Genomic DNA, 56,598 nt, shown 5'->3' with positions numbered 1-56,598 from the left:
GCGTCTCGACCCGTTTCTGTCCCTTCTCGCCCGCACACTCATGGCCACGCTCTTCGTGATGGCGGGGATGGATGTGGCGATGGATTTCGCGAAATTCTCTGCAAGGCTCGAGGCCGACGGTCTTTCAGGCTATCTCACCGGCCCGGTGTTCTGGTTCCTGATTGGCACGGGGCTCCTGCTGATCATCGGCGCCTGGACTCGGCTCGTGGCGCTCGCGATGGCCGCCTTCACGCTCGCCTCCGGGATCATCGACTATGGCGAGTTCGCTCGCGCGACAGACATGGTGATGCTGCTCAAGAACATCGCGCTTACGGGCGGCTATCTCTATGTCGCGCTGCACGGGCCCGGACGTTGGTCGGTGGATGCGCTTTTCGGGCGTGCAGGCTGACGCTTCCCTTTTCGCGCGCGGGCCACTAAATGAGCGGCCATGACACAGGAACTCCATATCGTCGGCGGCGGCATGGCAGGCTCGGAAGCGGCCTGGCAAGCGGCCAATGCCGGCATCCGCGTGGTGCTGCATGAGATGCGGCCCAAGGTCGAGACCTTCGCCCACCAGACCGGCAACTTCGCCGAGATGGTCTGCTCGAACTCGTTCCGCTCCGACGATGACGAGCGCAACGCGGTCGGTCAGCTCCATTGGGAGATGGGGGCCGCGAACGGGCTGATCATGGAAATGGCCCGCAAACACCGCCTGCCGGCCGGTGGCGCGTTGGCCGTGGACCGCGAGGCGTTTTCGCACTCTGTGACCGAGGCGCTGCGCGGTCATGAAAACATTTCCTTTGTTGAGGAGGAGGTTACGGAACTTCCTTCATCTGGACATTGGATCTTCGCGACCGGCCCGCTGACCTCGGAAACGCTGGGCCAAGCGATCCGCGAAGCCAGCGGCGAAGAGCGTCTCGCTTTCTTCGACGCGATCGCTCCCATCGTCTACGCAGAGACAATCGACATGTCTGTTGCCTGGCGTCAGTCGCGCTACGACAAGGGCGAGACCGAGGAAGAGCGCACCGCCTATATCAACTGCCCGATGACGAAGGACGAGTACGAGGCGTTCATCGACGCGCTGCTGGCCGCGGACAAGACCGAGTTCCACGAGGGCGAAACCGCGGGCTATTTCGACGGCTGTCTTCCGATCGAGGTTATGGCCGAACGCGGGCGCGAGACGCTGCGCCACGGCCCGATGAAGCCGGTCGGGCTGACGAATGCACATGACCCGCAGACAAAGGCCTATGCCGTGGTGCAGCTGCGCCGCGACAACGCACTCGGCACGCTCTACAATATTGTCGGCTTCCAGACCAAGATGAGGTATGGCGCGCAAGCCGCTGTTTTCCGAATGATTCCAGGATTGAAACAGGCAAAATTCGCGCGACTCGGCGGCATCCATCGCAACACGTTCATCAACTCGCCGACGCTGCTCGATGCGCAGATGCGCCTGAAATCACATCCGAACCTTCGCTTTGCGGGACAGATCACCGGGGTCGAGGGCTATGTCGAAAGTGCCGCGATGGGGCTTCTGGCAGGCCGTATGGCCGCCGCAGAGCTGCAAGGCCGCGAGTTGCCGCCGCCCGGTCCCGATACCGCTATGGGAGCGCTCGTGACCCACATCACCGGCGGCGCCGAGGCGAAGACGTTCCAGCCGATGAACGTCAATTTCGGGCTCTTCCCGCCGATCGACGCAAAAGGGGGCCGTCGCGGCCGCAAGGATCGCTACAAGGCTTACACTGATCGCGCGAAGGACTCGTTCAACCAATGGCTTGAAGGGCAAAGCTGAGGTGATCACCCGGTTCGCGCCATCGCCCACCGGGCCCCTTCATCTCGGCCACGCCTATAGCGCGATCCTCGCCCATGACATGGCGCGCAACACAGGTGGGAAATTCCTGCTGCGCATCGAGGATATTGACCAGAGCCGCGCTCGGCCGCATTGGGAAGAGCAAATCTTTGACGACCTGCGCTGGCTCGGGCTCAGCTGGGATGGCCCGGTCATGCGCCAGTCCGAACGACTCAACATCTATCGCGAAGCCCTTGATAATCTGTGGCAAAGAGATTTCCTCTTCGCCTGCAATTGCACCCGCCGCGACATTGAGGCCGCCGTATCCGCTCCCCAGGAAGGCGTCAGCTACGGCCCCGACGGGCTGATCTATCCCGGCACCTGCCGCGAGAGCGGCGCGCGCAAACCTGGCCAGACGCTCCCCGACGCAGCCCTACGACTGAATATGGCCCGCGCGGCCCAAGACATCCAATTCGAGGAAATCTGCGAAATTCATCGGGGAACGCATCACATCAGCCGCACCGAATTGATCGAAAAGGTCGGAGACGTCGTGCTTGCTCGGCGCGATATGGGCACATCCTACCACCTCGCCGTGGTGCTCGATGACGCAGCCCAGCGGATCACTCATGTCACGCGCGGCGCCGATCTCTTTGACGCGACACAGATCCATGTTTTGCTCCAGAACCTACTTGAACTCCCGACGCCAACCTATTGCCATCACGACTTAATCCGAGATAAGAATGGCAAGAGGCTTGCCAAGCGCGACGACGCCCGCGCCATCGCGACATACCGCGCCGACGGGGCGAGCCCGGCCGATATCCGGCGCATGGTGGGGCTGCCACCAGCTACCTGAAGTCGACCGTCTCGTCAGCCTTCCATCGGTTTGAGGATCTCGACTTCCTCACCCTCGCGGATCGCGGTGTAGAAGCACGAGCGTCGGTTCGTATGACAAGCCGGGCCCTCCTGCTCGACGAGCACCAGCAGACAATCGCGGTCACAATCGACCCGCATCTCGCGCAGCACCTGAACATGGCCTGACGTTTCACCCTTCACCCAAAACGATTTCCGCGAGCGCGACCAATAGGTTACGCGGCCCGTTTCCAGTGTACGCGCTACGCTTTCCGCATTCATCCAGGCCATCATCAGGACATCTCCCGAGAGCGCATCCTGCGCGATCGCGGGGATCAGACCATTGGCATCATAGGTGAGGCTGGCGGGGTCGAATGGCATCGGCTCTTTCCTTCCTTAGGCGCAAGTCCTATCTACGCCGGACGGGCCGAAGGGGGAAGCCATGAGCGATGCCGATCTGATCAAGCTCTATTCGCAGCGCATTCTCGCGCTGGCGGCCGATATGCCCGCGACCGATCCACTACCCGCCCCTGATGCCACGGTGCGCAAGCGCGCGCCGCTTTGCGGCTCGACCGTCGAGGTCTCGATCACGTGCACCGACGGGCGCGTGACGGGCTATAGCCAGAACGTGCACGCCTGTGCACTGGGTCAGGCTTCAGCTTCGATCTTCGGGGCGAATGTGATCGGCCGAACGAAAGATGAGGTTCGGGAGCTGCGCGATCAACTGGCCGCGATGCTCAAGGGCGGACCGGTCCCCGACGCGCCCTTCGGTGAGTATGAGGTTCTGACCGCCGCGCGAGATTATCCGAACCGCCACGGCTCGATCCTGCTTGCCCCCGAGGCGACGCTCGAAGCGCTCGAGAGCTGTTAACCCGCTCGCAATCCCCCGCATGATAAAAAAAGCCGCCACTCGTAAGAGCGGCGGCTAAGGAAGCGCTTCCGGACAGGCGGGCCTTGGGACAGGCAGTGCCGCAAGTTTGGGACAGGGCGGCAGCCAAAAAGCGCGAGGCAGTAGGCAAAAATCAGGTCGGGATCAGAACATCCCCGGCAGCCAGAGCGCGATAACGAAGCTCGCGCAGAGCGTGATGCCACCAATCGCATCGGCCAGAAGCGTGCCGTGATTGCGGTCGAGAATCTCTTTGATTTCCTTGGCCATGTGGCACCTCCTTCACCGTTGTTTCTTATTTGTTCTCATGTTTCGTTCCCGCTGTAAAGAACTTTTTAAGAACATTTGAGAACATCTGTGCGGAACACGCAGGATCCAGCGGTCAGCCAACCCCGATCAATTTGATCGCACGGTCCTGCTCCATCAGCCACAACAGCACGCGTGCCGCCTGCCCACGGGGGCTGGTCAGCTCCGGATCGTCGCTTAGTAGTTTGCGCGCATCGGACTGAGCGACGGCCATCAACCCGGCCTGGCGTTCGAGATCGGCCACCCTGAACTGCGGCAGGCCGGATTGCGCCGTGCCGATCACATCGCCCGCGCCGCGCATCGCAAGGTCTTCCTCGGCGATGCGGAACCCGTCTTCGCTTTCGCGCAGGATCGCGAGGCGCCGCTCGGCGGTCTCGCTCAGCGGCGACTGATAGATCATCAGGCAGGTCGAGGAAGCCGCACCGCGACCGACCCGACCGCGTAGCTGATGAAGCTGGGCAAGGCCGAAGCTCTCGGCGCGCTCGATCACCATGATCGAGGCATTGGGCACGTTCACGCCCACCTCGATCACCGTCGTCGCGACCAGCACGCGGGTCTCGCCCTTCACGAAGGCGGCCATCGCGGCATCCTTCTCGGCGGGCGGCATCTGACCGTGGACCAGCCCGACGATGCCCTCGCCCAGGGCCGCGCGCAGCGCCACGAACCGGTCCGTCGCCGAGCTCAGATCGACGCGCTCGCTTTCCTCGACCAGCGGGCAGACCCAATAGGCCTGCCGCCCCTCGGCCACGGCCTTGCGCAGATGCTCGACCACCTCGCCCATCCGCTCCATCGCGACAAGCGCGGTCTTGACCGGCGTCCGACCGGGCGGCTTCTCGTCCAGGAGACTCACATCCATGTCGCCATATTGCGCCAGCGCGAGTGAGCGCGGGATCGGCGTCGCGGTCATCACCAGGATATCGACCGCCTCGCCCTTCGCGCCCAGTTCCATCCGCTGCGCCACGCCGAAGCGGTGCTGCTCATCGATCACGGAAAGCCGGAGATCCTGAAATTCCACATCTTTCTGAAAAACCGCATGGGTGCCGACGAGGATCCCGATTGCGCCAGACGCCAGATCGGCAAGCTTCTTCGCGCGCTCCGCCCCCTTGTCGCGGCCCGTCAGGATCTCCAGCCGAACGCCCGCAGCAGCGGCCAACGGCGCAAGCCCGTCGAGATGCTGACGCGCGAGGATCTCGGTCGGGGCCATCATCACGCCCTGCCCGCCCGCCTCGACCGCGGTCAGCAGCGCCATGAAGGCCACGAGCGTCTTGCCCGCGCCGACATCGCCCTGCAGCAGCCGGTTCATCCGTCGGTCCGAGCCCATATCGCCCGTGATCTCGGCAATCGCGCGGGTCTGCGCACCGGTCGGCCTATAGGGCAGACTTTCCAGCACCTGCGAGGACAGCGCGCCCGTGCCGCGCGTCACCCGCCCCTTCTTGCGCCGCGCCTGACGGCGCGCCAGCGCGAGCGTCATCTGATGCGCGAACAGCTCGTCATAGGCGAGTCGCGCACGCGCCGGGGCGGTGGCGGTCAGATCCGACAGCCCCTCGGGGTGATGCGCCTTGGTGATCGCGGCATGCCAATCAGGCCAACCCTCGCGGCGTTTCAGCTCCGGATCGATCCATTCGGGCAGCTCCGGCGCACGGGAGAGCGCTCCCTCCGCCGCCTTCGCCATCAGCTTTTGCGTCACACCCGCGGTCAGCGGATAGACCGGCTCGAAACGCGGCATCTCGCCGGCCTCTTCGGGCGGCAGGATGTAATCGGGATGCACGATCTGCGCCATGCCATCATAGACTTCGAGCTTGCCCGAGATGATCCGCCGCGACCCGTTCGGCATTTGCTTGGCCAGCCAGTCACCGCGCGCGTGAAAGAAGACCAGAGTGATATCGGTCTGCGCGTCATGGCACAAAACCCGGTCCGGCGCACCGCGTTTGCGCGCGGGGCTATGGGCGCCAATGGTGACCTCGACTGTCACCGTAGTGCCTGCGGGCACCCCCTGCACGGTCGTGACCGGGCGGCGGTCGATCACCGAATAGGGCAGCGTGAACAGCGCATCGCGCGGCCTCTCGATCGCGAGACCTTCGAAGGATTTGGCCGTTTTCGGGCCAATGCCGGGCAGGCTGTCGAGGGCCGCGAAGAGCCCGAACAGTTCCTGCGGCCGCGTGCTCATGCGCCCCCCGCGAGGTCGAGCCACTCGTCTTCGTCGATGACGCGGATATTCAGTTCTGCCGCCTTCTTCGCTTTCGAACCCGCGCCCGGACCCGCAACGACCAGATCAGTTTTCGCACTGACCGAGCCCGAAACCTTCGCGCCAAGCGCCTCGGCCCGGGCCTTCGCCTCGGCCCGTGTCATCTTCTCGAGCGTGCCGGTGAAGACGACCGTCAGGCCGGAAACGGGGCTGTCGGATTTCGGTTTCTCGGCCGCCTCGACCGTCAGATAGACGGTCAGCCGGTCGATCGACGCGCGCTCGGCCTCCTGGTGGAAAGTGGTAACGACCGAGGTCGCGAGCGTCGCGCCCACGCCGTCGATCGAGAGCAGTTCTTCCCAGTCCGGCCCCTGCCCGATCTCCGCCCGCGTCATTGCGGTCTCAAAATTTTCCCAAGTTCCGTAATGGGTTGCAAGAAGACCCGCGCTGGTCTCGCCAACATGGCGGATGCCAAGCGCGAATATCAGCCGCTGCAAGGGGATCTTGCGTTTCTCGGCGATCGCATCGAACAAGTTGCGCGCCGATTTCTCGCCCCAGCCCTCGCGGTTCTTGAGTTGTTGCAAGCCCTGGCCGTAACGGTCCTCGAGGGAGAAGATATCGGCGGGCTCCTTGATCCAGCCATCCTCGTAGAATTGCTCGACCTGTTTCGCGCCCAAGCCTTCGATGTCGAAGGCCGCACGCGAGACGAAATGCTTCAACTTTTCTACGGCTTGGGCGGGGCAGATCAGGCCGCCGGTGCAGCGGCGCACGGCATCGCCCTCTTCGCGGATCGCCTCGGAGCCGCAGCGGGGGCAATGGGTCGGAAATTCGTAAGGAGTCGCATCGGCGGGGCGGCGCGCGAGATCCACATCCGCGACTTTCGGGATCACGTCGCCCGCGCGATAGACCTGCACCCAATCGCCAACACGGATATCCTTGCCGCCGCGGATTTCCTCGCCTTTGGAGTCGCGCCCGGCAATGTAATCCTCGTTATGCAGCGTTGCGTTCGAGACGACGACGCCGCCGACGGTCACCGGGGTCAGGCGCGCAACGGGCGAGAGCGCACCCGTGCGCCCGACCTGAATGTCGATCCCCTCAAGCTGGGTCCAAGCCAGTTCGGCAGGAAATTTATGCGCAATCGCCCAACGGGGCGTCGTCGACCGAAAACCCAATCGACGTTGCAGCGCGAGGTCGTTCACCTTGTAGACGACGCCGTCGATGTCATAGCCAAGTGCGGCCCGCTGCGCCTCGATCTCTCGGTAATGGGCGAGCATTTCAGCAGGGCCATCGCAAAGCCGGGTCAGAGGATTCGTTTTAAAATCGAGAGCTTCCAGCCGCGCGATGGCCTCGATCTGTGTCTCGGCGAGCGGCTCGGAATGCTCCCCCCAGGCATAGGCGAAGAATTTCAGCGGCCGCGCGGCAGTGACCTTCGGATCGAGCTGGCGCAGAGAGCCAGCGGCCGCATTGCGCGGATTGGCGAACCGTTTCTCGCCCGCGGCTTCGTTACGGGCGTTAAGCGCTTCGAAATCGGCATGGCTCATATAGACCTCGCCGCGCACTTCAAGAATTGCGGGCGCACCGACGAGCGTTTCGGGGATATCCGAAATGGTCCGCGCATTTTCGGTGACGTTCTCGCCGACCGCCCCGTCACCACGGGTGGCCGCATGGATCAGAATGCCATTCTCGTAGCGGATCGACAGCGAGAGGCCATCGATCTTCGGCTCGGCGGTGTAGGCGAGCGGGGCATCGGCCGCCAGACCGAGAAAACTGCGCACCGACTCGTCGAACTCGGTAATGTCCTCGTCAGAAAACGCATTCGCGAGGCTCATCATCCGCACGGCATGGGTAATCTTGCCGAACCCCTCGGCGAGCTGACCGCCGACCTGTTCGGTGGGAGACGTTTCGGATTTCAGGGACGGGAACTTCGCCTCGATCGCGGCCAGGCGGCGTTTGAGCAAGTCGTATTCGGCGTCGGAGATCTCGGGCGCATCATGAGTGTGATAAGCGGTATTCGCCGCCTCGATCTTCGCGACCAGATCGGGCAGTTCGGCGCGGGCCGCAGCCTCGCTCAGCGCGTCAATATCGGTGCCGGACAGCTCTGACATGAAAAGACCCCCTCGTGCTGACCTTGGTTTAGGCAAGCGCCGAGGGGGCGTAAAGAGCCGTGACGACGGAGATCATCGGCTGGAGGGAAGGTTTACGCGCCCATCGCGACGCGGCGTTCCATTTCGGACGGATCCGGATCACGCAGCACATATCCGCGCCCCCAAACCGTCTCGATATAGTTTTCGCCCTCGGTCGCATCGGCGAGTTTCTTGCGCAGCTTGCAGATGAAGACATCAATGATCTTCAATTCAGGTTCATCCATGCCGCCATAGAGGTGATTGAGGAACATCTCCTTGGTCAGTGTCGTGCCCTTGCGCAGGCTGAGAAGCTCGAGCATCTGATATTCCTTGCCCGTCAGATGCACGGGCTTGCCATCGACGTCGACCGTCTTCGCATCGAGGTTGACCGCAATCTTGCCGGTACGGATGATCGACTGGGCGTGTCCCTTGGAGCGGCGAATGATCGCGTGGATCCGCGCGACGAGTTCCTCGCGATGGAACGGTTTCGTCATGTAGTCATCGGCGCCGAAGCCGAAGCCCTTGATCTTGTTCTCGGTATCATCCGCGCCGGTGAGGATCAAAATCGGCGTATCCACCTTGGCCAGGCGCAGCTGACGCAGAACCTCGTGCCCGTTCATATCGGGCAGATTCAGGTCCAGAAGGATCAAGTCGTAATCGTAGAGCTTGGCGAGATCGATGCCCTCTTCGCCCAGATCCGTGCAATAAACGTTCAGATTGGCATGGGTGAGCATCAATTCGATGCTGCGCGACGTGGTCGGGTCGTCTTCCACCAACAAAATCCGCATCCTGGGTACTCCGCGTTAATCCCTCGATCAGGACCGAGACTTACATCAATTGGTTAATACCCTCTTACCTTGGCAGGTTTTCGCCGATTTACAACTTAAAGTTGTTTATTTTTCTGAATCGCCGTCACCTTGAGACCTTGCATGCCGTGTCGGGCGATTCCCTCTATCCATAGATCCAGCTCTTCATCGGACAGTTCGTAGCGCTCGATCACCTCACCGCGCGAGATCAACCCATGGGCGACTGCCTGCACGATTGTCGCCTTGCGGCTGGCGACCCAACGGCGCGTTTCCACCGGCGGCAGATCGGCACGGGTCAGGATGGTGCCATCGGCGAGCGTGACCGCCCGCGGACCATCGACTTTCTTGAGATACATGGGCTCACCCCCTCGTCATCTTCACGCCGGCAAGATTGCGCGCGGCGGGCTTAACAGCGGGTGAAACGCGGGGTTGTGAGTAGCTCGCATTTTCCTATATTCCTGCGGATCTCGTTAAAGGACGCTTCAGCATGCCCAAGGATCAGCCGCTCAACTCGCTGGGCTTTCCCAAGCCACCGGCGGAAACCCGCGTCGTCGTCGCCATGTCCGGTGGTGTCGACAGCTCGGTCGTGGCCGCGCAACTGGCCGAGGAAGGCTATGACGTGGTGGGCGTGACGCTGCAGCTTTACGATCACGGCGCGGCGCTGGCGAAAAAAGGTGCGTGCTGCGCGGGTCAGGACATCCATGATGCGCGCCGCGTGGCCGAGGAAATGGGCTTCCCGCATTACGTGCTCGATTACGAGAACACCTTCCGCGAGGCGGTGATCGAAGAATTCGCCGACGCCTATCTTGGCGGCGCGACCCCGGTGCCCTGCATTCGCTGCAACGAGCGGGTGAAGTTCAAGGACCTGCTGGAGACGGCGAAGGATCTCGATGCCGACTGCATGGCGACGGGGCATTACATTCAGCGCAAGATGGGCACGCGTGGCCCCGAGCTGCATTGCGCGGCCGATGCGAACCGCGATCAGAGCTACTTCCTGTTCTCGACCACACCCGAGCAGCTCGACTACCTGCGCTTCCCACTAGGCCACCTGCCGTCCAAGGATGCAACCCGCGAGCTGGCGGCGAAATACGGGCTGGCGGTGGCCGACAAGCCCGACAGCCAGGACATCTGCTTCGTGCCGAACGGCAATTACGCAAGCGTCATCGAGAAGCTGCGCCCCGGCGCCGCCGATCCCGGCAATATCGTCGATATGGAGGGCAATGTGCTCGGCCAGCATCGCGGCGTGATCCATTACACGATCGGCCAGCGCCGCGGTCTTGGCATCGGCGGGCTCGAAGATCCGCTCTATGTGGTCAAGCTCGATCCCGACACGCGCCATGTGGTCGTGGGCCCGAAAGAGGCGCTCTCGACTCGGACGATCCCGGTGCGCGAGATCAACTGGCTGGGCGACGAACCCTTCACCTCGCGGCCCGAATGGAACCTGCGGGTCAAGGTCCGCTCGACCCGCCCGCCGCGCGAAGCGATCATCCGCCCGATATCGGACACCGAAGCCGAAGTGGAGCTGATCGAGCCGGAAGAAGGCGTCAGCCCCGGTCAGGCCTGCGTCTTCTACGCGCCCGAAGGCGGTCGCATCTTCGGCGGCGGCTGGATCTACAAGCCGTAATCCCCGGCAGATCACGACATCGACCACGATCCGTTGATTTGGGGCGTTCTCGGGCGCACCCTAGTCTCACGTCATGAATTTCATGAAAGAAAGTTGTGACGATGAGACATATCACCCTTCCCGCCGCGGCCCTGGCACTGTCCCTCGCCCTGCCCGCCTTCGCGCAGACGCAGACCTCGCCCGAGGCGCCGCTCATGCTTGGTGGCGTGCCGCTTAATACGATCCAGCCTGACACCAGCACTTTTGCCGAACGCGTCGCCGCCGCCCAGCCTTACAAGGAAGCGGCGATGGCCAATATCGATTTCACGGCAATGATCGCGCAGATGTCGCAACCTCTCATCACCATGGCGGCCGAGAAGGGCCGCCCGCTCTCCGAAGGTCAGAAACGCCAGATCGACGCGCTCTTCCAGGCGACCTTCCTTGCTCCGCTCAAGCAGATCATGGAAACGCAGGACGAGACGATCGCAAAGCTCTTCACCTTGCAGGAGATCAAGGCGATGAGCGCCTTCTACACATCTCCGGTCGGCGAAAAGATCATCTCCCGAATGCCCAAAATCATGCAGAGCGTTCAGCCGCAGGTCGTCGCACTGATGCAGGAAACCATGCCCAAGCTGACACCGCAGATCGAAAAGATCATCAAGGAGGGCAACCCGAAATGAAATCGCGCGGCGCGCCCGGGCCGGGGCGCGCCGCGCTGTCGTAGCTGGATCCGTTTCCTCAGACCGGCACGTCGCCGAGGCTCACCCCGTGCTTGCCGGTCCGAGTCGCTACTTTCCCGAGGTCGCCTTTGCGATCGCCTCCCCTTCCTCGGTGGCAGAACGCACGGCGCGCTCGGCGATGCTGGTCATGGAGGTTGCGAGCTTCGACATCTCGGTCGCGTAATCGCTCGCGGTACGTTGCCAGAACTCGCCCCAAAGGCTCATCGCCTTGAGAGGGTCGGCCTCGTCGGCAAGCTTGCCCACCATCTCCTGATCACGTTCGAAGCGCGATTTGAGAAAATCCAGCACCTCGATATTCTGCGAGATCACCGCCTCCATCATCTTCAGTTGCGGCGCCATCATCGAACTCATTCCCTCAACATTGGGGACCGGCATACAGCCAGCCATGTTCATCCCCGGAGGGCTCTTCTTCGTCGCCATAATAGCCTCCCTTACAAGATTGAATGACTTTACCACGCAATTTTCGCATCTCCCTTGATTTGGAACAACCACGACTACGAAAAACTTACCTTGCGTAAGCTGCCGCCAAAATGAGCCGAAATGCACCGCCAGCGTTTACTTCCCAACCAATGTGCTAAGTGAATGCGATGCCCGATCCGCTTCTGAGTCCACGTCCCGAAGGCCTGTATTGCCCCGCGGGCGATTTCTTCATCGACCCGAGCCGCCCCGTGCGTCGGGCGCTGATCACCCATGGCCACGCCGATCATGCGCGCGCGGGCCACGGCTCCGTGCTGGCGACGCGTGAGACGCTCGACATCATGGCAATCCGTTACGGTGAGGGTTTCGCGGGTCAGCGCCAGCCCTATGACGGGCCGCTCACGCTGGGCGGCGTCGATGTCAGCTTTCACCCCGCGGGGCATGTGCTGGGCTCGGCGCAGATCGCGGTGACGCGGGGCGAGCAGCGCATCGTGGCCTCCGGCGATTATGCGCGGGTTTCAAACCCATCCTGTGCGCCTTTCGAGCCGGTTCCTTGCGACACCTTCATCACCGAAGCCACCTTCGCGCTCCCAGTGTTCAAACATCCCGACCCGGCGGACGAAATATCGAAGCTGCTGGCCTCGATGCGCGCCGCGCCTGAGCGCGCCCATCTGATCGGCGCCTATGCGCTTGGCAAGGCGCAACGGGTCATCATGCTTGTGCGCGAAGCGGGCTATGATGCGCCGATCTATATCCACGGCGCGTTGCAGAAAATGTGCGATTACCACATCGCGCAAGGAATTCCGCTCGGCGATCTGCGCCCCGCGACGATGGACAAGACCGAGGCGCGGGCGCTGCGCGAGGCGCTGGTGATCGCGCCCCCTTCGGCCTTCGCAAGCCCCTGGGTGCAACGCTTCGCCGATCCGGTGATCGGGTTTGCCTCGGGCTGGATGCAGATCCGCGCGCGGGCACGTCAGAGGGGCGTGGAACTGCCGCTGGTGATCTCGGACCATGTGGACTGGACCGATCTGACCCGCACCGTGACCGAGATCGACCCCGCCGAGCTCTGGATCACGCATGGCCGCGAAGAGGCGCTGATGCGTTGGGCTGAGCTGGAGGGCCGCGTCGCCCGCCCGCTTCACCTCGTAGGCTATGAGGAGGAGCCGGAATGAAAGCCTTCGCGCGCCTTCTCGAACGTCTCGCCTTCACGCCGGGGCGCAATGCCAAGCTCGACGCGCTGGCCGATTACCTGCGCCATGCACCCGATCCCGAGCGCGGTTATGCGCTGGCCGCGCTGACCGGAGAGCTCGAACTGGGCCGCGCGCAACCCGCCGTGCTGCGCGCAATGGTGGGCGAGCGGGTCGATCCGGAGCTGTTTGCCCTCAGCTACGACTATGTCGGCGATCTGGCCGAGACGATCGCGCTGATCTGGCCCACGGATGCCGCGCCGGAAGACCTCGATCTGCCGATGATCGTCGAAACCTTGCAGGACACGCCAAAGACCCGCGCCGGTCCACTGATCGCGGGCTGGCTCGACCGGCTCGCGCCGTCGGAACGCTATGCGCTTTTGAAACTCGCGACCGGCGGGCTGCGCGTGGGCGTCTCGGCGCGGCTGGCCCGCGTGGCGCTGGCGCGGCTCGGGACGCCGGAGCTGGAAGAGATCGAGGAGATCTGGCACGGGCTCACCCCGCCCTATCAGCCGCTTTTCGACTGGATCGAGGGCGGGGAGAAGCCCGAACGGATGGGTCTTGCCCCCTTCCGCCCGGTGATGCTCTCCACTCCGATCGACCGCGATGGCCTCGACGCGCTCGACCCGGCCGCGTTCACCGCCGAATGGAAATGGGATGGCATCCGCGTGCAGGCCGTGGCCGAGGGTGGCGAGCGACGGCTCTATTCGCGCACGGGCGAGGATATCTCGGCCGCCTTCCCCGATATCGTCGCGCATATGGGCTTCGAGGGCGCGCTCGATGGAGAGTTGATCGTGCGGCGCGGTACCGAGGTCGCGCCCTTCGGCGACCTGCAGAAACGGCTGGGGCGGAAATCACCGGGCAAGGCGCTTCTGGCCTCGCACCCGGCGGCGCTGCGGCTCTACGATGTGCTGCATTGGCAAGGCGACGATCTGCGTCCCCTGCCCTTCGATCAGCGCCGCGCACGGCTTGAGACCGCTATGGCCGACCTCCCGCCGGAGCGCTTCGACACCTCGGAAATCCTGCCCTTCGACGACTGGGACACGCTCGCCGCGCTCCGCGAAGCCCCGCCGCAAGCGGTCATCGAAGGCGTGATGCTCAAGCGCCGCGACACGCCCTACATGGCGGGCCGCCCCAAGGGGCCGTGGTTCAAGTGGAAACGCGACCCGTTCATCATCGACGCGGTGCTGCTCTATGCCCAACGCGGGCATGGCAAACGCTCGGGCTTCTATTCCGACTTCACCTTTGGCGTCTGGGAGGGCGACACGCTCGTGCCCGTCGGCAAGGCCTATTCCGGCTTCACCGACGAGGAACTGCGCCGCCTCGACCGCTTCGTGCGCAACAACACCCGCGAGCGCTTCGGCCCGGTGCGCTCGCTCGCGCCGGAACTCGTGGTCGAAGTGGCGTTCGAAGGACTCAACCGCTCCACCCGGCACAAATCGGGCGTGGCGATGCGGTTTCCGCGCATCTCGCGCATACGCTGGGACAAGCCCGCACCCGAAGCCGACCGGATCGAAAGCTTGCGCGCGATGTTACCGCCGGAAGACTAAGCGCGGCGCGCCCAAGGCAATTCAGCCCTCAGCGCCCCAGCACATACTCCCCGGGCGCATCGGCAATCGCATGGTATTTGCGGCCCTTGCCCATCGGCGGCGGGGCCACCAACGCACCACCGTCTTTCTCGGCGAGCCATTTCGCCCAGGGCTCCCACCACGAGCCCGGATGCACCGGGCTCGTCTCGGCCCAGTCCTTCGGCCCCGGATGGGTCGCCCCCGCGTGATGCTCCATCAAACGGTAACGCGCGCGGTTCGAACCCGGCGGTGCGACGATTCCGGTATTGTGCCCGCCCGAAACGAGGGCGAAATTCACCTCTCCGGGCAGCGCCCAGGTCAGCTTGTAGACGGACTGCCAAGGCGCGATGTGATCGGCTTCGGTGGCGACGGCAAAGACCGGCGCCGAGATATCCTGCAAGAAGACCGGTTGCCCGCCGGCCTGCATGCGCCCCTCGGCCAGATCATTGTCGAGGAAGAGCTTGCGCAGATATTCCGAATGCATCTTGTAGGGCATCCGGGTCGCGTCATGGCTCCAGGAAGCTAGGGCACTGTCTTCCTCGCGCTGGCCCATCAGATAGGTATGAACCGCCTGCGACCAGACGAGGTCTTTCGATTTCAGCATCGAGAAGGTGCCGGCCATCGCCGTCTTGTCGAGATAGCCCTCCTCCCACATCATGTCTTCGATCAGGCTCAGCTGGTCTTCGTTGGTAAACAGGCTCAACTCCCCGGCCTCGGTGAAATCGACCTGCGCTGCCAGCATCGTCAACGAGGCCAGCCGCGCATCGCCATCGCGCGCCATCGCGGCCGCGGCCACCGACAGCAGCGTGCCCCCAAGGCAGTAACCCAGACCGTGCACCTGCTCGGCACCGGTGATCTCGGTCACCGCATCGAGCGCCGTCATTACGCCAAGTTCGCGATAATCATCAAATCCGAGGCAGCGATCTTCCTCGCCCGGGTTCTTCCACGATACCGCGAAGACGGTAAAACCTTGCCCCACCAGCCAGCGGATCAGCGAATTCGTCTGTTCGAGATCGAGGATGTAATATTTCATGATCCATGCCGGCACGATCAGGAGCGGCACGGGATGCACCTCCTCGGTCGTGGGCGCGTATTGGATCAGTTCGATCAACTGGTTGCGCAGCACCACCTTGCCGGGGCTGAGCGCGACATGCTCGCCGGGGATCAGCGTCGGTTCGGGTTCGCCCTCGCCGCCCATCACCTTGAGCATATCCTCGAAGAAATAGGTCGCCCCGCGGATCAGGTTCGCCCCCGACTCCTCGCGGGTCCGCGCGATCAACTGCGGATTGGTGGCGAGAAAATTGGTGGGCGCGGCCATGTCGAGAAACTGGCGCGCGTAGAACTCCATCATCTGGAGGTGGCGATCCTCGACCCCGTGAATGCCGGTCGTCGCGTTGTGCCACCATTGCTGGGCATGCAGGAAACTTTGCGCATAAAGCGAGAACGGCCAGGCCTGCCACTCAGGCGCCTTGAAGCGGCGGTCCTGCGGCAAGGGATCAAGAGGCTGTGCCTCCGGGTCGTCGGCGCGGTGCGGTGCCATCTCGCGCATCAGGTGGACCCATTTTCGTCCCGCTTTCCAGCCCAATTCCGACTGTTTGCCGGGGCTCATTGCGAGATGCGTCGCCCAATCGGCCCAGGCCAATCCTAGAGAAACCGGGGAGAGCCCGCCCTCGGCGCGGCCCAGAAGCGCATGAAAGGCCCGGTCAAGCCGCGCGAAGGATTCCTCTGCCGCCGCGCGCGCCTCGCGCGCTTCCTGCTCTGCCGTGCACTCGCCCGGCCGTTTGCCGAAATCTTTCATCGCTGCCTCTTTGCTTTTCATCGAACCCACCCCTATCGCACGCGCAAACTAGCACCGATCGTCTAACAGGAGTTTGACATGCAGCAAATGCACGGCCTTTTTTCGCGGCATTGCAGCATCGCCCGTCCTTCCGTTCACGCCCGATCCCGGCGCGTCACAACGCCGGGAGAGCGCTGAAATATCGGAACTGCGGCCTTCCCGCATCGGTTTTCACCCCGACATCAAGCCGAGAAGGCAAAGGAGTGATTACGATGGCAAAAAGTATTTCCAAACCGCAAGTTCTGGTTCTCGGCGGCAATTTCGCGGGCCTTGGCGCCGCCCAGAAAATCCGTGATTACGCGGGCGATGCCTGCGACATCACCGTGATCGACCGCAAGGGCTATCTCGATTTCATTCCCAATATCCCGCTCGAGGTGTTCGAGGGCCGCGACCCGGCGGTGACGATGCATATGAACCTCGTCGACGTGCTGGCCAAGGACGATATCGACTTCAAGCAGGCCGAAATCACCGGCATCGACATCGCCGCGAAGACGGTGCAGATGCGCCCCTCCGAACGCCCCGGCGCGCCTCAATATACGATGGGCTACGACTACGTCGTGATCGCTCTGGGGGCGCGGCTGGCCTATGATGATATCGAAGGCTTCGCCGAATACGGACACACCGTTTCGGACGCGTTCCACGCCAACAAGATGATCGACTACCTGAAGAACGATTATCAGGGCGGGCCGATTGTCGTGGGCTCGGACCGGTTCGAACAGGGCCATCAGGGTCGCCCGGACTGGCTGCCGACGGCACTGGCCGCCTGTGAAGGCCCGCCGGTCGAGGTCTCTCTCTCGCTCGCCCATTGGCTCGAGCAAAACGGCAAGGGCGGCGCGAAGAACATCACGATCTTCACCCCCGCCGAGCTGATCGCGGAAGATGCCGGCGAGAAGGTTGTCGAACAGCTGCTCGAGGCCGCGGGCTCGATGGGGTTCGGCTATGTCAACAAGGTCGAGGGCATCAAGCGGCTGACGAAAGACGGCATCGAGTTCACCGATGGCCGGAGCTTGCCCGCCGAGATGAAAGTGATCTTCCCGAACTGGAAGCCGCACGCGTTCCTCAAGGGGCTGCCGGTTTCCGACGAGGTGGGCTTCGTCATCACCGACATGCGGATGCGCAACCCCGATCACCCCGAGGTCTTCGCCTGTGGGGATGCCGCCGCGATCACCGTGCCCAAGCTCGGCGCGATCGGCCACCAGGAATGTGACGTGGTCGGCCGGCAGATCGCGGGCGATCTGGGCAAACTCTCGAGCGCCGAGGCCAACAAGGAATGGCACCCCGAGGTCGTCTGTATCGGCGACATGGGCGGCGGCAAGGCCTTCTACATCCACGCGAACAGCTGGTTCGGCGGCGAGACGCAGGAACTGCGCATGGGCAAGATCCCCTACATGCAAAAGGTCGCCTACAAGGAACTGTTCTTCCGCAACAAGGGCCGCGTGCCGAGCTGGGGCGTACCCCTTGCCGAATGGAGCGCGGAGACCCTGATCCGAGCCTGACCCTTTCCCGAGATACGGATGCGCGGGGCGGTTTTTCTCTCCCTTTCCACCCCCCGGACCTCGCGCTCCGTCCCGACCTGCTTCCGGGCGTCTCTCTCTCGCTCCTGTCTCTCGTCCGGAAGCAGGCTCTCACTCCCACCTCTCCGCCTTGCCAAAAGGCGGGGTTTTGTCATGCGTTGGGCGTTTTGCAACACGGCTGCGCGCGACTGCACACAAGCGCGTGTCACCTCGGAACGCGGCCCATCGCCAACAGTTTTTTCCTTTGACCCGGCCAGGGCCGCGCGGCGCTTCCTGTTTTCCTGCCCCTTGGAGCGCCATGCATGGACGTTTCATCATCCCCTTGGCCCAAAGCCATTTTCAGGCCCGGACGGGCTGCAAGTGATGGAGTAGACCGATGATGTTCACGGGTTCGATGTTGATGCTCGCGCCGATCCTGGCGCTTTTCGCCGGGGTTCTGATCCTGATCTTCCCGAGGCTTTTAAGCTATATCGTGGCGCTCTATCTGATCGCGATCGGGCTGGCCGGGATGTTTCCGATGCTCGCCGGCTATCCGATGGGATGACAGCGCCGAAATCTGCGCTAGCTTTGCCCGGTCATGCTGAACCGGCTTCGTGAAAACATCCTCCCCCTGACCGTGGCGCTCTCGCTCCTGATGGAGCTGATCGACGCCACCGTTCTTGCGACCGCGATCCCGGTGATCGCGCGCGATCTCTCGGTGCCGGTCTTGTCGCTGAAAATGGCGATGGCGACCTACCTGATCTCACTGGCGGCCTTCGTGCCGATCTCGGGCTGGCTGGCCGACCGCTTCGGGGCGAAGCGGATCTTTCTCGCCGCAATGGGCGTGTTTCTCTTCGCCTCGCTGCTCTGCGCGGTTCAGACGAGCCTGACCGGCCTCGTGCTGGCGCGCGCCCTGCAAGGCGTGGGCGCGGCGATGATGTCCCCGGTGGGCCGACTGATCGTGCTGCGCCATACCGCGAAATCCGAGATGACCCGCGCGATGGTCTACGTCACCCTGCCCGCTCTGATCGGCCCCGCAATGGGCCCCTTCGTCGGAGCCTCGGTCACGACATTCCTTGGCTGGCGCTCGATCTTCCTGATGAACCTGCCGCTCGGGGCACTGGCGATCTGGCTCACCTTGCGCCACATGCCCGCTGATGAGCCGAGCAGCGCCGCACCTTTCGATCTCTGGGGGTTCGTGCTGTCCGCTCTCGGGCTCGGGGCCGCGATGACGGGGCTCTCGGCCCTGGGCGAGCATATCTTGCCCTGGCAGGCTGCAGCAGGTCTGAGCGGACTGGGCGTGGCATTGCTCTACGCCTATTGGCGCCGCGCGCAAACCCGTTCGGATGCCCTGCTCGATCCGCGTCTTTTCCGCCACCGCACCTTCGATGTAAGCATCACCGGCGGGTTGATTTTCCGGCTCTCGAACGGGGCGATCTCGCTGCTGCTGCCGCTGTTTTTCCAATTGGGACTTGGCGCCTCGGTGATGGTCTCGGGGGCGCTGACCGGGCTGACGGCGGTGGGGGCGCTGTCGATGCGGGTCTGGGCACCGAGAATGCTCGACCGGTTCGGCTTCAAATGGGTGATGATCGCGGCCGCCGTGCTGCGCGGGCTGACGATCTTCGGCTTCGCCACGGTGAACAGCATCTCCGACTGGCAGCTGATCCCGCTCCTGCTGATCGGAGGCGCGGCGCAATCGGTGGTCTTCACCGCCGTCAACACGATCGGATTTGCCGATCTCGACACTCGCGAGATGAGCCCCGCAACCGCCTTCACCGCGATGAGCCGTCAGGTCTCGCTCGCACTCGGGATCGCGCTGGCGGGCGTGGTGCTGGAACTCACCGCGGGCGCGGCCGCGACCACGACCGGCGCCGAGATGATCCCGATCACCGCCTTTCTCTGGGGCTTCGCGATCGCGGGCGCGACCGGGCCGCTCTCTGCGCTCTATTTCCTGCGCCTGCGCAAAGGTGATGCCGACGGTCTGCGCCGCAAACGTACCCGGCACGCCGCCCCTGCCCCTGCTTCTACGTCCTCGCGCCAGGCCGCCGAATAATCGGGGATGCGCAAGGCGTTGAGCCGGTGTAGCGTGGCCCCATGATCAAGCTCGACCCCCGCGATATCGAAATTCTGCGCGTTCTGGCGCGCGAGGGACGCATCACCAAGGCGGCGCTGGCCGAGAAGATCAACCTCTCGCCGACCCCTGCATGGGAACGGCTGAAAAAACTCGAAAAAGCAGGCCTCATCGCGGGCTATCGCGCGAGTTTCAACCTCAAGAAGCTCGGGCCGCATGTGACACTCTTCGTGGCCGCCGAACTGGCCGATCATACCGCTGCCAGTTTCCAGACCTTTGAGCGGTCGCTGGATCAGCACCCCGAGGTCGTGGGCTGCTGGGCGCTTGGCGGCGGGTTCGACTACCTGATGCAGATCGTCACCCGCGATATCGACGCCTATCAGCGGCTGATCGACTCGATGCTGGACGCCCGGATCGGGATCGCGCGCTACTTCACCTACATCGTCACGAAAGAGGTGAAAAACGCTGCAATGCCCCCCTTCGAGCTCTTCGCAGACCAAATGGACTAGCGCAGGCGCTTATTTTAGCCCAAATCCGGGCCGGGCGCGGGCCATTCGGCCTATCTTGCTGGTCATGAGGACGCAGAGTGATCTCAACACAGGAGGTCTCTCATGCTCGACACCGCCATTTCCGCCCGCCCCGACATCGCCGACAAGCGCCTGTTGCGCAGCTTTGCCTATGTGAACGGTCGCTGGATCGCGGGCGAGACCGGCGGAGCGATCCCGGTCACGAACCCCGCCAATGGCGAGCGCCTGGGCGATGTCACTGCGCTCAGCCGGGCCCAGTCCCGCGCCGCCGTGGACGCCGCGCAGACGGCTTTTCTCGACTGGTCGATGACGCTGCCGCAGGAGCGTTCCGCCATCCTGCGCCGCTGGTTCGATCTGATCCTCGCGGCGAAGGACGATCTGGCGCGGATCATGGTGCTCGAACAGGGCAAGCCACTCTCGGAAGCTGCAGGCGAGATCGACTACGCAGCGAGCTTTCTCGAATATTACGCCGAAGAAGCGAAGCGCCCGAATATCGAGGGCGTCACCTCGCATCTGCACGATGCCGAGGTCGAACTGTGGTTGGAGCCCGTGGGCGTCGTGGGGCTGATCACGCCGTGGAACTTCCCCTCCGCGATGCTGACCCGCAAGGCCGCCGCCGCGATCGCCGCGGGCTGCACGGTGGTCGCGCATCCTTCGCATGAGACGCCCTTTTCGGCGCTGGCCCTTGCCGAACTGGCCGAACGCGCGGGCCTTCCGGCGGGCGTGTTCAACGTGCTGACCGGCCATGCGCCGGACATCGTCGAGCCCTGGTGCGAGGATACCCGCGTGCGTGCGCTCTCCTTCACCGGCTCCACGGAAGTGGGCCGCCTGCTCTATCGCCAATCGGCTGACACGGTGAAGCGGCTGGTCCTCGAACTCGGCGGGCACGCGCCGGTCATCGTCTTCAAGGGCGCCGATCTCGATCAGGCGGTCGAGGAAGTCATCAAGGCGAAATTCGCAACCTCCGGGCAGGACTGCCTCGGCGCGAACCGGATCTATGTCGAGCGGCCCGTCTATGACGAGTTCTGCCGCCGCTTCACGCAAGCCACCGAAAAGCTCACCGTGGGCATCGGCATGGGCGATCCCGATATCGGCCCGCTGATGAACGAAAAGGCGGTGGCCAAGCAGGAAGAGCACGTGGCAGACGCGCTGGCCAAGGGCGCGAAACTGGCCTGCGGCGGCAAGCGGCTCGATCGCGGCCCGCTGTTCTTCGCGCCGACCGTGCTCACCGACGTGCCCGACAATGCCAAGATCATGCACGAGGAAACCTTCGGCCCGGTCGCCCCGATCACCGTCTTCGACACGGAAGAAGAGGTCCTCGCCAAGGCCAACGCGACCGAATACGGCCTCGTGGCTTACGTCCACTCCCAGAACCCGAAACGCATCTACCGCGCCACCCGCGCGCTGCAATTCGGCATGGTCGCGGTCAACCGCACCAAGGTCACAGGCGCGCCGATCCCGTTCGGCGGCATGAAGCAATCCGGCCTCGGTCGCGAAGGCTCGCGCCGTGGCATGGAAGAGTTCATGGAAATCAAATACGTCTGTCGGGACTGGGGCTGATCGCCTCGCCCACGCAGACGCACCCAACACGAAGAAGGAGACACCATTGCTGACCAATGACCAACTCGACAAGTGGGATCGCGAAAGCTTCTTCCATCCCTCGACCCATCTCGCCCAGCATGCGCGCGGCGAAAGCCCGAACCGCATCGTCACCGGCGGCAAGAGCGTGTTCATCGAGGATCGCGACGGCAACAAGCTGCTTGACGGCTTCGCGGGGCTCTACTGCGTGAATGTGGGCTATGGGCGCACCGAGATCGCCGATGCCATCGCCGAGCAAGCGAAAGAGCTGGCCTATTACCACGCCTATGTCGGCCACGGCACCGAGGCCTCGATCACGCTGGCCCATATGGTCATGGAGCGCGCGCCCGATCACATGTCGAAGGTCTATTTCGGTCTGTCGGGCTCGGATGCGAACGAGACCAACATCAAACTGGTCTGGTATTACAACAACATCCTGAACCGCCCCGAGAAGAAGAAGATCATCTCGCGCTGGCGCGGCTATCACGGCTCGGGGCTGATGACCGGCTCGCTGACGGGGCTCGAGCTGTTCCACAAGAAATTCGATCTGCCGCTGTCTCAGGTGATCCACACCGAGGCGCCCTATTACTTCCGTCGCCCCGATGCGGCGATGTCGGAAGAGGCCTTCACCGCCTATTGCGCGTCCGAGCTTGAGCAACTGATCGAACGCGAAGGCCCCGACACCATCGCCGCCTTCATCGGCGAGCCGGTGCTGGGCACCGGCGGCATCGTGCCTCCGCCGGCCGGTTACTGGGAGGCGATCCAGAAGGTTCTCAACAAATACGACATCCTGCTGATCGCCGACGAGGTCGTGACCGGCTTCGGTCGTCTGGGCTCGATGTTCGGCTCGGATCACTACGGCATGAAGCCCGACCTGATCACCATCGCGAAGGGTCTGACCTCGGCCTATGCGCCGCTCTCGGGCACGATCGTGAGCGACAGGATGTGGAAAGTGCTCGAGCAAGGGACGGATGAGAACGGCCCGATCGGCCATGGCTGGACCTATTCGGCGCACCCGATCGGGGCGGCGGCCGGGGTCGCGAACCTCGCGCTGATCGACAAGCTCGGGCTGGTCGAGAATGCGGGCAATGTCGGCGCCTATCTCAACGCGCAGATGAAGGCGGCGATTGGCGAGCATGCCAATGTCGGTGACATCCGGGGCGAGGGGATGCTCTGCGCGGTCGAGTTCGTCTCGGATCGCGACAACCGGACCTTCTTCGACGCCTCCGAGAAGGTCGGAGCGAAGATCGCGGGCGCGATGGTCGAGCGCGGCGTGATCGGGCGCGCGATGCCGCAGGGCGATATTCTGGGCCTCGCCCCGCCGCTCTGCCTGACCCAGGCAGAGGCCGACAAGATCGTCGAAGTCACCGCCGATGCGGTGAAAGCGGTGCTCGGCTAAGCCAATGTCAGGGCTCGTCTTTTCCGGTGAGCCCTGACAGCCACACGGCGAGCGTCGCACGATCCCCGGCCTTCGGAGAATGGTGCCTGGCGATGAACCCGTCAAACCAGTCGGCCCGTTCCTCGGCCGTATCCGCATCGGGCGCCCAGACCATCTGCGCGACCAATGCCTCGGCAGTCATGTGACAGCGACTACAGGATTTCGCGAAAAGCTGCGCTGGATCGGTTTCTGCCTGTGCGAACCCGCCCCAAACTGTCAGGGAAATCGCCAAGAAGACCCGCATCACACCCTCCCGATAAACTCCAGAACCGAGCGCGCGGCGCGCAAGCCCGGCGGCTCGCCGCCCTCGCCCAGACGCTGCATCACCTCTTCCATCACCGCGAACTGCTCGCTCCGCGAGTCATCGTCCTCAAGCAATTCGAGCATTTTTGCCGAGATCGCGCGCGGTTTGCACTCGGGGCCAAGGAATTCCGGGATCACGCGGGTGTCCGACACGAGGTTCACCAGTGTCACCGTGTCGATCTTGAGCATCCGCGAGATCACATGCCACGAGATAAAATTCGCATCATATGCGATCACCATCGGCACCCGGTTCGCCGCCAGTTCCAGGCTGACCGTGCCGCTCGCCGCCAGCGCGATATCGGCAGCGGCAAAGGCGGCGCGCTTGTCCTCGGTATTCTCGACAACGATCGGCGCGACGGGCCAGCGCGCGGTCATCTCGCGCACCATCGGGGCCACGCCCCGCACCGTCGGCAGCACGACGCGCAGCCCCGGCTCGCGGTCGCGCAGCTGCATCAGGGCCTCGTCGAAGCGCGGGCCCAGACGCTTCACCTCGCCCCGGCGCGAGCCCGGCAGACAGAGCGCCAGCGGTTGATCCTCGCCGATCATATGGGTCTCGCGGAAGGTGGCCGCGTCGGCCTGATCGGCGCGCGGTTCGGCCACGACCGGATGGCCGACGAAATCGCAGCTCATCCCGGCGGCTTCCATATAGGGCGGCTCGAAGGGCAAGAGCGCCAGCACATGATCGACGACCTGCGCCATCTTCGCCGCGCGCCCCGGACGCCAGGCCCAGACCGAGGGCGCAACGTAATGGATCACCTTGAGATCAGGGCGTTTTTCCTTCGCCAGCCGCGCGACGCGGAGGCAGAAATCAGGGCTGTCGATGGTGATCAGCGCATCGGGCGCCAACGCGACCACGGCCTCGGCGGTCTCACTGATGCGGCGCTTGAGATGGCGGTATTTCGGCAGGACCTCCATCAGGCCCATGACCGACAGTTCTTCCATCGGGAAGAGGCTGTCGAGCCCTTGCCCGCTCATCTCCTCGCCGCCGACGCCGCGCCACTCGATCCCCGGCGCCAGTTCCGAAAGCCCCGCCATCAGGGCGCCGCCGAGCTTGTCGCCCGAGGCCTCGCCCGCGATGACGAAGATCCTCATGGTGCGCAGGCCCAGAGGAAAAGGCCCGCGGCCTCGGCGGCCTCGACCACGGCGGCACGGTCCAGAAGCATCACGCCGCCCGCCTCGAAGGCGATGCCCGACAGGCCAGCGGCGGCGGCGTTCGCGACGGTCTGAACCCCGATCGCGGGCAGATCGACACGGCGGTCCTGACCGGGTTTGGGAGCCTTATAAAAGACCCCTTTGAGCCCTTTAAGATCGGCTCGCAAGCCTTTGTGATAGCGCACGAATTCCAGCATCGCATCGGTGCCCGGAAGGGTCTCGACCGCCACGCAAAGCCCGCGTGCCACGACCGCGCCCTGACCGATATCCGAGGCGCCAAGAGCGGACACGATCTCGGCCCCGCGCTGCGCGTCGTGCTCATCCACCGCGCTCGGGGTGCCGCAAAGAACGCCTTCGGCGGGCAGCAGGTCGGGTGCAATCTCATGGGCACCGATCACCTCGAACTCCCACTCCTCGAAAAGCTCGATCACCGCGCGCAGCGTCGCGTCATCGCCCGCCTGCATCGCCATCGCCAGACGCGGCACCAGCTGGGCCGAGCGCGGATCGAACTGTTCGGGGTCAATCGCGGGACGCTGCATCGCGCCGGCAAAGACCACCCGCTTGATGCCACGGTCGGTCAGCTCGTCGAGGAACGGTACAAGCCGCTCGATCCGGAAGCGCAGATGATCGCCCTCCAGATCGCAGGGCGCGCCGATCATTTCGCAGATCAGCAGATCGGGCGCCGCCCCTTTCAACAGCGCGGGCAACAGGCCGGAGCCCGCGATCAGCGCGGTATCGGCTCCGATGCTCATTTGCCCGGCGTCAGGAAGCTGCGATCCGAGGGACCGAGAATGAAATCAAGCACTTCGCGGGCCAGATCGCCCTCGACGCCCTCCTCCGAGAGCTTGCGCGCCGAGTCGCGGAAACTGCCCTCGCTGAGCGCCGCCATCGTCTTGCGCAGCGCCGAGATTTCCTCGCGCGAGGTGCCGCGCCGCTTCAGACCCACGAGGTTCAGCCCTTCAAGCCCCGCGCGCGGCCCCGCGACCAGCGCATGGGGAATGACATCGGCCGTCACCATCGAGAGCGCCCCGATGATCGCGCCGCGCCCGATGCGCACCCATTGGTGCACGCCCGACAGGCCGCCCACGATCACATCGTCTTCGAGCACGCAATGGCCCGCGATCGCGACCGAATTCACCAGGATCACCCGATCCCCGATCTGCGCATCATGCGCGACGTGGCACGACGACATGAAGAGCCCGTCATCGCCCACACGCGTGATCCCGCCACCGCCCTCGGTGCCGGTGTTCATCGTCACATATTCGCGGATGCGGTTCCGGTTGCCGATCACCAGCCGCGTTTTCTCGCCCTTGAACTTCAGATCCTGCGGGATCTGGCCGAGCGAGGCGAAGGGGAAGACCTGTGTCTCGTCGCCGATCTCGGTCGCACCTTGCACAACGACATGGGATTGCAGCTCCACGCCGCGGCCCAGCACCACCTCGGAGCCGATCACGCAGAACGGGCCGATCCGGCAATCCGGACCGATCACCGCCCCCGGCTCGATCACCGCCGAAGGGTGGATCTGCGCGCTCGCGTCGACGCTCACCGCGCTCAGCCCTTCAGATCCATCATCGCCATGAATTCGGCGGTGGCTGCAAGCTCGCCATCAACCTCGGCGCGCCCCTCGAATTTCCAGACCTTGCCGCCGCCGCGCAGCACTTTCACATGCATCTTCAGCACGTCGCCCGGCACCACCATGCGGCGGAACTTGCACTTGTCGATCGCCATGAAATAGGTGCCCAGCTTCTTGTCGATCGTGTCGGTCGAGATGCCCACGACGACTGCCGCCGTCTGCGCCATCGCCTCAACAATGGTGACGCCCGGCATGATCGGTTCATCCGGGAAGTGGCCCTGGAAATGCGGCTCGTTACAGGTGACGTTCTTGATCCCCACGGCACCCTCGTTCGGCACGATATCGACCACCTTGTCGATCAGCAGGAACGGGTAGCGATGCGGGATGATCCGCTTGATGAGCGACAGGTTTGCTTCGGTATAGGGGGCGGGTTCGGTCATCACATGTCCTCGTTCTTTGGCGGCGCGCTGGAATGCTGTCCGTCGCAGCCCGCTTCTTTTGGTAAGTTGCTAGCAATCAGCGCGCGGCTTGGCAAGGATCAGGGGCTAGTTCGCGCCGCTCTGATCGCCGGTCGGGACACTTGGCATCGGCAGGCCAAGCGGCGTCTCGGGCGTGGGAGCTGCGCCCCCCTGAAGCACCGGATCGGCCCCGGTTTCCGTGGCACGATTGGCGCTGTCATCGACATAGACGCCATCGTCCGTGGCAGGAGCGGTCATTGCATCGGCGCCATCGCCGGGATTGGTCGCATTGCCGGTCGCCCCGGCGCTATCACCCGTGGTCGTGCCCCCCGAGGCCGGAACCGTGGCAGGCACACGCCCTGCCCCGTCGCCAATCTCGGTATCGACGCGTTGCGCCAGCGCCGCGGTGATATCGGCGCTCGCAAGCCCGCGAATGATAACGCGTGAATCCAGAACCACTGCCGCCCCGCGCGCCGCGAGCACCTCGTCGATCAACGGCATTGCTGCAGAAATGAAGGCCTGACGTTCCGCATTGAGCTGGCTCTGGATCGCATCGGCCTTGGCCTTCTGCGCGGCACGGATCTCGGTTGCGCGCTTGTCAAATGCCTCGGCAGCTTTCTGGAAATCGGCCGGCGCCATCGACGCGCGCTGCGTCGTCAGATCCCGCTCCTCGGCTTCGAGCTGACCCGCGATCCGGTTGTTTTCCTGACGCAGACTGGCTGAGGCGGCGTCGATTTCCTTCGCCACGCGCTTGCCCCATAGCGACTCCGTATAAAGACGCTCCCAATCGAGGGTCAGGACGGGGCTTTGCGGATGGGTCACGCTCGCGGAGCCGGTGCCTTGCGCAAAAACAGCGACGGGTGCGGCGACCAGCACCGCTCCCGTCAGCAAAAGCGATATCGCCCGGCGAAAGCCGCTCATGTCAGAACTGCGTCGAGAGCGTCAGATCGAAGTTCTGCGTCTTGTCGTAGTCTTCTTTCTTGACCGCCTTCGAGAAGTTCAGGCGCAGCGGGCCGATGCCCGAGTCCCAGAAGATCGAGAAGCCGACCGCCGAGCGGAGATGCATCGAGTCGTCGACAGGGTCTACTCCATCACCGTTGGTATCGTTGAGTCCCCAGACCGAACCGACATCCCAGAACACACCACCCGAGATGCCGTATTCCTCGGGGAAGCCGATCGGGAACTGCGCTTCGACCTTGCCGACCCAGTAATAATTGCCGCCCAGAGCGTCATCGTTCGTCGCATCGGTGTCACGCGGGCCAATCCCGTAGCTCTGGAAGCCGCGGATCTGGCTGCCGCTGAAACGTTGCAGGATCGTCGTGCCACCCGAGGCATGCACCGCACCACCTTCGAGCGAGGCCCGCAGCGTGACCTCCTCGTTGAAGACCTTGCGCTCGCCCTGGATCTTGGCCGAGGTCACCCCCCCGGTCACATCGCCGCCGACGCCCCAGAAGTCCTGCGAGAAGCTGAAGCGCCAGTCAAAGCGCGGGTCGATCTGCTCGCGCTTGGTGTTGAAGCTGTAGGTATAGCCGAAGCCCGAATAGCGCTGCGTACCTTTTTCTTCCTCTTCGAGGCGGAGAATCTGCGACGATTCCAGCGGCACGTTGTTGAGCGAGTCCTCACCGACCTTGTAGCGCACCGCCAGACGGCCGCGCTCGGAGACGGGGAATTCGAAGGAGGGCGAGACGCTGATGCGGCGCGTATCGAAGCTGTTATTCGTTGCTGAGCTCGTCGTGGTGTAGCTCGCGCCGAAGCTGAAGCTCACGTCACGGCCGAGGAAACGCGGCTCGACGAAGCGGAGGCTCGACGTGTTGTTATCCTTGGTCGTGCCCAGCGAGAGCCCGAGGAACTGACCGCGACCGAGGAAGTTCGATTCCTGCAAGCTCGCGTTGAAGCCCACGCCGTCGCTCTTCGAGAAGGAGGCACCGAAGCCAAGCGAGCCAGTCGGCTGTTCGTCCACGTTCACATCGACCACGACCTGATCCGGGCTCGAACCCTGATTGGCGTTTACGTCGACATTGCTGAAAAAGCCCGTGGCGCGCACGCGGTCGGCCGCGTTCTGGATCGCACGCGGGTTGAACGCGTCGCCCTCGGCGGTGTCGAACTCGCGGCGGATGACGCGGTCGAGCGTGGTGGTGTTACCCTCGATGTCGATGCGCTGCACGAAGATACGCGGGCCGCGCACCAGCTGGAAAGTCACGTCCACCGATTGCGTGCGCTGATCCTTGGTGATCTGCGGCTGCACGCGGACGAATTGCACGCCCTTCTTGATCGCGAGCTGCTCCATCCGGGTCACGGCATATTCGATCGCCTGGGGCGAATAGGTCTGGCCGCTGCGGATCTTCGCGAGCTTCTGGAACTCCTCCGGATCGAGACCGTCGATCTCCGAGGTGGTCGTCACCTTGTCGAAGTGGAATTTCTGACCTTCGATGACATTGAAGGTCATGTAGAAGGCATCACGCGCCCGCGTCATCTGCGACGAAACACCAGTGACCTGCACATCCATGAAGCCGCGCTGCTGGTAGAAATCGATCAGCTTCTGGCGGTCGGCGGGAATGCGGCGCTCGTTGAACGTGTCGTCCTTGACGAAGGTACGGAAGATACCAGCCTGTTTCGAGGCAAGCACCTGGCGCAGGCGGCGGTCCGAATAGGAACGGTTCCCGGTGAAGGTGATCCGCTCGATATTGGTGACCTTGCCTTCCTTGATTTCGAAGGCGATGTCGACGCGGTTATCCGAGCGGCGGATCACCTTCGGCGTCACGCGCGCGGCCATCCGACCATCGTCGGAATAGGCCTGAACCAGACGCTGGGCATCGGCCTCGACCTCGGCGGGGTTGAAGACGCGGTTGGGCTTGGTCTGGACAACCTGCGAAAGCACCTCGTCCTTGACGACCTTGTTGCCCTCGAAATTGATCACGTTGACGGTCGGGTATTCCTTGACCGTGATCTCAAGCGTGGATCCCTTGGGCGTCACGGCGACTTTCTCGAACAGACCCGAGCCTGCGATGCGCTGATAGGCGGCGTTGAGATCGGCAGCGGTTACCGGCGCGTTGCGCGCGATTCTCGCAAAGGCCAGAATCGTCGCCGGCTCGATCCGCTCATTGCCGACGATCACGACGCGAGAGAAGCTGTATTGCTGAGCCTGGGCGATCGCCGGAACCGCGATACAACCCATTGCGATCGCGGGGAAAACCACGCTTGCGCGCAGGGCCTTTCGCGTTGCGCAAATCTTGAGCACCGTTTGCAAGCCGTTCGCCATCGCCCTCTCCCGCCGGAAGTTCAAATTCCTTTTCAAGGTGACTACCGAAGCGGGGGGAGCTTGTCAAAGCCGCGATGCCGCACGGGCCGCAGGATTTTGTGGATAGAGGGATGGAGGCCGCAGTGGATAGGGGCAAAAGCCCTGCCCTTTCACAGGCGGACTACGCGAAACCAGAGCAGTTGCGAAAGGTCAGATGCGGTTGCGAAAGGTCAGATGCGGTTGAAACCAGCCGGATCGATCATGAACATGTCGATCAGCTGCATGCCGATCACCGCCGCGCCGAGCAGCGCGACGATCACCGCCGCGATGAAGAGCAGACGGTCGCCCAGCATATCGACCAGCGGTCGCATGTCATGATAGCTCTTGGCGATCAGTTGGGTCATCGTCTCTCTCCTTGCACGCAACAGGGGCGTCCGAAGACAGAGATAGCCGTGGAAGATGGCTTCAATTCGAACCAATTGTGGCAAGATTGCGGCGCACGTGCGAGGGCGCGCCAATTCTGCGCGCCCTGCCCGCGCTCAGCAGGTCAGATCGTTCCACAAGCCGAACAGCATCAGCGTCAGAACCAGCGCAAGACCGACAGACATGAATGCGTTCATCAACCGATCCGACGGGGGCTTGCCGACGACCGCCTCGTAGAGGTGGAACATCAAGTGGCCGCCATCGAGCACCGGGATCGGGAAGAGGTTCAGGAAACCCACCGCAGTCGAGAGCACCGCGATAAACCAGATGAAATCGAGCGGGCCCGATTTCGCTGCTGCCGCCGAGGTCTCGGCAATGCGCAGCGCACCCGTCAGGTTACAGCTCGAGATCTGCTGCGCGATCATCGCCCGGATGCCGGAGATCGATTGCGTGATGATGCCCCAGGTCTGGCTCACACCGCTGGAGATGGACTCGAGAGGGCCAATCGGTTCGGTCACGGGCTCGAACATGTAGCTGCCGGTGGCCCCGATCAGGAAGCGGGTCTCGAAAGTTCCGTCACCCACGGGCAGATCGGTGCGGCGCGGTACCAGCGTCACCGAGAAGCGTTCTCCCTCGCTGCCATCGTCAGACGGGCGCCAGATATCGAGCGCGACCGGCGCGCCATTGCCCGCCTTGATCACGTCTTGCAGGTCGATGAAGCGCCACGCGGGCGTGCCGTCGATTGCGGTGATCACGTCACCGGTACGCAGCCCCGCGTCATAAGCGGCCGACCCCGGCTGGATCCCGGCGAAACGCGAGGGGAAAAGCTGCGGCCCCGTCACGCTCACATCCTGGCCATCACGCTCGACCTCATAGGTCAGATCCGGACCGCCCGGCACTTTCTCGATCAACCCGCCGAGCGCCTCGTAATCGGGCGTGGGCGTGCCTTCGACCCCCTTGATCACATCGCCGCTCTCGAGCCCGCCCGGGCCTTGGGGCAATGCCACGACGGTCTGGATCGCGGGCGTGTCGATCGCGCGCCCCGTCCAGAGCGAAAGCCCCGCGATCACGAAGATCGACAGGATGAAGTTGAAGACCGGTCCCGCGGCGACGGTGGCTGCGCGTGCCCAAAGCGGCGCGCCATGCATCGTGTGGCGACGCTCTTCGGCGCTCAGCTGCGCCATTTCCGCCTCGTCGGCCCCTGCCGAGGCCGCATTCGCATCGCCGAGGAATTTCACATAGCCCCCGAGCGGGATCGCAGCGATCTGCCAGCGCGTGCCATGCTTGTCGACGCGGCTGATCAGCTTGGGGCCGAAGCCGAGCGAGAAAACCTCCGCCTTGATCCCCGAAAGCCGCCCGATGATGTAGTGGCCATATTCATGCACCGCCACGATGATCGAAAGCGCAACGACGAAGGCCACGACGGTATAAAGCAGATTGCCGAATTGGGGCAGCAGGTCCAACACTCAGATCCTTCCCTGTTCACTTATCGCCTTCGCGCGGGCGCGCGCTTCGGCATCGCAGTCCAGAACCATATCGAGGTCGACTGCGGCAATTCCAAGGCCTTGGCCCTTCGACGTGTCCTCGAGCACCGCCTCGACCAGCGCGGCCATCTGAAGAAAACCGATCCGGCCCGCGATGAAAAGATCGAGGGCGATCTCCTTCGCGGCGTTGAAAACCGTGCCCGAAAGCCCGCCGGTCGCCATCACCTCGCGCGCAAGACGCAAGGCAGGAAAACGCTCGGTATCGGGGGCGCGGAACTCGAGGCTTCCGATCGCGACCAGATCGAGCCGCGCAACGGGAAGTGCCTGCCGCTCGGGCCAGTTCAGCGCATAGCCGATCGCGTGGCGCATGTCGGGAACACCAAGATGCGCCATCAGCGCGCCATCGCGGAAACCGACGATCGAATGCACGATGCTTTGGGGATGCACGAGTACTTCGATCTGCTCGGGGGCGAAACCGAAGAATTCTTTTGCCTCAATGACTTCCAGCGCCTTGTTAAACATGGAAGCGGAGTCGATCGTAATCCGCTGTCCCATGTTCCAATTCGGATGCGAAGAGGCCTCGGCCACCGTCGCCTGCGCCAGACGGTCCAGCGGCCAGTCGCGGAACGCTCCGCCCGACGCCGTGATGATCACCCGCTCGACCGCGCCGATTTCCTCGCCCACGAGTCCCTGAAAAATCGCCGAATGCTCGCTGTCCACCGGGAGGATCGTCGCGCCATGCGCGCGCGCCTCGGCCATCAACAAGGGCCCCGCCGTGACCAGCGACTCCTTGTTGGCCAGCGCCAGAGTTGTGCCCTGCGAGAGCGCCGCGAAGCCGGGCGCCAGCCCCGCCGCGCCCACGATGCCCGACATGATCCAGTCCGCGGGGCGATGTGCCGCCTCGATCAGCGCCTGCGCACCCGATGCCGCCTGCACGCCCGATCCGGCGAGTGCCTCGCGCAGCGCGGGCAGGCAGTCGTCAAAGGCGGTCACGGCGATATCGGCCTTGAGCGCGCGGGCCTGTTCGGCCAGCCGCGCGACATTGCGCCCGCCGCTCAGTGCGACCACGTCATAGGCTTCGGCGCCACCCTGCCCCATCAACAGGTCAAAGGTGCTTTCCCCGATCGAGCCGGTCGCGCCGAATACCGAAACCTTGCGCATGATCAGTGTCCCGTCAGCGGCAGGGGCATCACCTGCGAGATCAGCATCAAGACCACCACCGCGCCCGTAAGCGCGTCGAACCGGTCAAGCACGCCGCCATGGCCGGGGATCAGCGAAGAGCTATCCTTGACGCCGGTCCAACGCTTGATCGCACTCTCGGCAATATCGCCGAGCTGCCCCGCGAAGGCCAGAAGCGGCGAGATCCAGATCATCGCCACACCGCCGCCGAGCTGCGCGAAAATCGCGCCCACGATCGCCGCCCCGATCCAGCCCGCAACCGTGCCCGACCAGGTTTTCTTCGGGCTCACCTTGGGCCAGAATTTCGGCCCGCCCACCGTGCGCCCGACAAAATATCCAGCAATATCAGAGACAACGACAACCGCGACAATCCAGGTGATCGCTCCGAGCCCCGCGCCTTCGCGCAGCGCCACGAGCCCGTATCCCGTGAGCATGATTGCCAGCGAATAGGCCGCGGCCACGCCGCGCCGCCCCTTGGTGATGATCGCCGCGACGATTGGCACGATCAGCAGATAGACCAGACCCAGTGGCTCATGGATGACAAAGACGAAGCTCAGAAGCGCTGCCGCGACCAGCCCGAGCCCCACCGCCTTGCCCGGTCGTCCGGGCGCGAGCATGGTGATCAGCTCCCAGACCATCAGGCCCGTCACCAGAACCGAGAGACCTGCAAAGATCGCACCACCTTGCCAGATCGCGGCAATGCCGATCACGACCATGGCGAGACCGGATGCCAGACGCGGGACCAGATCGCCCCATTTGCCAGAGGCAGAGCCCCCGCTCACGAGGCAACCCCACCGAAGCGGCGTTCGCGCCCCTCGAACCGCTCGAGAATGTCGGCGAGCTCCTCGGGGGTGAAATCGGGCCAGAGCGTCGGCGTGAATTCATATTCCGAATAGGCCGCCTGCCAGGGCAGGAAATTCGACGTACGCGTCTCGCCCGAGGAGCGGATCACCAGATCCGGATCGGGCATGCCACGCGTGTCGAGCCGGGCCGAGATCGCCGCCTCGTCCACCGCCTCCTCCGCGATCCGGCCCTCGGCCAGATCCCGCGCGAGCTCGAGCGCGGCGCGGCGCAGCTCGTCACGCCCGCCATAATTGATCGCGACCGCCAAGGTCAGCTTCGTATTGCCCTTGGTGCGCGCCTCGATCGAATCCATCGTCTCACGCAGAAGCGGGTCGAGCCGGGTGCGATCGCCGATGAAGCGCAGCTCGACGCCCTGACGCGACAGCTCTGCCGCCTCGCGCTTGATCATCAGCCGGAACATCTTCATCAGCCCGAGCACTTCTTGCGTCGAGCGTTTCCAGTTCTCGGTCGAGAACGCGTAGATCGTCATGTAGCGGATGCCGAGGCCGGGCGCGGCCTGAACGATCTTCTTGATCTGCTCGGCCCCCTTGCGGTGCCCGGCCAGACGCGGCCAGCCGCGCTGGGTCGCCCAGCGGCCGTTGCCATCCATGATGATCGCGACATGAAGCGGCGCGCGCGCCTCGCCCTGCGGCTCGGGCGAGGTTTCGGCAATATCCGGGGTGCTCAGCGCCATCTGCGGATCGATCCTCCCATCAGCGGGTCGAGGCGTTTCGCCTCAGACCTGCATGATCTCCGCTTGCTTGTTCTCGAGCGCCTTGTCGACCACCGCGATGTGCTTCTTGGTGATTTCCTCGACCTCGGCTTCCCAGAACTTCACGTCGTCTTCCGACATGCCGTTGCCCTTGGCCTTCTTGATCTGGTCCATGCCGTCGCGGCGCACGTTGCGGATCGCGACGCGGGCGTGCTCGGCGTATTGCGCAGCGACCTTGGTCAGCTCCTTGCGGCGCTCCTCGTTGAGCTCGGGGATCGGCAGCATGATGATCGTGCCATTGGTCTGCGGGTTGATGCCCAGCCCGCTCTCGCGGATCGCCTTTTCGACCACGCCCACGAGACCCTTGTCCCAGACATTGATGGTGACCATGCGCGGCTCGGGCACGTTCACGGTGCCGAGCTGGTTGATCGGGGTGGTCTGGCCATAGGCCTCGGCGGTGATCGGTTCGACCATCGAGGCAGAGGCACGGCCGGTGCGCAGCGACGCGAACTCGTGCTTCAGGGCCGTCATCGCGCCATCCATGCGGCGCTCGAGGTCATCGGTGTCGATCTCAATCTCGTCGGACATTGTTCTTGTTTCCGTCTTGGTTGCAGCCTCGGCTCCGAGATGTATCCCAGAGCCGCGGCGAAAACTAGCTTTTGTGACAGGCAAGTGACCGCGCAACCGCGCGGCTTACCCTTGAACCTTGGTATAGGTGCCCTCGCCCGCGAGAATCCCGCGGAAACCGCCCGGTTCGTCGAGCGAGAAGACGATGATCGGCTTGTTGTTGTCGCGCGCGAGCGCAATGGCCGAGGCATCCATCACACCGAGATTCTTTTGCAGCACCTCGTCATAGCTGACCGTGTCATAGCGCTTGGCGTCATCGAATTTCTTCGGATCCTTGTCATAGACCCCATCGACCTTCGTGCCCTTGAAGATCGCCTCACACGACATTTCGTTGGCGCGCAGCGTCGCGGCCGTGTCGGTGGTGAAATAGGGGTTACCGGTCCCGGCGGCGAAGATGCAGACCCGTTTTTTCTCGAGGTGGCGCACCGCGCGACGGCGGATGTAGGGCTCGCAGACCTGATCCATCGGGATTGCAGAGATCACGCGGGTGAACACTCCCAGCCCTTCCAGCGCCGATTGCATCGCGAGCGCATTCATCACCGTCGCGAGCATCCCCATGTAATCAGCCGTGGTGCGCTCCATCCCCTGCGCCGAGCCCGCAAGCCCGCGGAAGATGTTGCCGCCGCCGATCACCATGCAAATCTCGACACCGAGATCATGGACCGATTTCACCTCTTGCGCGATCCGCGAAACGGTCGGCGGGTGCAGGCCGTAGCCCTGGTCGCCCATCAGCGCCTCGCCCGAGATCTTCAGCAGCACGCGTTTGTATTTGGCCGCCGGATGCGTCTCCGTGCTCATTAGATCCTCCTGAGGGCTGTTGTCATCGCGGCGCAAAATGTCCCAAATGGGGGCCGGGTTCAACCTCTCGCGAGAGGGCGCGGCCCATTGTCCGACCTTCCCGCTGCAAAGAGCCGCAGATGCGCCCGATCCTGCCTGAAATTCCGACCCACCTGCCGGTTCTGATCGCCGGTCCCACGGCGAGCGGGAAATCGGCACTGGCGCTGGAACTGGCCGAGCGCGATGGTGGGATCGTGGTCAATGCCGATGCGCTTCAGGTCTGGTCATGTTGGCGGGTGCTGAGCGCGCGCCCCTCCGTTGACGAGGAGTCCCGCGCGCCCCACCGTCTCTACGGCCACAAGCATCCCGGCGAGCCCTATTCCGTCGGCCATTGGCTTCGCGAGATCGCGCCACTGCTGGAGGCCCATAATGCGGGCGGCCCGCGCTCCATCATCGTCGGCGGGACCGGCCTGTACTTCACAGCACTGACCGAAGGCTTGGCCGAAATCCCCGAGACCCCGCCCGCAATCCGTGCCGCGGCTGATGCACGCCGCGCCGCCGAAGGCCATGAGGGGATGCTGGACGAGCTCGATCCCGTGACCCGCGCACGGATCGACCCGCTCAACCCGATGCGGGTCCAGCGCGCTTGGGAGGTGATGCGCGCCACGGGTGAAGGCCTTGCCACCTGGCAGGACCGCACCCCCGCACCGCTTCTCCCACTTGCCGGATGCACGCCGCTCCTGTTGTCGCCCGATCGTGACTGGCTTGCCGAGCGCATTGACCGCCGCTTCGATCTGATGCTCGAAGGCGGCGCGCTCGATGAGGTGCGGGCAATTGCGCCGGACTGGGACCCGGACGCGCTTTGGGCGCGGGCAATCGGGGCGCCGGAACTTGTCGCATATTTGCGCGGCGCGCTCGATCTGGAGACCGCTCGTAACCACGCACAGGCGGCTTCCCGCCAATATGCCAAGCGCCAACGCACATGGTTTCGTAGCCGAATGAAGGCGTGGCACAAGATCGCGTATGCGTGACCGGACGAGCACAGGCGCGCGGGAGATCGCGCGTAAATCTGTTGGTTTGAAAGGGGTTGCAGGATATCCTCACGCTCGAACTGGATCGGGATCAGCCAATCGTGAAGCTCTTTTCCACCCCACCTCTGTCGCAACTTGCGCAGACGAAACCCTCTCTCGCGCCGCGCAAGCCCGAGACAGTCGCCGCATCTTCGGCCACTCGGTCGAAAACGGTACCGACGCATCCGGCCAGCGACCTCACGCCATCGAGCCCCCGGCTCGTGCCGATCGCGCTGCTGGCGCAAGGGGGGCGGTGGCGGGTCGAAGCGATGCGCGCGCTTTCCGAGCCCTGCCTGCTGTGGTTCACGCGTGGCCAAGGCCGGATTACGCTCGGCGGCGTGACCCGCGGCTACGGCCCCAACAACGCGATCTTCATTCCCGCAGGTGTCATTCACGGTTTCGAGGTCAGCAATCAAACTCATGGGCAGGCGCTGTTTTTCGGACGCGACAACGCGCTCGAACTGCCCCATTCGGCGCATCATTTGCGCATCCGCGAGGCGATGGCTCAGGGCGAGCTCAATGCTCTGGTCGAAGCGATCCAGCGCGAGATCGACAGTGAACGGCCCGCCTCGGAGCGCGCCTTGCGCAGCCATCTTGGGTTGTTGAGCGTCTGGCTCGAGCGTCAGATCGAGAGCCATGGCATCGAGGCGATCCGGCCGAGCGCCGCACGTAAGCTTGTCTCGCGTTACTCCGCATTGGTCGAGCGTGATTTCCGCTCGGGCGTCAATGTCGGCGATCTCGCCGGCGAGCTGGGCGTCACGCCGACCCATCTCGCGCGCGCCTGCCGCGAATCCTGCGGCAAGGGGGCGCTGGAACTGTTGCAGGACCGCCGCCTTTACGAGGCCCGTCGCCTTCTGCGCGACACGCAGACTCCGGTTAAGGACATTGCTCAGCAATTGGGCTATCGCAGCCCCGCCTATTTCACGCGCGCCTTTCAGGCCGGGACCGGCAGCACCCCGATCGCATTCCGCCGCGCGGGCTAATCGTGCGGGTCTGACACTCGCCACGACAACCGGCCGCCACCAACTCATGCCGCGCTTTGTTCGCCAGATGGCGATTGCTGCAAGGTGAATGTCGAGACCGAACTCAACAGCCGCGCGCTCTCTCCAAGCATTGCGCGGCTGGCTGCAGCGCTGCGATCGAACATCGCCGCACTGCGCTGCGTGGCCTGATCGAGCTGGTGCACAGCGGCGTTGATCTCGGAGATCCCGCTTGCCTGTTCCCCCGAGGAGACCGCGATTTCCGACACCCGATCATGGATTTCGCGCACAGAGGTCACGATACGTTGCAAAGCCTTCCCGGTCTGACCGACCAGCGTAACGCCTGAATGGACCTGGGTATCGGAGGACGCGATGAGTTCCGAAATCTCCTTGGCTGCCTCGGAAGACCGCTGCGCGAGCGCTCGCACCTCAGAGGCAACGACCGCAAAACCGCGCCCTGCCTCGCCGGCACGCGCAGCCTCGACGCCGGCATTGAGGGCCAACAGATTGGTCTGGAAGGCAATGTCGTCAATCACCGAGGTGATGCGCGAAATCGCCTTGGCAGACGTCTCGATTTCGGCCATCGCCGCAACCGCGCTCTCGACAACCTCTGCACCGCTTTCAGCGTGACCGCGCGCCTCGGTCGCGAGCGCGCGCGCCGATTGGGCTCCCTCGGCCGCCGATTGCACTGAAACCGTAAGTTCGTTGAGCGCGGCCGCCGTTTCTTCCAGCGTTGCGGCGTTACGTTCGGTCTGCGCACCGAGTTCCTCGGCTGAGGAGGCGATGGATTGTGCCTCGCCGTCGATCAGATGTGCCCCGTGTTCAATCTGGGCAAGCGATTGCGACAGCTGAACGACTGCGGCGTTGAAATCACCGCGCAGTTTTTCGTATTCGCCCGACAGAGCCTCGTCGATGGTGATCGAGAGATCGCCATGCGCGAGCGCATCGAGCCCACGGGCAAGCACGGCCACGGTGCGGGCCTGTTCCTCAAGCGCATGTCGCGCGTCTTCTTCGCGTGCGCGCAAGGCTGCCTGCTCGTCGGCCTCCGCCTTGCGCCGTGCTGCCTCAGCCTCATCAGACGCAGCGCGACGGGCCGCCTCGGCTTGCGCGATCTCCTCCTGACGGGCGATTTCCGCTCGGCGTGCGTTTTCCTCTTCTTCGCGCAGAACCCTTTGCATTTCGGTATTTTTGTCCAGATTTTCAGCGAAGATCGACAGCGCGCGCGCCATGTCGCCAAGCTCGTCCTTTCGCTCTGCGCCACGCACCTCGGTCTTGGTATCGCCCTCGGCAATGGCGCGGGTAGCCTGAGCCAGCGCACCGATCGGACGCACGATCCGCCCGCCCAGCAGCCAGGCGATCGCGGCGGAGATCACGAAGGCCGCCGCGACCAGGCCGATCGAGATCTTCTGGATCATCGCCTGCAGCGCCGAGATTTCCGAGGCATCCAGCTCGACCGTGAGGGCGCCCACGATCTTGCCGGAGTAATCGGTCAGCGGCAGCGCGCGCAGCACATAGGAGCCATCCCCGCTGTCGAATTGCAGATCCACCTCCCCGCCGGCACGGATCTTCGCGAAGTCAGCCGCGCTGAGAGGTGCCTGCGCATCGCTGGTCGCGGCCAGCCGCTCGGGCGCGGCCTCGGCATCCGCTGGGAAGGCGAAATATTCGTAATGCGCGCCCGTCGAGGCCGCGAGTGTTTCGAGAAATCCCTGCCCGACATCGAGCCCGACTTCGACCGTCCCGACCTGTTTGCCCTTGTAGTGGATCGGGGCGACGCCGCGCGCGCCGATCCCGGCCTTGCCAGCCTCGAGCGCTCCGATCGGCTCGCCCTTCGTGTTCGCATCGACCACCGTCTGACGAAACGCCGACAGATCGTCACCGCGTTTCGCAAGGTTGTGGATCCGGATCAGCGAGGTCGCCGGAGCAGTGTGGAATTGCAGCTGCGCGATCCCGGTCTTGTCCCGCAGGATCGGCCATTCGGGGGCAAACATCGCCTCCAGCGCAGCATCGTCGCGCTCGGCCACGGCCTTTTCCACCTGGGGCAGCACCGCGATCAGAAGCGCGCGATCCAAGGCGCGTGTCTCGGCGGAGTGCACAGCACTCATCAGCCGCTCTTCCGCGCTCGCCAATTCGCGCTCTCGCGAGAGATCTTCGACGCGGTTTCCGGCCCAAAACAACCCTGCCGCCATCAGAGCGCAGGCGAAAAGGGCGATGCCGATCGGCAGGAACAGGATCTGACGGCGTATGGTCATGAGGCAGGCTCCGAAGCTGGGTTGCCCCCGGATTAGAGCCAATTTCCTAAGATCGCGTTCACGCCCGAAGGAGCCGCCCCAGTCCGCCGCCGCCGATGCGCGCAAAGAGAGATTGCACTGCTGGTCCTGTCCGTCGCCCTCGAATGCCGCCCGGCAAATCAAAAAAGGCCGCGCTCGTGAGAGCGCGGCCTCGGTCTTGGGGAGGTAGACCGATCAGAAGAACCCGAGCTTGTTCGGGTTGTAGCTGACCAGCATGTTCTTGGTCTGCTGGTAGTGATCGAGCATCATCTTGTGGGTCTCGCGACCGATACCCGACTGCTTGTAGCCACCGAAGGCCGCGTGGGCCGGATAGGCGTGGTAGTTGTTGATCCACACACGGCCCGCCTCGACACCGCGACCGAAGCGATAGGCGCGGGTCCCGTCGCGGGTCCAGACGCCGGCGCCGAGGCCGTACATCGTGTCATTGGCGATCGCGAGCGCCTCTTCCTCGTCCTTGAAGGTCGTGACCGAGACGACCGGGCCGAAGATCTCTTCCTGGAAGACGCGCATCTTGTTGTGGCCCTTCAGGATCGTCGGCTGGATGTAGAAGCCGTTCGCCAGATCGCCGTTGAAGCGCGCGGCGTTGCCGCCGGTGAGCACTTCGGCACCTTCTTCGCGACCGATCGTCAGGTAGGACATGATCTTGTCATGCTGTTCCTGGCTGGCTTGGGCACCGACCATCGTCTCCATCTGGCGCGGGTCGCCCTGCTTGATCGCCTCGACGCGGGCGATGCAGCGTTCAATGAACTTCTCGTAGATGTCTTCCTGGATGAGCGCACGGCTCGGGCAGGTGCAGACCTCGCCCTGGTTGAAGGCGAACAGAACGAAGCCTTCGACCGCCTTGTCGAGGAAGGCGTCATCTTCGGCCATCACGTCGGAGAAGAAGATGTTCGGCGACTTGCCACCCAGTTCAAGCGTGACCGGGATCAGGTTCTCGGTCGCGGCCTGCATGATCTTGCGGCCGGTTGCGGTCGAGCCGGTGAAGGCGATCTTGGCGATGCGCGAGGAACGCGCCAGAGCTGCACCGACCTCGGCCCCATAGCCGTTGACGATGTTGAGAACGCCATCGGGCAGCAGGTCGGCGATGACTTCCATCAGCACCATGATCGCCGCCGGGGTCTGTTCGGCCGGTTTCATGACGATGCAGTTGCCAGCGGCCAGAGCCGGGGCCAGTTTCCATGCCGCCATCAGCACCGAGAAGTTCCACGGGATGATCTGGCCGACAACGCCCAGCGGCTCGTGGAAGTGATAGGCCACGGTGTCGTTGTCGATCTCCGACATCGTGCCTTCCTGGCTGCGCAGCACGCCCGCGAAGTAGCGGAAATGATCGACGGCGAGCGGAATATCGGCAGCCGTCGTCTCACGGATCGGCTTGCCGTTGTCCCAGGTCTCGGCGGCGGCGATCAGGTCGAGGTTTTCCTCGATCCGGTCCGCAACCTTGAGCAGGATATTCGAGCGTTCTGCCGCCGAGGTCTTGCCCCAGGCGTCTTTCGCCGCGTGGGCCGCGTCGAGCGCAGCTTCGATATCAGCCTCGGAGGAATGCGCGACCTCGCAGACCTTCTGGCCGTTGATCGGGGTGATGTTGTCGAAATACTTGCCGTTCTTCGGAGCGACGAACTTGCCGCCGATGAAGTTGTCGTAACGGTCGCGGAACGGCGAAACCGAAACGCCCTTGAACTCGGGTGCCATATCGTTGGCCATGCTATTTCCTCCCTGAAATCCGTGCGACCCCTATGGTGCGCGGCATGGGAAAAGCATGGCCTCTCCTGCGAATCGTGCATAGCCGCCCTGATCTGGTGGAATGCCTCATCTGTCTCAGTGACGAGACAGGTGCAGACGCAGAAAGAGGTGATTTTTCGTGATCAAAACGTGCTCAAAGCCAATAAAACAAGGGAATACGACTTAAGTCGTAGACGCAATCACCTAGCGCAGAGCATGCGATTCACCCCGAGGACGCAGGACATGAAAACGGGGGCGCCTGCCCACCGATCCGCATCGTCGAAAAAATCGGCTCAGACCCCGAGATTGAGCGCCTTGGCCTTTCGGTAGAACGTCGCCCGACCGATCCCCAGATCCCGCGCGGCCGCCGAGACATTGCCGCCATTGCGCGCAAGCGCCCGGGCCATCTCGGCGCGCTGCGCCTCTTCCAGGCCGTTGCGGAGCCCCTGTTCGAGCAGGTCCGAGGCCGGAAGCTGACCGATCTGCCCCGCCTCGATCCCCAGATGGCGCCGCGCCGCGCGGGTCGCCCCCACGACGAGGTCATCGCGATCGAGCGCAAGCAGCATCACGCCCTGCGCACCGGTCTCGCCCGAACCGGTCGACAGGATCCGCGCGCCTTCATAAGACGCTCGGAACAGATCCGCTTCGATCCGATGGGCCGCATCCTGAACGGTCAGCGCCACGAGCCGCGCATAGCCCTCGGTCATGTCGGCGCGCGCGGAACTGACGTCGATCACGCCCGCCAGATCGCCCTGCGCCCCAAAGATCGGCGAGCCCATGCAGGTCAGCACGGTGTTGCGGGTGCGGAAATGCTGATCGCGCCAGACGGTCACGGGTCGGGCCTCGGCCAGGCAGGTGCCGATGCCGTTCGTGCCCTCCGCGCCTTCGGACCAGTCCGACCCCGGCGCGAGGTTCGAGGAATGGAAATCCTCCATATCGGCATCGCGCAGACGTTCGTCGAGAACCAGCCCCCCCGCATCCGACAGAAGAACCGTGCAGCCCGCATCGCCCGCAGCCCGGGACAGACGGTCGAGAACCGGCGAGGCGATGCGCATCATCAGCTCCGCCTTCTCGCGTCGCTCGCGCATCTCGACCTCGGTCAGACGGTCATTGCGGCCGGTCGTCTCGGGGTCGATCTGGTGATGCAGAAGAGAACGTCGCCAACTCGCGGCAAACCCCGCACGGCCAGCGGATTTGGGCGAGGACACGACCTCGCGCACGATCTCGGCATGATGGCGCGGAACGCCCGTATGCAGTGCCGGCATGCGAAAGCCTCCCTCTCTTGCGCAGCCCTAGAAGCCGCAGAGGTTAGGCCGATTCGGACCTTTCACAATGAGAATTTGCCGTGAGCGCGCAAAAAACTGTCTCAGGGTCGAGACAGTCCGCGCTCAGTCCTCCTCGTGCCGACGCCCTCGAAATCCTTGCGCAACCACGAATTTTTCCGAGCTGTCCGCACGCGATGCGGGCGGTTTTACATTCGCGACCTTGGTGAAGTTTTTCTTCAGGATATTGAGCAAACCCTGCTCCGCGCCGCCCGCAAGCACCTTCGCGACGAAGGTTCCGCCCTCTTCAAGCACGTCGAAGGAGAACTCGGCCGCCGCTTCGCACAGCGCGATGATGCGCAGGTGGTCGGTGTTCTGGTGGCCCGAGCTGGCTGCCGCCATGTCCGACATCACCACATCCGCATTGCCCCCAAGCCAGGCCTTCACCTTGTCATCCGCCCCTTCCGAGAGGAAATCGAGCTGGTGGATCTCGGCGCCCGCGATCGGGTCGACCTCTTGCAGATCGACGCCGAGGACTGTCCCGACCTTCTTGCCCGACTTCTCGCCCAGGGCATTGACCCGCTTCACCGCGACCTGGCACCAGCCGCCAGGAGCACAGCCCAGATCGACGACCCGCGCGCCGGGCACGAGAAAACGATACTTCTCGTCCAGCTCGAGGATCTTGAAAGCCGCGCGACCGCGGTAGCCCTCTTTCTTCGCGCGCTGCACATAGGGATCGTTGAGCTGACGCTCGAGCCAGCGCGTCGAGCTCAGCTTGCGGCCTTTCGCGGTCTTCACGCGTACACGCAGATCGCGTTGGCCGCGACCGGAGGTGTTCTTGCCTGTCGGTGTCTTCGTCATCATTCCATCTCTTCAAGAACGCCATCGGCGGCCATCTGGGCGTAAAGCAGACCTTCGCGCAAGCCCCGGTCCGCGACCGACATCTGGTCGGTCGGCCAGACCCGCATCAGCGCCTGCAAGATCGCGGCCCCCGACATGATCAGCGTGTGCCGGTCGCGCCCGATGCGCGGGTCGGTGCGCCGCCCTTCAGGCCCGAGTTGCAGGAAGGACCGGATCACCGCGTCGATCTGGCCCGAATTCATCGTCAGCCCGTCCACCCGGTTGCGATCGTAGCGCTTGAGACCAAGGTGGCAGGCCGCAACCGTGGTCACGGTGCCCGAAGTGCCGATGATCTGAAACCCGTCTTGCGGGCTTCCAGCGGCATAGGGGGTAAAATCGGCCAGTTTTTCCTCGAAGAACCAGCTCATCAGGGCGAAACGCGCGGCATCGTCTTCGACATCGGCAAACTGGTCTTTGAGCGTCGCCACCCCCAGCGGCACCGAGATCCAATCCACGACCCGCGCCGCGGGCACCGGCCCGTCGGGCTGATTGAACCCCTGCGAGAGCCGCATGATCGCGCGTGCGCGGTCACCGGGCGGCACATCCTCAAGGTCGATCCAGACAAGCTCCGTCGAGCCGCCGCCGATATCGACCACCAGCACCTGTTCGGATTTGGGCGAAACCAGCGAAGCGCAGGAAATCACCGCGAGCCGCGCTTCTTCCTCGGGCGGGATGATCTCAAGCGGCAGCCCCGTCTCACGGCGCACGTAGCGCAGGAAATCGCGCGCATTCTTGGCGCGCCGGCAGGCTTCGGTCGCGACAAGACGCATCCGTTTCACACCATGTGCCTCGATCTTGCGGCGACAGATCTGGAGCGCCTGAACGGTGCGGGCCATCGAGCTACGAGAAAGCCGGCCATAGGTCTCGAGACCCTGACCGAGTTGGACCGCCTTGGAGAAGCTGTCCACCACCTGAAACTGAGAACCCTTCGGACGGGCAATCAGCATCCGGCAACTGTTTGTACCAAGATCAAGCGCGGCATAAAGCCCCTCGCCTGTCTTGGCGGTCTGGGTCGCGGGTGGCTCGACCTGAGCCGGTTTCACCGCTTGCGCGGGGTTCGCAGCTTTCGGGAGCGCGCCCGCCGACCGGCGACGCCTGGGCGCCATGATCACGCCCTCCGATTTCAAGTTGTCTTAAAACTATCGGTTCGCGCGGTTCGGTTCAAGGGAGCGTGACGCGGAAGTGATGGTTGAGAGGGAACCATTTGATGGAACGACCAGATCTGCACACAGAGCGGTGAGGCGACAGGCGAGCCACCACAGCGCGGCAATGTCTAAGGACATTGCGACCATCGGCTTTGCGAGAGCGCCCCCAAGAAACCGGCAGCTGTTGACCGAGCGGCGCAAGCTGCGGCGAAAGCCGCGGCGCGCCTTCGAAGACACCCTACAAAAAACCCGGCCACGAGGGCCGGGCGAAGTCGCGCCGGGGTTACGACGACGCTCCGGCGTGGGCCCTTATTGTGCGGGCTTCATCGCGAAATCTTCCATGGTGATGCCGCCATCGCCATTCTTGTCGAGCTGGGTGAACCATTTCACCGTGCTCGACTGGAACTCGGCCAGCGTCACCTGCTGATCGCCATTGGCGTCCGTCGCCTCCATGCGCATGCCGTCGGCCATCTTCTGCATCTGCTCACGCCGCTTGCCCTCATAGCCCGCGACGTCATTCGCGCGCGCCTCGTCGAACACCGCATGTTCCTCAAGATCGAGCACCCCATCTTCGTTCGCGTCGAAAGAGGTGAAGACATCGGCACGCATCTCTTCGAGCTCGGCCAGGGTCGCCGTGCCGTTTCCATCGAGATCCCAGGTCGACATGAATTGCTCGGCGGGGTTCTCAGCGCGCGCCGCCATCGGCAGGCTCACAAGAAGGGCAGCGATCAGGGAAAGGCTCTTGGTCATGGTCTCGCTTTCAAATCCGGGATCAAACAAACGCGACGGGCGCGGCGTCAACCCGATCTAAGCGCAAGGCGCTATGAAAGAATGTGCCAGATTGCCGCGCGGCGCATCCGCCGCAGCCTCTCTTGAGCCCCGCTCATCATCTTGTCGCGGATTTTTCCGATCCCGCGCGGTGGCCCTGCCCCCACCGCGCCTGCTATCACCTTCCCCACGGACAGGCTTACGTCGCTGAGCTGCGACGGAATGTCGAAATTCCACCGCGCGCCGCGTCGCTTTCGCGCAATTCTGAACTCGTGAGGAGAGATTCGCATGGCACAGATCACCTTGGTCTATTGGCGCGACATCCCGGCCCAGATCATCGCGGGCAAGGGACGCCGTGGCGTCAAGAAGCCGCTCCCCGAGCGGTTCGAACAGGCGATCGACCGGGCGGCGATGAAGGTGGGCGCACGCGACAGCGACGCCTATCTGGCGGAATGGCGCAAGGTTCCCTCGGGCGAAGAGCCCGGCGAGGATGCCGAAGCCGCCGAAGCCGTGCTGGCACGGATTCTCTCCAAATATGACGACGCGCATCTGCGCGCACTGATTGCCAATGACGGCTGGGACCCCTCGTCGTCCTAAGGGAGAGATGCGAATGGCACTTGTGAATTTCCGCCGCGAGGCGCCGCGCCCGCCGGTCAACGGCAAGATGGAGGCGCTTCTGGAAGGCGCCTCGGTCGAGGTGATGCCGCGCACCGCCGCTAAGGTGGAAAGTTTCCGTGCCCTCTTCGCGCCCGGCACCCGCGTCTATATCGCCCATATCGAGGGCACGCCGATCGAGGAGATGCTCGCGACCGCCAAGCGCCTGCGCGACGAGGGCTTCGAGCCGATGCCGCATTTCCCCGCGCGCATCATCCGCGATGCGGCGCAGCTCAACGACTGGGTGCAGCGCTACAAGGGCGAGGCCGGGGTTCAACAGGCACTTCTGCTGGGCGGCGGCGTCAAAGAACCCGTGGGCGAGCTGCATTGCGCGATGCAGATGATCGAGACCGGCGCGTTCGACGGCTTTGCCCGTCTGCATGTCGCCGGCCACCCCGAGGGCAATCGCGACATCGACCCCGATGGCGGCGAGGCCGAGGTGATGGCCGCGCTCAAGCTAAAGCAGGATTTCGCGAACCGCACCGATGCCGATATGGCGATCGCCACGCAATTCGCCTTCGAGGCCGGTCCGATCCGCGACTGGGCCGCGCGGCTGGAAGCCAACGGGATCGAGATGCCGGTGCATCTGGGTGTCGCAGGCCCCGCCAAGCTGCAGACGCTCCTGAAATTCGCCATCGCTTGCGGCGTCGGCCCCTCGCTGAAAGTGCTGCAAAAGCGCGCCCGCGACGTGACCAAGCTGCTGCTGCCCTTCGAGCCGACCGATCTTCTGACCGATCTCGCGCTGGATCGTCCGTCGAATATCGAAGCCATACATTTCTTCCCGCTGGGCGGCATCACCGCCACAGCCAACTGGATCGCCGAACAGAGAGGCCATGAATGACCCGCACCGTCCTTGAGTCCAAAACCAAAACCGTCGTGATCGGCTTTGACGAGCCCTTCTGCGTCATCGGCGAGCGGATCAACCCCACCGGCCGCAAGAAGCTCGCCGCCGAGCTGGAGATGGGCGATTTCTCGACCGTCGAGAAAGACGCGCTCGAGCAGGTCGCCTGTGGCGCCACGGTTCTGGATATCAACTCGGGGGCGGTCTTCTCGAACAAGATGGCTGAAGACCCGCGCTATGCGGATAACAACTTCGTCGAACCGCCGCTGATGCGCGACCTGATTGCGCGCGTGCAGGCCGTCGTCGATGTGCCGCTGTGCATCGACAGCTCGGTGCCGGCCGCGCTCGAGGCCGGTCTCGCGGCCGCCGAAGGCCGCCCGCTCCTGAACTCGGTCACCGGCGAGGAAGAGCGGCTGGAACTCGTTCTGCCGCTAGTCAAGAAATACAACGTGCCGGTCGTGGCGATCTCCAATGACGACACCGGAATTTCCGAAGACCCGGACGTGCGCTTCGCCGTGGCCAAGAAGATCGTCGAGCGCGCCGCCGATTTCGGCATTCCCGCCCATGACATCGTCGTCGATCCGCTGGTGATGCCGGTGGGCGCGATGGCGACTGCGGGCCGTCAGGTCTTCACGCTGGTCACCCGCCTGCGCGAAGAGCTGGGCGTGAACACCACCTGCGGCGCGTCGAACATCTCCTTTGGCCTGCCGAACCGCCACGGGATCAACGGGGCTTACCTTCCGATGGCGATCGGCGCGGGCATGACCTCGGCGATCATGAACCCGGTGCGCAGCCAGGAAATGGAGGCGATCCGCGCCGCCAACCTGCTGATGAACCACGACCCGAACGGGATGGAGTGGATCAAGCTGGCGAAGGTGCTCGATGCGATGAAGGAAGAGGGCCAGAGCTTTGCCGAGGCGTCTGCTGCCGCTGCGAGCTCCAGTGCGGGCGGACGTCGCGGTGGTCGCCGCCGTCGCGGCTGATCGCGTTGAAAAATTCATAAAGCGCCCGGGTCTCGGCCCGGGCGCTTTTGTTTGCAGGGATATCTAGGGGCTACCGGGCGCGACCTCGGGCCGCTGGCGCCGCTGATCCCCTCGGCCTCCGATCGTTGCCCGGACGCGATCAATGCGAGCGCGTCTCACCCCCTTTTCGCGGTAAAAACACAGCTCCCCACTCGTCGCTCAAGAGGAATCCCGAAAACTTCGTCTTCGTCCGTTTCCGATTTATCCACAAACCGTTTCCCGATCTGCGCCATGATAACCGCGATTCGCGTTTCCGTGACCCGAGCGTTTCCAAACTTGCGCTAATCGCGGGCAGTTCGGCGAAATCCGGCAACAACAAGACGTGGGGGCGGCAAGAACGCGCCACTATATCTGCGATGGCCTCAAAAAATTCCAATTACCAGTCAAAGATTTACTGGAAGAAGTTCATGTCCTGTGCCTAGTCTGGGCCTCCAACCTGGGAACACGCACTGCCATGCGTATTACATGTCTGCCGCGCGAAGCGGTCGCCTTGGTGCCTGCCAGCACCGAGGCGACCCCGCGCAACCGCCGCGCTGTCACGCGGCCCGAAAAACTCGTTCGTCTTCTCGCCGCCGTGATGGTGACGGGAGCGCTGTCGGCTTGCGTGCCGAGTTCGCCCGAGGTGACCGCCACGCGCGGCTCCACGGAGCTGCTCGACCTGCCGCTGGTCGATCCGGTGCCGGGACTGTCGAACCCCGTGCCGGCCGCGCGGCTGCCCGACAATTCGCATCTGGGCCGCGATTTCCTCGAACTGAGCTTCTATCTCGAGTCCGGTCGACCGCTGCCGCGCTTTACCCGCTTCGAGGGGCCCGTCTCGATTACGCTCGCGGGCAATGCGCCGCCCGTGGCTCAGACCGAACTCAACCGCCTCGTGCGCCGCCTCCAAACCGAAGCCGGCCTGCGTGTCTCGGCACAACCGGGCAACGCGAACACGATCTCGGTGCAATTCGTGCCGAAATCCGAGATGCGCCGGGCCGTCCCCGATGTCGCCTGTTTCGTGGTCCCGAACGTCACGAGCTGGTCTGACTATCGCGGCTCGCGCGGCTCGGCACGTTCGGACTGGACCCAGCTCACCCAACGCCATTCCGCGACCGTCTTCATCCCCGAGCCCGCGACCCCGCAGGAGATCCGCGATTGCCTGCATGAAGAGGTGAGCCAGGCGCTCGGGCCGGTGAACGATCTCTACCGCCTGCCTGACACGGTCTGGAACGATGACAATTTCCATACCGTCCTGACGGGCTTCGACATGACGATCCTGCGCGCCTATTACGACCCGGCGCTGCGTTCGGGCATGAGCCGGACCGAGGTTCAGGCCGCCCTGCCCGCCATCCTCGCCCGGATCAACCCGGCGGGCGGCCAGATGCGCGGCCTGCCCGAAGACCCGACCCCGCGCGCCTATGTGACCGCGATCGCCACGGCGCTCGGCTCGGGCGCGAACGACACCCGCCGCCGCGCCGCCGCGCGCCAGGCAACTCAGATCGCTGCCGCGCAGGGCTGGACCGACAGCCGCGCCGCCTTCGCCTGGTTCGCGCTGGGACGCCTGAGCATGAAGACCGACCCGGATGTCGCGATCCGCTCTTATCTCAACGCGGGCGCGATCTATGCCCGCACCCCGGGCGCCGGCATTCAGGCCGCGCATATCGACATGCAGCTTGCCGCCTTTGCCCTGGGAACCGGGCGCGCGCAGGATGCGATCGCGCTGGTAAACCGCTCGCTTTCACCCGCCATCTCCGGTGAGAACGCCTCGCTCATGGCCACGCTCTACATGATCCGCGCCGAGGCCTATGCCCAGCTTGGCAACGCCGCCCAGGCGGAGCAGGCCCGTCTCGACATGGAGCAATGGGCACGCTATGGCTTTGGTTCGGACGCGGCGGTGCGCCGCCGTGCAAGCGAAGTGGCCGCGCTGGCCGATGCGGGTGCGCGGATGAACTGAGCCGGGCGCGCCCCGGTCGAAGCCGGGAGGGGCGCGAATGTATGTTCTGGCGGGGATCGTGATCGGGCTCGTGCTCGGCGATTGGCGAGCACGAAAGCGTGGCGGCAACAGGCTCGACCGCGCGCAATATGCCGCCGTCCATGCGATCGCCTTCGGAATGGTCGGCATCTTCATCACCATTCTCATCAACCGCATCTGGGCCTGAGGAGGCCGGAGCGCATGTTCCTGCCCTTCTTCGATGCTCTCAGACGTAGCGGCGTTCCCGTCTCCCTGCGCGAATATCTGAGCTTTCTCGAGGGGCTGGCGGCGGGGCTGTGCACCTACGACATTGACGGGTTCTACTATTTCGCCCGCGCCGCGATGGTGAAGGATGAGCGCTTCCTCGACCGGTTCGACCGCGCGTTCTCCGAAGCCTTTGCAGGGCTGGAGACGATCACCCCAGATGACGTACTCAACGCCGTCGACATCCCCGAGGAATGGCTGCGCAAGCAGCTCGAAAAGCATCTCACCGAGGAAGAGAAAGCGCAGATCGAGGCGCTTGGCGGGTTCGACAATCTGATGGAGACGCTGAAGAAGCGGCTCGAGGAACAAAAGGGCCGCCATCAGGGCGGCTCGAAATGGATCGGCACGGGCGGCACCTCGCCCTTCGGCGCCTATGGCTACAACCCCGAAGGCGTGCGGATCGGCCAGAAAGAAAGCCGCCACCAGCGCGCCGTGAAGGTCTGGGACAAGCGCGAGTTCCGCGATTTCGACGACACGGTCGAACTGGGCACCCGCAACATCAAGGTGGCGCTCAAACGCCTGCGCCAATGGGCGCGGCACGGCGCGCATGAAGAGCTCGACCTGCCGGGCACGATCCGCGCCAGTGCCGAGGCGGGCTATATCGACGTGAAGACCCGCCCCGAGCGGCACAACGCGGTGAAGGTGGTGCTTTTCCTCGATGTGGGCGGCTCGATGGATGCCCATGTGAAACTGGTCGAGGAACTGTTCTCGGCGGCGAAATCCGAGTTCAAGCATCTCGAACACTGGTATTTCCACAACTGCCTCTACGAGGGCGTTTGGAAGTCGAACAAGCGCCGCTGGAACGAGGCGACGCCGACTTGGGACGTGCTGCATCGCTACGGGCCCGATTACAAATGCATCTTCGTGGGCGATGCCTCGATGTCACCCTATGAGATCACCCATCGCGGCGGCGCGAACGAGCATTGGAACGACGAGGCGGGCCATGTCTGGCTGACCCGCGCGCGCGAGCAATGGCCCGACCACACCTGGCTCAACCCGATCCCGGAACGGCTCTGGTCCTACACCCAGTCGATCGAGATCATCCGCGAGATCTTCGAGAACCGGATGCATCCGCTGACGCTTGAGGGGATCACGGCCGCGATGAAGGAGCTCGGATGAACAAGCTGCGTTACCTCTGTGCGCATCACAAGATCGCGTCGCTGGGCTTCATCCTCGCAGTCGTCCTCGCGCTCTTTTTCGGCGGCAAGTTCGTCACCCGCGCGATCTACTGGTCCGATCCCGCCCATCGCCATCAAAGCCCCGAGCCCTGGATGACCCCGGGCTATATCGCGAAAAGCTGGCACCTCCGGATCGAGGAGGTCGATGCGATCCTCGGGATCGAAAATGGTCCCGAACTGGTCGGCAGCGGTCGCCCGACGCTCGACCGCATCGCCAAAGTCACGGGCCAGCCCGTTGAGGAGCTACTGCGCAAGCTCTCGCTCGGCCTGCCCCGGGCGATCGCCGATCAGGAGGCAGACACTCCGAAATGAGCCTGACCGAGATCACCGACTGGCTGCTGGCACAGGTGCCGGTTTACGGGCCGTGGCTGCTGGGCGTGACGACCTTTCTCAGCTGCCTCGCGATCCCGGTGCCCTCGTCGCTGATGATGATCGCAAGCGGCGCTTTCGTCGCCTCGGGAGATCTGGACCTTATCACCGTGACGGGCGCGGCCTTCGGCGGCGCGGTGCTGGGCGATCAGGTCGGCTTTACCCTCGGGCGCAAGGCGGAACGTATCCTGCCCCGCCCCGGCACGAAACGCGGCGCGCTGGTCGAGAAGGCACTGGCAGCCCTGCGCAAACGCGGCTCGGTCACCGTGTTCCTGTCGCGCTGGATGTTCTCGGCGCTCGGACCCTGGGTGAACCTCGCCGCGGGTGTTTCGGGCTATGCGCATCGCCGTTTTACCCTGGCCGATATCGCGGGCGAAGCGGTCTGGGTGACCTCTTATGTCGGCCTCGGCATCGCCTTTGGCTCCAATCTCGACGCGGCCGCCGACCTCGCGGGCAACGCGCTGGGGCTGATGGCAGCGGGAGCGGCGGCCTTCGGCTTCGGCTGGTGGCTCTGGCACGCCGCCAAGCGCGCGCCCAAAGCTTGATCGCGATACGCTTGATCACGGGGCCGCGAGCCGCCATATCCGTTCCATGCTGATCCGCCTTCTGCCTCTGCTGCTTCTCGTGCTCTATGGCCTCGCCATGTGGCATTTCTCGACCTGGCAACTCAAACGCCAGCTCGACGGCAATTCCCGGCGCCTGCGCGACAGCAAGCTCGACCCCTATCTCGACCGGCTCGCCGCCGCCCTCGAGGTGGCCGAGGTTCCCGTTCACGTCTACCAGATCGCCCCGGTGAACGGGCTAGCCGCCCCGGACGGGCGCGTCTTCATCACCGAAGGCTTCATGGAGAAATACCGCGCCGGAGAGGTCACCCCCGAGGAACTCACCTCGGTCGTGGCCCACGAGCTGGGCCATGTCGCGCTCGGGCATTCGCGCCGCCGGATGATCGATTTCTCGGGCCAGAACGCTTTGCGCGCGGTGCTGATGACCGTGCTCGGGCGCTTCGTTCCCTTCATCGGCCCTTGGATCGCGAACCTGATCACCACCGCCCTTGCCGCGCGGCTCAGCCAGCGCGACGAGTTCGAGGCGGACGAATTCGCCTCCGCGCTGCTGATCAAGGCCGGGATCGGGACCGAACCGCAGGTGAGCCTCTTTCGCAAGCTCGACGCGCTGACGAAAAATCCCGGCGCTGGCGTGCCCGCTTGGCTGCTGACCCATCCCAAGACGCCAAAGCGCATCGCCGCGATCGAGGCAAACGCGCAGCGCTGGTCGCGCACAGCCCCCTGATTTTCCTTACTTTCGCCGCGCTTGCCCGGTAATCTGAGCGCCAAAGAGGGTCACGGATGACGGGCAGCGAAATCGGGCAGGTGCGCAAACGCCGGGTGTTCTACATCCCTGGCTATGACCCGATTCACCCTCGCCGCTATCGCGAGCTCTACCGCAAGGAAGGCGCCGAGCAGGCCCGCATCTCCGGCTACGAGATCGCGCTCGCTCCGAAACGCGCGGGCGGCCCCTATGGCTGGCATGTCAGCTCGACCCAGGATGGCGCTCAGGTCGAGGCCGATATCGAAGTACTCGTCTGGTCCGATATCGTGCGGGACTCGATGGGCAAGTCGATCCCCGCGACCTATGGGCAGCTGATCCGCACCGCCTCGACCTACATCTTTTCCGGCGCGCTTTTCCGGCTGATGCGGCTGCGCAAGGGCCCGGTGATCGCGGCGCTCTATCCGATCGTCGCGCTGATCTTGCAGGCGCTGATCGGGGTCGGCCTTGGCTGGGCGGCGGCCACCGCCTTACTCGTCTTTCTGCCCGGTTTCCCGCTCGATTGGTTCGCCGGTCTCGCCCTCGCGAGCGCGATCCTCGCCCTGACCCTGCGCTGGTTCCGCGCCAAAGACGGCAAGCTCTTCGCCTATTACCTGATGCATGACTACGCCTTCACCGCCCGCTGGGGCGGCGCGAACCCGCCCGAGCTGGAAACCCGCATGGCGGACTTCGCCACCCGCATCGAAGCGGCCCTGCGCGAGGACTGGGACGAGGTGCTGATCGTCGGCCATTCCTCCGGCGCCCATCTCGCGATCTCGATCCTCGCCGACCTGATCCGCGACAACCGCCTCTCTTCTTCGGGCATGCCCAAATATCCTCGGGGGTCCGGGGGCAGACAACCCCCGGCCCTCTCCTTCCTCTCGCTCGGTCAGGTCGTGCCGATGGTCAGCTACCTGCCCCGCGCCACCCGTCTGCGCGCCGATCTCGCCTTCCTCTCCACCCGGCCCGAGCTGTTCTGGCTCGACGTCACCGCCCCCGGCGATGGCTGCGCCTTCGCGCTTTGCGATCCGGTCGCGGTGTCGGGCGTAGCGCCCGACGACCAGATCCACCCGCTCGTGATCTCGGCCGCCTTCACGCAGACGCTTTCGCCCGCCCGCTGGAAGGCGCTGCGTTGGCGCTTCTTCCGGCTCCATTTCCAGTATCTTTGCGCCTTCGACCGGCCCGGCGATTACGATTACTTCCGCCTCACCGCAGGCCCGCAAGCGCTCGCAGACCGCTTCACCGGCCGTGCTGCGTCGAAAAGCCGGATCACCACGCCGGCAAACCGGTTTACAACCACCTCATGAGCCAGCCGCCCAAACCCGTCCCGCGCCCCGATCGCGTCTCGCTCTGGCGCTATTTCCGGCTGTTCAAATCCGACATTCTCTCGGCCCAACCCGCGCGTCTCTACCGCGCCTGGATGGCCGAGTTCCGCACGCCCTTTTTCCGCTCTTACATGTGCAACGATCCGAAGCTGGTCGATCTGGTACTCAAGGAACGCCCGATGGATTTCCCGAAATCCGACCGTGTGCGCGAGGGGCTGAAGCCACTGCTGCGCGAGAGCGTCTTCGTCACCAATGGCGATCAATGGCTGCGCCAGCGCCGGATCATCGACCCCGCCTTCGAGGGCGGCAAGCTGCGCGAAACCTTCCCGGCGATGTGGGCGGCAGGCGAAGCCTGCGTGGCCCGCATGAAGATGAAGGCCGGCGCGGAACCAATTGAAATCGAAGGGGTAACCTCGCACGCCGCCGCCGATATCATCTTTCGTACCCTGTTCTCGCTTCCGATCGAGGATGCCACGGCCAGCGCGGTTTTCTCCGAGTTCAAATCCCATCAGCGCGCCGCGCCGGTCGTCAATCTCGGCGCGCTCTTGCCCCTGCCGCGCTGGGTCCCGCGCTTTCATGCACGCCAGACCAAAGAGACGGCGAAACGCATCCGCGCATTGATCGAAACCCTCACCGAGACCCGCGCGCAGCAAATCGCGGCGGGCACTGCGCCCGACGACCTCGCGACGAAGATCATGACCACACCCGACCCGGAGACCGGAGAGACCTTCGGCACCGAGGAAATGGTCGATCAGGTCGCAATCTTCTTTCTCGCGGGCCATGAGACCTCCGCGTCGGCGCTGGCATGGGCGCTCTACCTTCTGGCGATCAATCCAGAGTGGCAGGACCGGATCGCCACCGAGGCGGAGGCGGTGCTCGGAAGGGAAAACCCTGATTTTTCAATTCTGAGCAAGCTGAAGCTCAGTCGCGCAGTGTTTCGCGAGGCGATGCGCCTCTACCCGCCCGTGCCGATGTTCGTACGCGAGGCGCGTTGCCCGGAGACCTTCCGCGGGCGCGCGGTCAAACCGGGCGCCCAGGTGGTGATTTCGCCCTGGCACCTGCATCGCCACGAACGGCTCTGGGACAATCCCGACGGGTTCGACCCCGCGCGCTGGGACACCGAGAACGGCAAAGCCTGTCTGCGCGACGCCTATATCCCCTTTTCGACCGGCCCGCGCGTCTGTCCCGGCGCAGGGTTTGCGATGGCCGAGGGGCCGCTCTTGCTGTCGATGCTGGTGCGGGCGTTTCGCTTCGCCCCTGTCGAGGGGCGTGGACCGGTGCCTGTCGCGCATTTGACCGTGCGCGGGAAAGATGGGATCACACTCAAGATTTCCGACCGTTGAGGGGGCTCTGCCCCCGCTCGCGTCGGCGAGCAAACCTCATGGCAAGGGGGCTCTGCCCCCGCTCGCGTTGCG

At 64.2% G+C, this 56,598-nt stretch carries 55 protein-coding genes (1 of these 55 only partly in view); 27 read left to right on the top strand and 28 right to left on the bottom strand.

The window, feature by feature from the left end; translation table 11 throughout:
* The 3 genes in view from TP2_RS12375 to gluQRS are tightly spaced (at most 39 nt apart) and all read left to right on the top strand, a layout consistent with a single transcriptional unit that may run on beyond the window.
* Positions 1 to 388: the 3' portion of a DoxX family protein gene (locus tag TP2_RS12375; protein ID WP_051692577.1), read on the top strand. The gene continues 17 nt to the left of window position 1, outside the view; 388 of the gene's 405 nt are visible here — the last part of the coding sequence; the start codon falls outside the window, past its left edge; its stop codon occupies positions 386 to 388.
* Positions 389 to 427: 39 nt separating this feature from the next.
* Entirely contained in the window at positions 428 to 1,768 is a 1,341-nt protein-coding gene (gene trmFO, locus TP2_RS12370) for a methylenetetrahydrofolate--tRNA-(uracil(54)-C(5))-methyltransferase (FADH(2)-oxidizing) TrmFO (RefSeq protein ID WP_038077979.1), read from the top strand.
* 1 nt (position 1,769) lies between these two features.
* Positions 1,770 to 2,618, top strand: coding sequence for a tRNA glutamyl-Q(34) synthetase GluQRS (gluQRS, locus tag TP2_RS12365; RefSeq protein WP_038078617.1), 849 nt, complete (start codon positions 1,770 to 1,772; stop codon positions 2,616 to 2,618).
* A gap of 14 nt (positions 2,619 to 2,632) precedes the next feature.
* Here gluQRS and hisI read toward each other — a convergent pair whose 3' ends face one another.
* Positions 2,633 to 2,995: a phosphoribosyl-AMP cyclohydrolase gene (hisI, locus tag TP2_RS12360; protein WP_038077978.1), complete on the bottom strand. Its 363-nt coding sequence runs from the start codon at positions 2,993 to 2,995 to the stop codon at positions 2,633 to 2,635.
* Positions 2,996 to 3,056: 61 nt separating this feature from the next.
* Between hisI and TP2_RS12355 the strand changes: the two genes are divergently transcribed.
* Entirely contained in the window at positions 3,057 to 3,485 is a 429-nt protein-coding gene (locus TP2_RS12355) for an iron-sulfur cluster assembly scaffold protein (RefSeq protein WP_038077972.1), read from the top strand.
* A 162-nt stretch (positions 3,486 to 3,647) separates the two neighbouring features.
* Here the strand turns inward: TP2_RS12355 and TP2_RS18995 are convergent, their stop codons facing one another.
* From TP2_RS18995 to sciP, 5 genes are all read right to left on the bottom strand, one after another.
* Positions 3,648 to 3,770, bottom strand: a complete 123-nt coding sequence (locus TP2_RS18995) for a hypothetical protein (protein WP_276202131.1) — start codon at positions 3,768 to 3,770, stop codon at positions 3,648 to 3,650.
* 112 nt (positions 3,771 to 3,882) lie between these two features.
* Positions 3,883 to 5,973, bottom strand: a complete 2,091-nt coding sequence (gene recG, locus TP2_RS12350; protein ID WP_038077967.1) for an ATP-dependent DNA helicase RecG — start codon at positions 5,971 to 5,973, stop codon at positions 3,883 to 3,885.
* Entirely contained in the window at positions 5,970 to 8,093 is a 2,124-nt protein-coding gene (gene ligA / locus TP2_RS12345; RefSeq protein WP_038077966.1) for an NAD-dependent DNA ligase LigA, read from the bottom strand. The genes recG and ligA overlap by 4 nt, the downstream gene beginning before the upstream one ends.
* Positions 8,094 to 8,185: 92 nt before the next feature.
* Positions 8,186 to 8,899: a response regulator transcription factor CtrA gene (ctrA, locus tag TP2_RS12340; RefSeq protein ID WP_038077965.1), complete on the bottom strand. Its 714-nt coding sequence runs from the start codon at positions 8,897 to 8,899 to the stop codon at positions 8,186 to 8,188.
* Positions 8,900 to 8,994: 95 nt separating this feature from the next.
* The gene (sciP, locus tag TP2_RS12335; protein WP_038077964.1) at positions 8,995 to 9,273 is read right to left on the bottom strand and encodes a CtrA inhibitor SciP; all 279 of its coding nucleotides are present in this window, start codon (positions 9,271 to 9,273) and stop codon (positions 8,995 to 8,997) included.
* A gap of 131 nt (positions 9,274 to 9,404) precedes the next feature.
* On the opposite strand from sciP, the gene mnmA reads away from it, so the two are divergent.
* Together mnmA and TP2_RS12325 are read left to right on the top strand one after the other, a co-directional pair.
* A complete protein-coding gene (mnmA, locus tag TP2_RS12330) occupies positions 9,405 to 10,541 on the top strand; it encodes a tRNA 2-thiouridine(34) synthase MnmA (RefSeq protein WP_038077963.1) in 1,137 nt (378 codons plus the stop codon).
* A 101-nt stretch (positions 10,542 to 10,642) separates the two neighbouring features.
* Positions 10,643 to 11,200, top strand: a complete 558-nt coding sequence (locus TP2_RS12325) for a DUF2059 domain-containing protein (protein WP_038077951.1) — start codon at positions 10,643 to 10,645, stop codon at positions 11,198 to 11,200.
* A gap of 108 nt (positions 11,201 to 11,308) precedes the next feature.
* Here the strand turns inward: TP2_RS12325 and TP2_RS12320 are convergent, their stop codons facing one another.
* Complete coding sequence (locus TP2_RS12320) at positions 11,309 to 11,680, bottom strand: phasin family protein (RefSeq protein ID WP_038077950.1); 372 nt, start codon at positions 11,678 to 11,680, stop codon at positions 11,309 to 11,311.
* A 167-nt stretch (positions 11,681 to 11,847) separates the two neighbouring features.
* Here TP2_RS12320 and TP2_RS12315 point away from each other — a divergent pair, with 167 nt between their 5' ends.
* A complete protein-coding gene (locus TP2_RS12315) occupies positions 11,848 to 12,849 on the top strand; it encodes a ligase-associated DNA damage response exonuclease (protein ID WP_038077949.1) in 1,002 nt (333 codons plus the stop codon).
* Complete coding sequence (locus TP2_RS12310) at positions 12,846 to 14,414, top strand: cisplatin damage response ATP-dependent DNA ligase (protein ID WP_038077943.1); 1,569 nt, start codon at positions 12,846 to 12,848, stop codon at positions 14,412 to 14,414. Before TP2_RS12315 ends, TP2_RS12310 begins: the two co-directional genes overlap by 4 nt.
* Before the next feature lie 28 nt (positions 14,415 to 14,442).
* Here TP2_RS12310 and TP2_RS12305 read toward each other — a convergent pair whose 3' ends face one another.
* Entirely contained in the window at positions 14,443 to 16,251 is a 1,809-nt protein-coding gene (locus TP2_RS12305; protein ID WP_206198346.1) for a PHA/PHB synthase family protein, read from the bottom strand.
* A gap of 230 nt (positions 16,252 to 16,481) precedes the next feature.
* Between TP2_RS12305 and TP2_RS12300 the strand changes: the two genes are divergently transcribed.
* The 6 genes from TP2_RS12300 (at position 16,482) to TP2_RS12280 (ending at position 23,337) form a co-directional block, all read left to right on the top strand.
* The gene (locus tag TP2_RS12300; protein ID WP_038077942.1) at positions 16,482 to 17,765 is read left to right on the top strand and encodes an NAD(P)/FAD-dependent oxidoreductase; all 1,284 of its coding nucleotides are present in this window, start codon (positions 16,482 to 16,484) and stop codon (positions 17,763 to 17,765) included.
* Between the two features lie 394 nt (positions 17,766 to 18,159).
* Positions 18,160 to 18,327 carry a DUF3096 domain-containing protein gene (locus TP2_RS18330; RefSeq protein WP_240473759.1) on the top strand — a complete coding sequence of 56 codons (168 nt, stop codon included), beginning with the start codon at positions 18,160 to 18,162 and terminating at the stop codon, positions 18,325 to 18,327.
* Positions 18,328 to 18,360: 33 nt separating this feature from the next.
* Complete coding sequence (locus TP2_RS12295; RefSeq protein ID WP_051692576.1) at positions 18,361 to 19,815, top strand: MFS transporter; 1,455 nt, start codon at positions 18,361 to 18,363, stop codon at positions 19,813 to 19,815.
* Between the two features lie 41 nt (positions 19,816 to 19,856).
* Entirely contained in the window at positions 19,857 to 20,342 is a 486-nt protein-coding gene (locus TP2_RS12290) for an Lrp/AsnC family transcriptional regulator (protein ID WP_420804615.1), read from the top strand.
* Positions 20,343 to 20,444: 102 nt separating this feature from the next.
* On the top strand, positions 20,445 to 21,920 hold the full coding sequence (locus TP2_RS12285) for an NAD-dependent succinate-semialdehyde dehydrogenase (RefSeq protein ID WP_038077941.1): 1,476 nt from the start codon (positions 20,445 to 20,447) through the stop codon (positions 21,918 to 21,920).
* A 46-nt stretch (positions 21,921 to 21,966) separates the two neighbouring features.
* Positions 21,967 to 23,337 (top strand): aspartate aminotransferase family protein, encoded by a 1,371-nt coding sequence (locus tag TP2_RS12280; RefSeq protein WP_038077932.1) that lies wholly within the window; start codon positions 21,967 to 21,969, stop codon positions 23,335 to 23,337.
* Between the two features lie 7 nt (positions 23,338 to 23,344).
* On the opposite strand, the gene TP2_RS12275 is transcribed toward TP2_RS12280, so the two are convergent.
* From TP2_RS12275 to pyrH, 14 genes are all read right to left on the bottom strand, one after another.
* Positions 23,345 to 23,620: a hypothetical protein gene (locus TP2_RS12275; RefSeq protein WP_038077929.1), complete on the bottom strand. Its 276-nt coding sequence runs from the start codon at positions 23,618 to 23,620 to the stop codon at positions 23,345 to 23,347.
* Positions 23,620 to 24,771, bottom strand: a complete 1,152-nt coding sequence (gene lpxB, locus TP2_RS12270) for a lipid-A-disaccharide synthase (RefSeq protein WP_038077925.1) — start codon at positions 24,769 to 24,771, stop codon at positions 23,620 to 23,622. Before lpxB ends, TP2_RS12275 begins: the two co-directional genes overlap by 1 nt.
* The gene (locus TP2_RS12265; RefSeq protein ID WP_038077924.1) at positions 24,768 to 25,583 is read right to left on the bottom strand and encodes an LpxI family protein; all 816 of its coding nucleotides are present in this window, start codon (positions 25,581 to 25,583) and stop codon (positions 24,768 to 24,770) included. Before TP2_RS12265 ends, lpxB begins: the two co-directional genes overlap by 4 nt.
* Complete coding sequence (gene lpxA, locus TP2_RS12260; RefSeq protein ID WP_038077922.1) at positions 25,580 to 26,377, bottom strand: acyl-ACP--UDP-N-acetylglucosamine O-acyltransferase; 798 nt, start codon at positions 26,375 to 26,377, stop codon at positions 25,580 to 25,582. The genes TP2_RS12265 and lpxA overlap by 4 nt, the downstream gene beginning before the upstream one ends.
* A 5-nt stretch (positions 26,378 to 26,382) precedes the next feature.
* A complete protein-coding gene (gene fabZ / locus TP2_RS12255; RefSeq protein WP_038077920.1) occupies positions 26,383 to 26,844 on the bottom strand; it encodes a 3-hydroxyacyl-ACP dehydratase FabZ in 462 nt (153 codons plus the stop codon).
* Between the two features lie 105 nt (positions 26,845 to 26,949).
* Positions 26,950 to 27,783: an OmpH/Skp family outer membrane protein gene (locus TP2_RS18060; protein WP_051692575.1), complete on the bottom strand. Its 834-nt coding sequence runs from the start codon at positions 27,781 to 27,783 to the stop codon at positions 26,950 to 26,952.
* A 1-nt stretch (position 27,784) separates the two neighbouring features.
* Positions 27,785 to 30,121, bottom strand: coding sequence for an outer membrane protein assembly factor BamA (bamA, locus tag TP2_RS12245; protein WP_051692574.1), 2,337 nt, complete (start codon positions 30,119 to 30,121; stop codon positions 27,785 to 27,787).
* A gap of 209 nt (positions 30,122 to 30,330) precedes the next feature.
* Positions 30,331 to 30,504, bottom strand: coding sequence for a hypothetical protein (locus TP2_RS18555; protein ID WP_157617122.1), 174 nt, complete (start codon positions 30,502 to 30,504; stop codon positions 30,331 to 30,333).
* A gap of 135 nt (positions 30,505 to 30,639) precedes the next feature.
* Complete coding sequence (gene rseP / locus TP2_RS12240; protein ID WP_240473758.1) at positions 30,640 to 31,989, bottom strand: RIP metalloprotease RseP; 1,350 nt, start codon at positions 31,987 to 31,989, stop codon at positions 30,640 to 30,642.
* Positions 31,990 to 33,168 carry a 1-deoxy-D-xylulose-5-phosphate reductoisomerase gene (gene dxr / locus TP2_RS12235; protein ID WP_038077918.1) on the bottom strand — a complete coding sequence of 393 codons (1,179 nt, stop codon included), beginning with the start codon at positions 33,166 to 33,168 and terminating at the stop codon, positions 31,990 to 31,992.
* A gap of 2 nt (positions 33,169 to 33,170) precedes the next feature.
* Positions 33,171 to 33,968: a phosphatidate cytidylyltransferase gene (locus TP2_RS12230; protein ID WP_038077917.1), complete on the bottom strand. Its 798-nt coding sequence runs from the start codon at positions 33,966 to 33,968 to the stop codon at positions 33,171 to 33,173.
* Positions 33,965 to 34,723: a polyprenyl diphosphate synthase gene (gene uppS / locus TP2_RS12225; RefSeq protein ID WP_038077908.1), complete on the bottom strand. Its 759-nt coding sequence runs from the start codon at positions 34,721 to 34,723 to the stop codon at positions 33,965 to 33,967. The genes TP2_RS12230 and uppS overlap by 4 nt, the downstream gene beginning before the upstream one ends.
* Positions 34,724 to 34,765: 42 nt before the next feature.
* Positions 34,766 to 35,329: a ribosome recycling factor gene (frr, locus tag TP2_RS12220; RefSeq protein ID WP_038077906.1), complete on the bottom strand. Its 564-nt coding sequence runs from the start codon at positions 35,327 to 35,329 to the stop codon at positions 34,766 to 34,768.
* 105 nt (positions 35,330 to 35,434) lie between these two features.
* Positions 35,435 to 36,166, bottom strand: a complete 732-nt coding sequence (gene pyrH / locus TP2_RS12215; RefSeq protein ID WP_038077905.1) for a UMP kinase — start codon at positions 36,164 to 36,166, stop codon at positions 35,435 to 35,437.
* A 119-nt stretch (positions 36,167 to 36,285) separates the two neighbouring features.
* On the opposite strand from pyrH, the gene miaA reads away from it, so the two are divergent.
* Together miaA and TP2_RS12205 are read left to right on the top strand one after the other, a co-directional pair.
* Positions 36,286 to 37,176, top strand: coding sequence for a tRNA (adenosine(37)-N6)-dimethylallyltransferase MiaA (miaA, locus tag TP2_RS12210; RefSeq protein ID WP_038077904.1), 891 nt, complete (start codon positions 36,286 to 36,288; stop codon positions 37,174 to 37,176).
* A 56-nt stretch (positions 37,177 to 37,232) separates the two neighbouring features.
* Positions 37,233 to 38,198: an AraC family transcriptional regulator gene (locus TP2_RS12205; RefSeq protein ID WP_240473757.1), complete on the top strand. Its 966-nt coding sequence runs from the start codon at positions 37,233 to 37,235 to the stop codon at positions 38,196 to 38,198.
* A 44-nt stretch (positions 38,199 to 38,242) separates the two neighbouring features.
* On the opposite strand, the gene TP2_RS18055 is transcribed toward TP2_RS12205, so the two are convergent.
* The 6 genes from TP2_RS18055 to TP2_RS12175 all read right to left on the bottom strand — a co-directional run bounded on the left by TP2_RS18055 (position 38,243) and on the right by TP2_RS12175 (position 46,259).
* Entirely contained in the window at positions 38,243 to 40,444 is a 2,202-nt protein-coding gene (locus TP2_RS18055; RefSeq protein WP_051692572.1) for a methyl-accepting chemotaxis protein, read from the bottom strand.
* A gap of 213 nt (positions 40,445 to 40,657) precedes the next feature.
* Positions 40,658 to 42,184, bottom strand: a complete 1,527-nt coding sequence (exaC, locus tag TP2_RS12195; protein WP_038077902.1) for an acetaldehyde dehydrogenase ExaC — start codon at positions 42,182 to 42,184, stop codon at positions 40,658 to 40,660.
* 311 nt (positions 42,185 to 42,495) lie between these two features.
* Complete coding sequence (locus tag TP2_RS12190) at positions 42,496 to 43,467, bottom strand: GAF domain-containing protein (protein ID WP_038077900.1); 972 nt, start codon at positions 43,465 to 43,467, stop codon at positions 42,496 to 42,498.
* A gap of 123 nt (positions 43,468 to 43,590) precedes the next feature.
* The gene (locus TP2_RS12185; protein WP_038077898.1) at positions 43,591 to 44,325 is read right to left on the bottom strand and encodes an RlmE family RNA methyltransferase; all 735 of its coding nucleotides are present in this window, start codon (positions 44,323 to 44,325) and stop codon (positions 43,591 to 43,593) included.
* On the bottom strand, positions 44,325 to 45,470 hold the full coding sequence (locus tag TP2_RS12180; RefSeq protein ID WP_038077897.1) for a Ppx/GppA phosphatase family protein: 1,146 nt from the start codon (positions 45,468 to 45,470) through the stop codon (positions 44,325 to 44,327). The genes TP2_RS12185 and TP2_RS12180 overlap by 1 nt, the downstream gene beginning before the upstream one ends.
* Before the next feature lie 348 nt (positions 45,471 to 45,818).
* Positions 45,819 to 46,259 (bottom strand): EF-hand domain-containing protein, encoded by a 441-nt coding sequence (locus TP2_RS12175; RefSeq protein WP_038077896.1) that lies wholly within the window; start codon positions 46,257 to 46,259, stop codon positions 45,819 to 45,821.
* 306 nt (positions 46,260 to 46,565) lie between these two features.
* On the opposite strand from TP2_RS12175, the gene TP2_RS12165 reads away from it, so the two are divergent.
* The 11 genes from TP2_RS12165 (at position 46,566) to TP2_RS12120 (ending at position 56,526) form a co-directional block, all read left to right on the top strand.
* Positions 46,566 to 46,874: a virulence factor gene (locus TP2_RS12165; RefSeq protein ID WP_038077892.1), complete on the top strand. Its 309-nt coding sequence runs from the start codon at positions 46,566 to 46,568 to the stop codon at positions 46,872 to 46,874.
* A gap of 13 nt (positions 46,875 to 46,887) precedes the next feature.
* A complete protein-coding gene (locus tag TP2_RS12160; protein ID WP_038077889.1) occupies positions 46,888 to 47,772 on the top strand; it encodes a methylenetetrahydrofolate reductase in 885 nt (294 codons plus the stop codon).
* A complete protein-coding gene (locus tag TP2_RS12155; RefSeq protein ID WP_038077887.1) occupies positions 47,769 to 48,755 on the top strand; it encodes a methyltetrahydrofolate cobalamin methyltransferase in 987 nt (328 codons plus the stop codon). The genes TP2_RS12160 and TP2_RS12155 overlap by 4 nt, the downstream gene beginning before the upstream one ends.
* Before the next feature lie 493 nt (positions 48,756 to 49,248).
* Positions 49,249 to 50,727 (top strand): DUF2927 domain-containing protein, encoded by a 1,479-nt coding sequence (locus TP2_RS12150; protein WP_240473756.1) that lies wholly within the window; start codon positions 49,249 to 49,251, stop codon positions 50,725 to 50,727.
* Positions 50,728 to 50,764: 37 nt separating this feature from the next.
* On the top strand, positions 50,765 to 50,932 hold the full coding sequence (locus TP2_RS18660) for a hypothetical protein (RefSeq protein WP_169739532.1): 168 nt from the start codon (positions 50,765 to 50,767) through the stop codon (positions 50,930 to 50,932).
* Between the two features lie 14 nt (positions 50,933 to 50,946).
* Positions 50,947 to 52,128, top strand: coding sequence for a vWA domain-containing protein (locus tag TP2_RS12145; RefSeq protein WP_038077884.1), 1,182 nt, complete (start codon positions 50,947 to 50,949; stop codon positions 52,126 to 52,128).
* Entirely contained in the window at positions 52,125 to 52,499 is a 375-nt protein-coding gene (locus tag TP2_RS12140) for a hypothetical protein (protein ID WP_038077882.1), read from the top strand. Before TP2_RS12145 ends, TP2_RS12140 begins: the two co-directional genes overlap by 4 nt.
* Complete coding sequence (locus tag TP2_RS12135) at positions 52,496 to 53,101, top strand: DedA family protein (RefSeq protein WP_051692571.1); 606 nt, start codon at positions 52,496 to 52,498, stop codon at positions 53,099 to 53,101. The genes TP2_RS12140 and TP2_RS12135 overlap by 4 nt, the downstream gene beginning before the upstream one ends.
* 49 nt (positions 53,102 to 53,150) lie before the next feature.
* The gene (locus tag TP2_RS12130; RefSeq protein WP_038078585.1) at positions 53,151 to 53,843 is read left to right on the top strand and encodes a M48 family metallopeptidase; all 693 of its coding nucleotides are present in this window, start codon (positions 53,151 to 53,153) and stop codon (positions 53,841 to 53,843) included.
* Between the two features lie 56 nt (positions 53,844 to 53,899).
* Complete coding sequence (locus TP2_RS12125) at positions 53,900 to 55,165, top strand: hypothetical protein (protein ID WP_038077880.1); 1,266 nt, start codon at positions 53,900 to 53,902, stop codon at positions 55,163 to 55,165.
* Positions 55,162 to 56,526 carry a cytochrome P450 gene (locus TP2_RS12120; RefSeq protein ID WP_038077879.1) on the top strand — a complete coding sequence of 455 codons (1,365 nt, stop codon included), beginning with the start codon at positions 55,162 to 55,164 and terminating at the stop codon, positions 56,524 to 56,526. Before TP2_RS12125 ends, TP2_RS12120 begins: the two co-directional genes overlap by 4 nt.
* Positions 56,527 to 56,598 lie beyond the last annotated feature (72 nt).

It is taken from the genome of Thioclava pacifica DSM 10166, from assembly GCF_000714535.1.
Lineage (GTDB): Bacteria > Pseudomonadota > Alphaproteobacteria > Rhodobacterales > Rhodobacteraceae > Thioclava > Thioclava pacifica.
Note: the sequence above shows the minus strand (reverse complement) of the source record. Positions and strands in the feature narration are given on the sequence as shown.

Coding starts and splice junctions, on each gene's coding strand:
- trmFO (WP_038077979.1), top strand. CDS start 428: ATGACACAGGAACTCCATATCGTCGGCGGCGGCATGGCAGGCTCGGAA.
- hisI (WP_038077978.1), bottom strand. CDS start 2,995: ATGCCATTCGACCCCGCCAGCCTCACCTATGATGCCAATGGTCTGATC.
- TP2_RS12355 (WP_038077972.1), top strand. CDS start 3,057: ATGAGCGATGCCGATCTGATCAAGCTCTATTCGCAGCGCATTCTCGCG.
- TP2_RS18995 (WP_276202131.1), bottom strand. CDS start 3,770: ATGGCCAAGGAAATCAAAGAGATTCTCGACCGCAATCACGGCACGCTT.
- recG (WP_038077967.1), bottom strand. CDS start 5,973: ATGAGCACGCGGCCGCAGGAACTGTTCGGGCTCTTCGCGGCCCTCGAC.
- ligA (WP_038077966.1), bottom strand. CDS start 8,093: ATGTCAGAGCTGTCCGGCACCGATATTGACGCGCTGAGCGAGGCTGCG.
- ctrA (WP_038077965.1), bottom strand. CDS start 8,899: ATGCGGATTTTGTTGGTGGAAGACGACCCGACCACGTCGCGCAGCATC.
- sciP (WP_038077964.1), bottom strand. CDS start 9,273: ATGTATCTCAAGAAAGTCGATGGTCCGCGGGCGGTCACGCTCGCCGAT.
- mnmA (WP_038077963.1), top strand. CDS start 9,405: ATGCCCAAGGATCAGCCGCTCAACTCGCTGGGCTTTCCCAAGCCACCG.
- TP2_RS12325 (WP_038077951.1), top strand. CDS start 10,643: ATGAGACATATCACCCTTCCCGCCGCGGCCCTGGCACTGTCCCTCGCC.
- TP2_RS12320 (WP_038077950.1), bottom strand. CDS start 11,680: ATGGCGACGAAGAAGAGCCCTCCGGGGATGAACATGGCTGGCTGTATG.
- TP2_RS12315 (WP_038077949.1), top strand. CDS start 11,848: ATGCCCGATCCGCTTCTGAGTCCACGTCCCGAAGGCCTGTATTGCCCC.
- TP2_RS12310 (WP_038077943.1), top strand. CDS start 12,846: ATGAAAGCCTTCGCGCGCCTTCTCGAACGTCTCGCCTTCACGCCGGGG.
- TP2_RS12305 (WP_206198346.1), bottom strand. CDS start 16,251: ATGAAAAGCAAAGAGGCAGCGATGAAAGATTTCGGCAAACGGCCGGGC.
- TP2_RS12300 (WP_038077942.1), top strand. CDS start 16,482: ATGGCAAAAAGTATTTCCAAACCGCAAGTTCTGGTTCTCGGCGGCAAT.
- TP2_RS18330 (WP_240473759.1), top strand. CDS start 18,160: ATGATGTTCACGGGTTCGATGTTGATGCTCGCGCCGATCCTGGCGCTT.
- TP2_RS12295 (WP_051692576.1), top strand. CDS start 18,361: ATGCTGAACCGGCTTCGTGAAAACATCCTCCCCCTGACCGTGGCGCTC.
- TP2_RS12290 (WP_420804615.1), top strand. CDS start 19,857: ATGATCAAGCTCGACCCCCGCGATATCGAAATTCTGCGCGTTCTGGCG.
- TP2_RS12285 (WP_038077941.1), top strand. CDS start 20,445: ATGCTCGACACCGCCATTTCCGCCCGCCCCGACATCGCCGACAAGCGC.
- TP2_RS12275 (WP_038077929.1), bottom strand. CDS start 23,620: ATGCGGGTCTTCTTGGCGATTTCCCTGACAGTTTGGGGCGGGTTCGCA.
- lpxB (WP_038077925.1), bottom strand. CDS start 24,771: ATGAGGATCTTCGTCATCGCGGGCGAGGCCTCGGGCGACAAGCTCGGC.
- TP2_RS12265 (WP_038077924.1), bottom strand. CDS start 25,583: ATGAGCATCGGAGCCGATACCGCGCTGATCGCGGGCTCCGGCCTGTTG.
- fabZ (WP_038077920.1), bottom strand. CDS start 26,844: ATGACCGAACCCGCCCCCTATACCGAAGCAAACCTGTCGCTCATCAAG.
- TP2_RS18060 (WP_051692575.1), bottom strand. CDS start 27,783: ATGAGCGGCTTTCGCCGGGCGATATCGCTTTTGCTGACGGGAGCGGTG.
- bamA (WP_051692574.1), bottom strand. CDS start 30,121: ATGGCGAACGGCTTGCAAACGGTGCTCAAGATTTGCGCAACGCGAAAG.
- TP2_RS18555 (WP_157617122.1), bottom strand. CDS start 30,504: ATGACCCAACTGATCGCCAAGAGCTATCATGACATGCGACCGCTGGTC.
- dxr (WP_038077918.1), bottom strand. CDS start 33,168: ATGCGCAAGGTTTCGGTATTCGGCGCGACCGGCTCGATCGGGGAAAGC.
- uppS (WP_038077908.1), bottom strand. CDS start 34,723: ATGGCGCTGAGCACCCCGGATATTGCCGAAACCTCGCCCGAGCCGCAG.
- frr (WP_038077906.1), bottom strand. CDS start 35,329: ATGTCCGACGAGATTGAGATCGACACCGATGACCTCGAGCGCCGCATG.
- pyrH (WP_038077905.1), bottom strand. CDS start 36,166: ATGAGCACGGAGACGCATCCGGCGGCCAAATACAAACGCGTGCTGCTG.
- miaA (WP_038077904.1), top strand. CDS start 36,286: ATGCGCCCGATCCTGCCTGAAATTCCGACCCACCTGCCGGTTCTGATC.
- TP2_RS18055 (WP_051692572.1), bottom strand. CDS start 40,444: ATGACCATACGCCGTCAGATCCTGTTCCTGCCGATCGGCATCGCCCTT.
- exaC (WP_038077902.1), bottom strand. CDS start 42,184: ATGGCCAACGATATGGCACCCGAGTTCAAGGGCGTTTCGGTTTCGCCG.
- TP2_RS12190 (WP_038077900.1), bottom strand. CDS start 43,467: ATGCCGGCACTGCATACGGGCGTTCCGCGCCATCATGCCGAGATCGTG.
- TP2_RS12185 (WP_038077898.1), bottom strand. CDS start 44,325: ATGACGAAGACACCGACAGGCAAGAACACCTCCGGTCGCGGCCAACGC.
- TP2_RS12180 (WP_038077897.1), bottom strand. CDS start 45,470: ATGGCGCCCAGGCGTCGCCGGTCGGCGGGCGCGCTCCCGAAAGCTGCG.
- TP2_RS12175 (WP_038077896.1), bottom strand. CDS start 46,259: ATGACCAAGAGCCTTTCCCTGATCGCTGCCCTTCTTGTGAGCCTGCCG.
- TP2_RS12165 (WP_038077892.1), top strand. CDS start 46,566: ATGGCACAGATCACCTTGGTCTATTGGCGCGACATCCCGGCCCAGATC.
- TP2_RS12160 (WP_038077889.1), top strand. CDS start 46,888: ATGGCACTTGTGAATTTCCGCCGCGAGGCGCCGCGCCCGCCGGTCAAC.
- TP2_RS12155 (WP_038077887.1), top strand. CDS start 47,769: ATGACCCGCACCGTCCTTGAGTCCAAAACCAAAACCGTCGTGATCGGC.
- TP2_RS12150 (WP_240473756.1), top strand. CDS start 49,249: ATGCGTATTACATGTCTGCCGCGCGAAGCGGTCGCCTTGGTGCCTGCC.
- TP2_RS18660 (WP_169739532.1), top strand. CDS start 50,765: ATGTATGTTCTGGCGGGGATCGTGATCGGGCTCGTGCTCGGCGATTGG.
- TP2_RS12145 (WP_038077884.1), top strand. CDS start 50,947: ATGTTCCTGCCCTTCTTCGATGCTCTCAGACGTAGCGGCGTTCCCGTC.
- TP2_RS12140 (WP_038077882.1), top strand. CDS start 52,125: ATGAACAAGCTGCGTTACCTCTGTGCGCATCACAAGATCGCGTCGCTG.
- TP2_RS12135 (WP_051692571.1), top strand. CDS start 52,496: ATGAGCCTGACCGAGATCACCGACTGGCTGCTGGCACAGGTGCCGGTT.
- TP2_RS12125 (WP_038077880.1), top strand. CDS start 53,900: ATGACGGGCAGCGAAATCGGGCAGGTGCGCAAACGCCGGGTGTTCTAC.
- TP2_RS12120 (WP_038077879.1), top strand. CDS start 55,162: ATGAGCCAGCCGCCCAAACCCGTCCCGCGCCCCGATCGCGTCTCGCTC.